Raw genomic sequence first — 57,671 nt, 5'->3', positions numbered from 1 at the left:
GTCAGCGTCGACTATCACAATAGTTTCTTTCATTTTGATCTTTTCACTTCCTATCAAAATATACTTTCACTAATGATCTGTTTCGATCTCTTTACTTTATTAACTAAACTTAAGTTCTGGAGATGACCGTATCTGAAAAACCTAAAATTTTCCCTAAAGCAGCAAGTACTTCACTTAACGCAGCTTCTACTGCAGTGATACCGCCAGTAAATACTACAGAACCACTAAATCGATCTATAAATCCAATAGTAACTTCAGCAGCTTTTGATGCAATATCAGCAGCGATAATAGCAGCTTCGCTGGGAGTAATAGTCAATATACCTATGGCATTGCTATTCATGCTATCTGGAAGACCGAGTTTTATGTAGATATCTGGGTCTGGATTGGCGATCACATGTGCAAGTGTAATTTGTTTTCCCGGCACGTATTCTTGGATCATTCTTTGCTTTTCACTCAACTACATCACCTATCTTCCGCATAGTGGCTTTATTCGTTTCTAAAAATGACTCTGACATTATTATAACACTTTAGTAAGCGATGTCAACGTAAAAATGAAACCCTTTTCTAAAATTTGTCTCATTAGTTTTTGCTAAGCGCTGCAAAGATAAATATTTTTAAAAACGCGTACTTTCATTTAAAGACAAAAAAATAGAAGCAAGGATTTTTAAATATCCTTGCTTCTATTTCTGATATAACCTCTTGTCTCTAGGTTTTTTTCGATCAATGGAAATAAAACAGGACTTAAGATAATATAAAATAAACCGTTACCAAAAGCATGCATCAAATCCATCGGAACACCCATCATATAATAAGCCCAGAAATTTTCAAATCCTAGTAAGTACTTCATAATAAAAGAAACTACAAGACCATATAAAATACCGGCAAATGCAGCATACAACACCATCATCCACTTTGGTATTTTTTTATACATTGGTTTTATCACTAACCCCGTAATCAATACAATTACAGAAAAAGAAATAATCTGAGCGAATGTCCATATCCCCATACCCAACGTCAAATTGGAGATCAAGATGGACAAAACAGCCACAATCAACCCATCTGCTATTCCCATTGATAGTGTCAAAATAATCAGTATAGTTGTTACTGGTTGAACATTAGGTAAAATTTGCAACATTAACCGTCCTACATGCGTAACTGCGATCATCATCGACAATAATGCGATCCTTCTGACTGGATTAACATTTTTCATATTACATACCACTCAAATTCCACACCACTTCATCGCCATCTTTTACAATAGTATCGGCAGCTCCAACTGGTGCAGCTTCTCCATTAACGTCGAACATCCAATATTTCCCTTCTTCTTCGTCTTGAGAAATACCTTCTATTGAGTTGATGAAAGTATTACTTTCTTCTACATCGTAATTTTCTTTCATGACATCCAGAAGATTAGATTCTTCAGCAACTTCCAGCTCTTTATCCGTTCCCGGAATAAGCTCTCCGTCTTCTTGAACACTTACATTAACAGATACCATTTCTTCTTGATTGCTTGCTGTTGTACTTGCCGTTTCACTTACTGTACTTTCTACAGTTGACGTTGGAGTTTCAGCTTGATCACCATCTCCACCATTCCCGCATCCTGTAATCACGAATGTTGAAAGTGCACTAACAGCTAACAGATTTACCCATTTTTTCATCTTCACTTCTCCTTTTATCTTTGTAATTTAAGCTAAAAATAGAGAAGTACGCCATTGTACTAATTCTCCTTCTTTAGAGATCCTCTACCATCATTTTATTCCAGTCTGCAGACTGCTGATAGAATTCAATCCTTCTTTAAGTACCACTAATACAAGCAGCAGTTGTTTTGAAGCACATAAAAAGGCCTACGAGACAATCCCATAGACCTAGAAGCTTTCTGTTTTGCCTCGAAACAGAGCTTTCGCATTAATAGCTGTTCAGAATAATGATCTGACTTAAAACCAAAAAGGTTTATCACAGTGGCGGGACCGTGCCGGATTTACACCGGCTTCCTTATTCTAGACACTTTTGAATTCAATTGTTCTATCGAATTTAGTATAGCATAAAGCGCTTTAAAAACCACTACTTTTTTAAACTTCTTATTTCTATAATGAAATGAATTGACCTCGAAAGTTGGAGTTATCCACATTTATCCGATTTCAGTCATTCAAATAATTTACTAATTCTTCGATGCCTTCATCTGTATATGAAGATACATTGAATAGTTCTTTTGCTCCTGCTAATCGCAATCTGTCACCAGCTTTTTTTATATCTTGATCAGAAGCAGCCAGATCCACTTTAGTAAGGATTCCAATAACCGGTTTGGTAAAATAAGAATTAAATAAAGGGGCAAAGATCTGCTTGTCCTCCGTTACACTTGCAACGAAAGCTATCACATCAGCCTCGACGGATGTTACTTTTAATGCACTATAATACCCCCTATGCTGAACAAATTCTCCCGGTGTATCAATTAATCCTGATTCAAATTGGATCGCTTGTGTTTTATTGTATTTCAGTTCTTTCCCATTTATTCGTTGGCTCAGTGTCGTTTTACCACAGCCAGTTGCTCCGATCAGCATGATTCTTTTCATTTAATTCCTTCTTTCTGTAAATGATTGTTGATAAGGACTGCGACTTAGTATATATCTACCACTACACTTCTAAAGTTAATTTTCAGAAATGTAGCGTCAAGTTAAATTGTACAGCGCTTCCATTATATAAAAGTCTTTCACCAACTTTCGCTATTCACCTATAGTATACAGCAATCTCCAGAGCTTGACACCTAGTTTAAGTTTATCGACTCTAGATTAGCCTGCTTCTCAAAGTCCATTTTCTTTCAGCAATTTGATGAATCGATCGGTCAATCCTGCCGTAAATCCCCATAGTGTCTGTTCTTGCAGTTGGTAAAAAGCTATTGTTTGCTTTCCATGTCTCCACTTGTACTGCTTACCGTTTGGAATGCGATCGAAAGGAAAGTTTTTTGCATGTTCGAATTTGACAGCCATTTCAAAATAATCGGGATCGTGTATCATGAAATAGCTCAATGGAACGGTATACAGCTTCTCAACTTCTTCATTACTGATAATAGACTTAATGTCTATATCTTTCAGTTCTCCGACAAAAGATCGTATAACGGCTTCTTCACTGACGATAAAATCCATTTCCCCTAATATTTGGATAGCATTGCGCGGAAGGTTCAATTCTTCCATCGTTTCACGGACGGCGGCTTCTTCGTAAGTTTCTCCCATTTCGACTGCCCCTCCCGGAAAAGAAGTTTCACCTGGTTGAGAGATGTGTTTGCTTCGAACTTCATACAACAAATGCCATTCCCCTTTAACTTGGATCAAAGGAAGTAAAACTGAGAAATGGCGCTGATTTCCAATTGGTTTTGCTTCATGATTTGTTATGATTTTTTTAATTTTCTCCAACAAGTTCTCTACTCCTTTCCAACTGCTCTTTACTTTCATTCATTATACTTGAAGAATAGACATGTATCTACTGTGCTATTCAATAAAAAACTTGCAGCTTTGTATGTTTTCAATCTACAATAGGAATAAAAGGAATGACACTCATTTATTTTTTTATGTGCCCATTCAAAAGGAGAATTCCATGGAACAAATTGAACGATCCAGTTATTTTCACAATTCCGATGAAGTAGCCACTGGCAACACACAAGTTTTCCAAGAACTTAACGGAAAAAGTGTTTATGAAGTTATCCGTGTCCAAGAAGGGATAGCCTTATTCTTAGAAGATCATTTGGAGCGTTTAAGAAAATCTGCATCTTTTATTCATCTTCAATTGACTGATTCCGATGAGATCTTAACGGAACGTATCTATCGTTTGATTGCTTCAAATAAAGTAGTCGATCAAAACATTAAAATCATCTGCAATCAAGCTGTTGGTATGCTGCTGTTTTTCACTAAAACCGTTTACCCTCCATCAGAATTTTACGAAACGGGGATGCATACGACCTTATTGAAATTGGAACGTCCAGATCCGAATTTGAAGATCCAACGAGATGAATACCAAAAAACTGTGTTGCGGGAAAGGCAGAAAAAAGGAGCTTATGAGGTTTTATTGGTCGATCAAGAAGACTATGTTACCGAAGGAAGCCGCTCCAATCTGTTCATCGTTAAAGACGGTAAACTGTTCACTTCACCAGCAAAAAATGTTTTGCTTGGAATTGTGCGAAAAAAAGTCTTTGAAATCTGCCGCAAAAAAGAGATCCAAATATGCGAAGAAACCATTTCGGTTGTACAACTAGAGTCCATTGATGCAGCTTTCATTACCGGAACAGGAAACAATGTATTGCCTATCCGCTCGATCGAGGACTGGTTGGTGAAATCGGCTGAACAGCCTCTAGTGAAAACGATCATGCATGAATATGATCGAATGGTATCCGTCTATATTGAACAAAACCGTTACCGCAAGTAAATGCGTTTAATTACACCTATAATAAGGAGGCCATTTTATGAAAATTGGAATTATTGGACTGGGAGATATTGCAAAAAAAGCTTATTTACCTGTTCTTACTGAAAAAGAAGGTATCGAATTGGCGCTTTGTACTAGGAATCTAGAAAAATTAGAGCAGTTAGCAAAAAAATACCGGCTTACTGAATCTGTCACAACCGTAGAGGAACTGATCAAATCCGGTATTCAAGCTGCATTCGTCAGCGCAGCTACAGAAGCCCACTTTGAACTCACAAAAAAATTGCTTGAAAACGGCATCCATGTTTACGTAGACAAGCCTTTATCTTTTAGTTTTGAAGAAAGTCAGCAGCTGGTCGATTTAGCAAAAGAAAAGAATTTGATCGCGATGGTTGGTTTCAATAGACGTTTTTCGCCTATGATTTCCCGCTTGAAGGACTATGGCAAACCGGACTTAGTTTTTATTCAAAAAAATAGATTCCAAAATGCACAAGACCCAAGAACTTTTGTAGTGGAAGATTTTATTCACGTAGTAGATACCCTTCGTTTCTTGATGGATAGAGAAGTAGTGGATAGTCACGTGCGGTATTTGGAAAAAGACGGTCTGTTGCAGAATGTGGTGCTTGAATTAATTGGAGACGGTTGTACAGCCATCGGCATCATGAACAAAAACGGTTCTTCGTCAAATAAGGTTGATGAGAAAATTTTACACAGACTAGGCAACTTGCTTAGTCTGTTTTTCTTTCTCCGGTAAATATAAGCGTGTCATTAATAAAATCCGATTACGGAAGTTGGTGTAATTTCGGTAACCGAACGCCGTTCGTTTTAAGACTTTAATTTTATTATTAATCCCTTCAATAGGACCATTTGTTAAATAAGGGTACTCAAACGTATTCTGGACAATGTTGAGGTGTTTTCTCAGTGTTCTGAGTACTCGTTTTAATCCTTTTGAAATGGGTTTGATTTTGGCTTGGTTTAGAACATATTTAAAGTATTCCCACTGATTATTCGCTAAAGCATAACGTAGATTTTGAATGACAGTATATGTTTCTTTTAAAGTTTCATTGAACGACATTAAGTAATCCACAATAGATTGCGTATTAGTTAAGTAATCGAAAAGTTTAAACTTAACATACTTGGAAGAAGTTAACAGGGTTTCAGATTTTAAAGGCAGTTTCCAGTATCTTTTATATTTATTATAAAGACGGCCATCTTTATAGCGGTATTCATTCATGACGGTTACTCTGCATTTATTTAGCTCTCTGTTTAAAGCCTGAACGATATGAAAGCGATCAAAAATAATCGCTGCATTGGGAAAGAGAGCCGGAATTAATTGGATGTAAGGTTCGTACATATCAATCGTTACCGTCTTTACTTTTTTTCGGACAGGTAATGAGAACCGTTGGAAATAACGCAATAACTCACCTTTTTGTCTATTCGCTACAACATCTACAACCCTATGGGTCAGCGCATCACAATAAATAAAACTCATCGAAAATTTAACCGAGTTGACACTTTTAAATTCATCAAAACTGAGGTGATCCGGCAAAGAAGAAACCGGTCGAATTTTTAGTTTTTCAGCCGTTTGAATGATGACGCGATGCACCGTATTCCAAGATACCGAATGTTCTTCAGCAATCATTTTCACAGATTTTATTTTCGTTGCTTGATCGGCGATGTGTTGTTTGACACGAGTAGAGACAAAGCAGTCTTGATCGACAATAGCTGTTTGAGCAGTAAAAGCAGAGAGGCATTTTTTACAGAAGAAACGTTGTTTCTTTAACATTAAGTAGGCCGGTAGGCCAGACACATGCATTAGCGTTAGACGCGATGTTCTAGTGCCATTTTTTACAATAGAATAGTGCTCGTTTTTAGTCCCACATTCAGGACATCTTTCTGGAATATAGGATAACTGAGCATGATAAAACAACGAGCGTCGACCTTTATACATCTTTTCTTCAACGGTTTCTCCATCAAAATAAATATTTTTGTCTTTTAATTGCAGTGTATTTGCGATAAACTGTTGCATATGGACGTATCTCCTTTAATTTGGTTTGGCGATTAAATTATATCGGAGATACGTTCTTTTTTCATTACATACGAAAAAATACGGTTGGTGGAAAAATTATCCATCAACCGTATTTATTATAGAACCATATGTTTTATCTCATTCGCTTTTGTAATTAGTTTGTTTTTAAAGCTCAGAATCAGTTTCTTTGTAGATAGGAAGTGTGATCCTAAAAATAGATCCATGGTTCAATACACTATCTACTGAAATGTTTCCTTTATATCCAAGCAACAACTCTTTAGCAATAGACAATCCTAATCCATTTCCGCCTTTATGTCGGCTTCTTGCCTTATCTACTCTATAGAATCGATTAAAGATCTTATCCGCATCTTCCGGTGTCATTCCTTCACCAAAATCTTGAATAGCAACATGGACAAATTTATCATCAGAAGCAATCGAAATATGCACTTCATTTCTGTCAGTTGAATATTTAACGGCATTATCCAACAATATGATTAAGATTTGTTCCAAGTGATGGCGATAAATACTGACATAAATTTCTTCATTTAAATCATCATCTAAGTTAAACACAAAATTAGGATACAGCATTTTGAAGTTATTGTAATTTTGATGCACCACTTGCTTGATAGGTGTTTTTTCATTTTTGTAATGAATTTCTACCTGCTCAGCTCGGGATAGATCTAACATCTCTTGCACAAGTGTCTTCATGCGCTCAACTTCCTGCAAAGATGCTGATAAAGACTCATCTAATATCTCTGGATCTTCTTTTCCCCAGCGGTTCAACAATTTCAAATGACCTTCCATAACTGCTACAGGAGTTCTTAATTCATGAGAAACATCCTCCACAAATTGCTTTTGCTGTTCAATGTACAGCTGCATCTTATCCAGCATATCATTGAATACGGTAGACAAATGAGCTAACTCATCATTCGTATTTCCCAATGGAATCCGCGATTGAGATTGAGTGTCTTTTCGAATATCATTCATAGTCGTAGTCATAGTTTTTAATGGCTGTAAAAACTTGCTGGCCAATAAAAATCCTGTTATGCCACTGAATAAAAGAGCAAACACACCAATCGTAAACACCGCTGAAATGATTTGACTCGACATTTGATGGTAGTCGTCTAATGCATTCGTCACATGTATATACCCGATTAGAATACCGTTTTGACTCGAATAAACCGGCGCTATCCCAGATATTCCTTCTTTACCGTTGATATCGATCAGCTGTACAGTCAATTTAGCCTCTGGATTAAACGAAACATCACTAGGTCTCGATTCAAACAATAAACGAGAAGTTGGGCTATATACTCTTACCACTATCCCCTCTTCACTCATTTCAGCATACAACGTGTCTTGATAATTGCCATCTTGACCGATAATCAAATTACGCTGGTCAAAGTTTTCTTCAATTTCAAGAGCTGAAGGTGTGTAAGTAGGACTTAAGGACTGATAAACAGTTGCCTTTGTCAAAACTGCTGATTCTACATTCAATCGGTTTGTTACGCCGGTAATGATTTCTTTAACATTTTCATCTTCTTGACTGAACATGATTTGTCTAAAACTATAAAAAATAGTCACAGAAAAAATCATATAAGTAAGAAAAATGGCGATTGCAACAATCAGTGACCATTTCCACTTTAACGACGAAACCCGCTTTAGCTTATTTTCTTCTTCATTCCTAGTTTTTAGGAAATTTTTCACGAACGCATCACATAACCTGTTCCGCGGACTGTTTGGATGTAACTCTCATTTCCTGGAACATCAAGTTTGTTACGCAAATAACGGATATAAACATCCACCACATTCGTTTCTACTTCTGTTTCGTAGCCCCATACTTTATTCAATAAAACATCTCTGGATAAAACGATATTTACATTTTCCATCAATTCTAACAACAACTCATATTCACGTTTCGTCAATTCAATAACTTCTTCGCCTCTACGAACAATACGGTTTTCTTTTTCAACCACTAGATCACGGTAATGTACCGTAGTTTGTTTTGTCATGTTTTGTTCGCCTTCAATATCGATACGACGTAACAAAGCGCGTAAACGAGCCAATAGTTCTTCAATTGCAAAAGGTTTTACAATGTAATCGTCTGCTCCATGATCTAATCCGGAAACTCTATCTATCACTGAATCACGTGCAGTCATCATAATGATAGGCACATTGCTGACTTGTCGAATACGACGACAAACATCGATTCCATTTAATTCCGGCAACATGACATCTAGTAAAATCACATCCCATGATTCTTTTTCATCTAATGCAGCTTCTAAACCATTTCGTCCATCATAACGGACGTCGGTTTCATACCCTTCATGTTTTAATTCTAGTTCTACAAATCTTGCCAAGTTTTTTTCATCTTCAATAATCAGTACTCTACTCATAGAGATAATCTCGCTCCTTTTTTATCCGCACGTATAACACGCCTTTGTTACAATAGCACTATTTATTAAACTTCTCAATGGGATTTTTCATTTCTCTTTTATTATTTTACCATAAATTAGAATAAAATGAGAATAACAATTCTTTATTTCGTTGCTTTTCTTCCAAACATGGCGAAATTTTAAACACAGGAATGAATTAAGCGGAATCATCGCCTTTTGTAAACATTCGTAAAGACAGGATTAGAACTTTTGTCCTAATCCTGTCTTTACTATAAAACTTTTCTAATTTAACCTTGTCGTACTGATTATAGTTCTTCTTGTCCTTTATCTCCATACCAGTCAAAATGGAATGTGCCTTCTTTGTCTTTACGTTCGTAAGTGTGGGCACCGAAATAATCACGTTGAGCTTGGATGATGTTAGCCGGCAGATCTGCACTACGGTAAGAATCATAATAAGCAATTGCTGAAGAGAATGTTGGAATTGGAACACCAGATTTAACAGCGATTCCGATAATATCACGAACAGAATCTTGATAGTTTTTAGTAATGTCCATGAAGTATTCATCTAAAACCAAGTTTTTCAATTCAGGATTACGGTCATATGCATTAGTGATTTCTTGTAAGAAACGAGCACGGATAATACAACCAGCGCGGAAAATTTTCGCGATCTCGCCATATTGCAAGTTCCAATCGTATTCTTCACTAGCTGTACGCATTTGGGCAAATCCTTGAGCATAGCTCATGATTTTACTGAAGTACAATGCTTGACGAATTTTTTCAACCATTTCTTTTTTGTCACCGTCGAATGAGTATGCAGCCGGTTTTGGCAATACTTTGCTGGCTTCTACACGTTCACTCTTCAAAGCAGAAATGTAACGGGCAAATACAGATTCAGTAATCAATGGAAGTGGAACACCTAGGTCTAATGCACTTTGAGAAGTCCATTTTCCAGTTCCTTTGTTTCCAGCACGGTCCAAAATGATTTCCACCATTGGTTTACCTGTTTCAGGATCTTTTTTAGTTAATGCATCAGCAGTGATCTCAATCAAGAAACTATCTAATTCACCTTGATTCCATTCTCTGAAGACTTCTGCAATTTCTTCCACAGATAATCCAACCACTTCACGCAATAAATGATAAGACTCAGCAATCAATTGCATATCCCCATATTCGATACCGTTATGGACCATTTTCACGTAATGTCCTGCACCGTTTGGTCCAATATAAGCCACACATGGTTCGCCGTCACTTGGTGCTTTAGCAGCAATTTGTTCTAAGATAGGTGCTACTAGATCGTAAGCCTCTTTTTGTCCACCTGGCATGATAGCAGGTCCTTTTAATGCTCCTTCTTCACCGCCGGAAACTCCAGTTCCGATGAAGTTGATACCTGATTCAGCCAATTCTTCGCTGCGGCGAATTGTATCTTTGAAGAACGTATTTCCTCCATCAATCAGTACATCGCCTTTATCTAAATGAGGTAATAGAGATTGGATCACTAAGTCTGTCCCTTTTCCAGCTTGAACCATCAAAACAATACGTCTTGGTGTTTCCAATGAATCTACAAATTCTTCGATCGTTTCAGTTAAAACTAAGTTTTTTCCTGGGTTTTCTTCAATGACAGCTGCTGATTTTGCAGTCGTACGATTGTATATAGAAACAGAGTAACCTCTGCTTTCAATATTCAATGCTAAGTTTTTCCCCATTACAGCCATACCTACAACACCAATTTGTTGTTTACTCATGTAATTATATTCTCCCTTCAAAGCCATTAGTATCTTATTTATGAAGCTAAGCATTCCTTCTTAATTTTAGCAGACAATCGCTAAATATTAAAGCTACATTGTTTTTTTTATTTATCGGCTGTTGAACAAAAAAATTCATAAGCAAGGCTGACGCTAGTTTGTGGTTTATAAGGTACAATAGCTATAAGACATTCAATATAAAATATGGCGGTGTATAAATATGATTCATTACTTAAATCGAGATGAAAAAGGCGATTTCTTGCCGAATAACAATCCGGAAACAACTTCTTCTGACTGGATCCACATCAGTCAAGCAAATGAAGAAGATATCCTTCATTTAGCACATACGTATCACTTTCCAGTCGATTACCTAACGGGAGCATTTGATGCAGACGAAATTTCACGTTACGAAAAACTAGGTAAACAATATGATAATACCCCCGGTTTAATCGTTCTTTTATATCCTTTAAAAACGAAAAGCCGATTGAATTTGACTGAGTATGTTACTCGTCCTTTATCAATTATAATGGCAGAAGATACACTGATTACTGCTACTCATGATACTCCTGAATTCTTAAAAAGTTTTATGCAAGTTGATGATGACAAACTCAATAATTTTAAAACAGCTGATCAGTTTGTTTTGAAAGCATCGATGCATATCGCTTCTTTGTTCATTACTTATTTGAAAGAAATCAATCAATCTACTGATGACTTAGAGGTTCAATTGCAGTCTTCCTCTAAATCACAATATTTATTTGATTTGATGGAACTACAAAAAAGTTTGGTATTTATAGACACTGCTTTAAAAAGCAATCATCCTGTCATTGATCGTTTGAAAGAACTGGAAGATTTTACTGCAAATCCAATAGATGATGAGCTGCTTCGAGATGTGATGGTAGAAAATCGCCAAGCAGAAGTGATGGCTTCTCAAACTTATCGTTTATTGAATCAATTGAGTAGTACTTTTTCATCTGTTATTTCAAATAATTTGAATACGGTCGTTAAGTTTTTAACTTCCATCACTTTTATTTTTACCATTCCTACGCTGATTGGTTCTCTGTGGGGAATGAACGTGCCTGTTCCTTTTGAAGATTCTCCATTCGGATTTTGGATCCTTCTTTTTGGGACAGTAATTTTACTAGCTGTGACAGCTTATTGGATGAAAAAGAATGAGTTTTTCTAAAGTTTTTTAAAGTCCCTTGTAAAAGGATAAGCAGTTATTGTAAACTTATCAAAAGCGCGTATGGAAGTGAGGGGAATCTGCTTGAACAATCAAAAAAAATCAAAGAAAACAAATAAAGGCTTAAGATTTTTCATCCTAATCATTATATTTGCCATGTTAGGTTCTGGCCTTTTATCAGTCCTTTACACATTAATGAATTTCGTTTAGTCCATAAATTACTCAATAGTAAAAAAAGTCGTACAACAAACCTTCTCGGTTTCTGTACGACTTTTTATTTACACTAGGCTTGGTTTACGTTTCCTTGTTTTTCCTTGTATGCTAAGTCTTTTAACTCTTTAGCATGTTCAATGGATAATTTAGTGATTTCTGTTCCGGCTAACATGCGAGCCAGTTCATTGATTTGTTCAGCGTCTTTTAATTTGTTCACACAGGTTTCCGTGCGATCTTCTACAATAGCTTTTGAAATATACAAATGGTTGTCTGCCATTGCTGCAACTTGTGGAAGATGCGTAATACAAAGCACTTGTGAATGGACAGCAACTTTGTAAATTTTATTGGCTATAGCTTGAGCAACTCGTCCGCTTACTCCCGTATCCACCTCATCAAAAATAATGCTCGTGATCCCTTGAGTTTTCGAAAAAAACTGTTTTCAAAGCCAGCATGACACGAGACAACTCTCCTCCAGAAGCAACTCTTGCTAATGGTTTTAAGGGCTCTCCTAAATTGGTAGCAATATAAAATTCAACGTGATCTAATCCAGACTCATAAATAGACGTTTCGCTTTCTTTGGCTGAAAGAAAACGTGCTTCAAATTGTACTTTGTCCATGTACAGTTCTTTTAATTGTTCTTGTATAGCTGTTTGTAATTGATCGGCTGTTTCTTTTCTTTTACGTGTCAATTGTTTCCCTTGCTTGACCAAGTCTTTTTTGATCGCTTCAAGTTCTTCTGTTAAACGTGATAAATGAGTTTCGCGATTTAAGATATTATCCAGTTCAATCGAGATTTCTTCATAATAGACAAGGATATCTTTTATGGATTCTCCGTATTTGCGCTTTAATTGTTGGATAATTTCCAATCTCTTTTCAATTTCATTCAATCGATTTTCATCATACGCTAATTGATCTTGTTCTTTTAAAATATCACTTGCTGCTTCTTGCAGTTGAAAGTAGCTATTAGAAATAATCTCTGAGATTCGTTTATATGATGAATCAATATCTTCAATAGTTTCAAGCGCTGACATAGCATTGCCAACGAGATCCACGCCTCCGTACTCTTCTCCTTGCAACGCTCCATACGCCATATTCAAAGACTCTACAATTTTTTGATAATTGGAAAGCAGATTCTTTTCCTCTTCTAACGTGACGTCTTCCCCAACTGTCAGTTCAGCCATTTCGATTTCATTTGTTTGGAAACGCAGCATGTCTACTCGTTGAGCAAGTTCCTGCTCGCTCGATTGACTATTCAATACGGTTTTTTCGATTTCTTTGTATTCTTGGTAAGTCTCTCCATACGATCTTTTTAAGCTAATCAATTCTTCATCACCAAATTGATCGAGCATGTTCAAATGTCTTTCAGAATACATCAACTCTTGGTGTTCACTTTGCCCGTGAATATCGATCAAGCTTTCGCCGATTTCGCGTAAAGTCGCGATATTCACTAAACGCCCATTGACTCGGCAAACGTTTCGCCCGCTTCGGTGGATATCTCTTTGAATAATGAGTGTCTCTTCTTCGATATCGATTTGATATTTATCCAGTAAAGCATGAGTAGCCGGGTTCCCTTCCACTGCAAATTGTCCTTCTAAGGTGCATTTATCCGCACCATGCCGAATAAACTCGCTGGATCCTCTACCTCCAGCAATCAGTCCCACAGCATCGATAATGATGGACTTCCCAGCACCTGTTTCACCTGTAAGTACGGTCATTCCTTTTTCAAAACTCAAAGCTAAGTCGTGAATAATAGCAAAATTCTTAATAGCTAATTCTTGTAGCACACTAACTACCTCCATTAAACTTCTCTAGCAGCTAAATCAATTGAATAATTTGTTCTTTTAAGTTTAAAGCATCTGCTGAAGAACGACAAATCACCAGCAACGTATCATCTCCGGCAATCGTTCCAAATACTCCCTCAAAATTAGAGGCATCCACCAATGCGCCTAAAGCGAATGCGTTTCCAGGTATAGTATGAATAATTATAAAATAATCTTGATAGTCTATTGAAATAAAAGCATCATGTAACAATCGTTCCAATTTCTTTGAGGTATCATAATTCATATCTGGAGGCATACTGTAGCGGTACCCTCCAACTGGTGCAGGTATTTTTATAAGGTGCAGCTCTTTGATATCACGTGATATCGTAGCTTGTGTTACTTCAATCCCTTTTTCATGTAATATACGCACAAAATCCTCTTGTTTTTCGATGACATACTCTTCAATAATTTCTTTTAACAACCGATGACGATCCTTTTTCTTCATACTCCCCCACCTCATCTTATGCAAACTATGTATTGATTTTTTTCTTTATTCTATCCTACTTGTCAAAAATTAGAAAGATAAATTTAAAAAGAATCTTGATTTTGCGGTAAATGTGAGCATAATTCGGCGTTTTAGTGAACGCTTGTTTTTTTTGCATACAATTTAGTATTTAGAAAAAATAATAAAGGATTTTGCATATAAAAAGCAAAATCCTTTATATTGTCCTTCTGTTTATGAGCGATGATTGAAAAAACGCTGGTGTGCTCTATCAATGACTTCAGCAGTGTCTATTGATTCACTGATTTCGCCAATATCATTTGTTGAAGACCTCAAATGTGCTAAAAATTCAATGTTGCCTTCTCCACCAGTGATCGGTGAAAAATCGAGTCCTAATACATCATATCCTTCTTGAACGGCAAAAGCTAAGATATTGTCCACAACTTTTTTATGGATGTTTCTATCTTGGACAATCCCCTTAGGTCCGATTTCATCTCTGTCTGCTTCGAATTGAGGTTTGATTAGTGCCAGAACATCCCCATTGTCTTCTAGGATGTGTTTTAAAACCGGCAAAATCAGCTTTAGTGAAATAAAAGACACATCAATAGACGCAATAGACGGTCTTCCTTGAGTGAAATCCTCAGGTTTGCTGTAGCGAAAATTGGTTTGTTCCATCACCACTACACGTGGATCTTGACGCAATTTCCAAGCTAACTGATTGGTTCCAACGTCCAAAGCATAACTTAAATGAGCTCCATGTTGTAAAGCCGCATCTGTGAAACCCCCTGTAGAAGATCCGATATCCAACAAGATTTTATTCTTTATATCTACATCAAATAATTGAATAGCCTTTTCCAATTTATAACCGCCACGGCTAACATAGGCTGATGATTTCCCTTTGATCCTGAACATCGTTTCCATGGGAAACAGTTCTCCAGCATGATCTACGCGCTCGTTTTTATCGGTAATAACTTTCCCTGTCATAATAATTCGTTGGGCTTTATCTATCGACTCGGCAAACCCCTGCTGTACTAACAACTTGTCTGCACGTTCTTTTTTCATTGGTTCACCTGTTCATCTTTGATTCTTAATAAAGCCACCATATCCTTCAACAAATTCATATCGATGATCTTATTTTCAGGTCGATATTCTGTTTCAATTTGACTGATAATCGCTAAAGCCTCATCCAATTCTTTTTCTAGCGCTGTTTTACCCCCTTCTAAGGTCAACAGGTGCGGATAGGTACTCTTGCTGTGCTGTTCATCTTGCCCGATATTTTTCCCTAGCTCTTTCGCATCTCCGATAACATCTAAAATATCATCTCTGATTTGGAATGCCAGACCATAACACGCAGCAAATTGATTCAGCTGTTGTTGGACTATTTCTGGAGCGTCAGCTAAAACACTTCCCGCATATACAGCAAACTTAATCAACTCACCGGTTTTTTTATCGTGGACTTGTTTCAAAGCTTCTAAAGATAATGATTGACTTTCCCCTTCAATATCTTCTACTTGACCTTCAACCATTCCATTTGCGCCTGCAGATTTTGCTAATGCTACGGTCAATGCTACTTTCTGTTCAAGAGAAATCTCACTTCTTGTGATAACTTCAAAAGCTTGGGTTAACAGGGCATCTCCGGCCAAAATTGCTACTGCCTCCCCATAAACGATATGACTGGTGGGCTTTCCCCGTCTTAATTCGTCATTGTCCATAGCCGGCAAATCATCATGAATTAATGAGTAAGTATGCACATACTCTAAAGCTGCTGCGGTATCATAGCCTTTTTCTACTTCTCCGCCTAATGATTTGATTACTGCCAAGACAAGTAAAGGACGAATTCTTTTACCTCCAGCTGCTAATGAATACTTCATTGCTTGGTATAAAGTGCCTTTTGTGTCTTGTGTCTTATCTAGCCACTCAATCATCCGTTGCTCTACTTTAGGAAGTTCTTCTTTTCTAAACACACTAAATTCCATAAGAGTTTCTCCTTTTCTTAATTCGCATCTAACTCTTGATCGAATATAGTCTCTTCACCGTTCTCATTAACAATTTTCGTCAAAGTCGTTTCTGCATTTTCTAATTTATCTTTACATAGTTTACTCAAAGCGACACCTTTTTGAAATTGGTTCAAGGCCTCTTCTAAAGGGACATCCCCTTGTTCTAATTGAGCCACGATTTGTTCCAATTGCTGCATAGCTTCTTCAAATTTCAAATTTTCTATTTCAGTTGCTGCATCTTTTTTAGCCATGTGTATCCTCCGTTTTTTCTGTAACTTTTGCGGTTAATTTTCCATCTGAGAGATGAATATCAATTGAGTCTCCCTCATTTATATCATTGATTGATTTAATGATCGTTTCGCCTTTTAACGCGTAGCTGTATCCGCGGTGCATGATCTTCAATGGACTTAAATAGTCCAAAGATTGGATACCATAATCTAGGCGCTGTCGTTGAGCTTCCATGTATCGATTGACTTGTACAGTTAGTTGAGCACTTAATTGATTCAAATTATCTTCTTTCTGCCGCACTAGATGTAGCGGGTTCTGACTCTGCAACTGCATCTTGTAGACTCGCAAGTCTTGTTGGTACGAAGTGATTTTCTCTGACATTTCACGCTCTAACCGCTCAGTCAACAAATCCAGATTTTGCGTATATCCTTCGTACAAACGTTGAGGTTGTCTAAAGACATAAGAGTTTAAAGTGTGCTTCAATCGTTCCTCAAAGCGCTCAACTTTTCGTTGGTAACTCTTTAATAATCGTAAGTGAACTTGGTCGATTTTCAAAATCTCTTCGGTCAGCTGCGGAACCGCCAATTCAGCTGCAGCCGTGGGAGTGGCTGCTCGAACATCAGCTACCAAATCAGCAATCGTCGTATCTGTTTCGTGCCCTACAGATGAGATGACAGGCGTTTGAGCTGCGAAAATGGCTCGCGCTACTTTCTCTTCATTAAAGGGCCAGAGATCTTCTATCGATCCCCCACCTCTAGCAATTATCAGAGTATCAAAATCCCCTTTTTCTTCTACTTGGCGAATACTTTCAACTATAGTGTCCGCAGCTTGTTTGCCCTGTACTTTAGTAGGAAACAAGACCAACTCAGCAATCGGAAATCTCCTTTTGACAGTCGTCATGATATCTCTAATAACTGCTCCGCTGGGACTCGTAACGACGGCTATTCTCTTAGGAAACGTCGGCAGCAATTTCTTTGGTGCATCAAATAGCCCTTCATTTTTCAACTTTTTCTTCATTTCTTCTAAAGCTTGGTATAAAGCTCCGACACCATCCGGCTCCATATGTTCAATATAGATCTGATATTTCCCTTGATCTGAGTATACCGAAACTCGCCCGATCACCAAGACTTTCATTCCTTCTTCTGGAGTGAACTTTAAGCGTTGATAGGCCGATTTAAACATCGTTGCAGAAATAACTGCATTGTTATCCTTCAAGCTGAAATATTGGTGTCCTGGACGGTTGCGAAAATTAGATATCTCTCCCGTCAAATACACTCTTTCGAGATATGGATCTACATCGAATTTTCTTTTGATGTACTTGGTTAGTGTGGAGACCGTTAAATACTCATTTGACATGCATACACTCCTATACCTAATTTAACAATTCTTTAGCACTCTCTATTGTTTGATACATCAACATAGTGATCGTCATAGGACCTACACCTTTTGGTACAGGCGTAAGGTATCCGGCAACTTCTTGGACCTCATCGCTTTTTACGTCACCGATCAATTTGCCATTCTCATCTCTGTTCATTCCTACATCTATAACCACTGCTCCAGGCTTCACAAAATCTTTTGTGATCATATGTCCTCGTCCAATAGCGACGATCAATATATCAGCCTCTTTGGCTACAGCTGCCAGATTCTTTGTTTTCGAATGAGCTATGGTAACTGTCGCATTTTTCATCAACAACAATTGTGCCATTGGCTTTCCAACAATATTGCTTCGACCAATCACAACTGCATTCTTTCCTTCAATATCGATCTCGTAACGTTGAAGTAATTTCATGATCCCGTATGGAGTACAAGGAATTCGGTCAGGTTGGCCGATGACTAATTTTCCCATATTAATAGGGTGAAAACCATCGACATCTTTTTCTGGGCGAATAGCGTTCAATATTTTAGTGGAATCAATGTGTTTCGGTAAAGGCAATTGAACCAGTATCCCATGAAAATGATCATCTTTGTTTAAGCGATCAATTACTCGCAACAATTCTATTTCCGTCATTTTCTCTGGATATTTTTCTACTACAGAATGGATACCTAATGTTTTGGCTCTTTTTTCTTTGTTCCTGACGTAAGTTTGACTGGCAGTGTCTTCCCCTACTAAAACCACCACTAATCCAGGAGTGATATTTTTTTCTTTTAGCTTGATGACTTCGAGTTTCATTTCTTCATTTAGTTCATCTGACAATAACTTCCCGCTCATAATCGTTGCTACCATTTCTATCACCTCATGTTCAAATTATCTATCTACAGTCTACCATAGTCTGCTTAAAATTTTTCTGATAACCATCGTTTATTTAAGGTTTAGCCAAGTAAATTACACTAGTCGAAGGAAGAATCACAAAATTTACCAGCCCGCGAAAGAAGATGTAAATTGTTATACAGCTTTTTTAATATTACCCTGTTTTTACGACTAGACAGGACTAATCCGTCTGCACATTTTTTTGCGCCCACTCTTTTGCAGCCTCATCTACTACTTGATAGGCCCTTAACATGATAGCACGAGCGCTATTGACATACTGAGTCCCTTTTATAAGTTGCCCATGTGCATACAATCCTTTCAACTGACCGTATTTAGGGCTAATCACCTCTGCATTGGGCCATGTGACTTGGATTCCCCCAAATTCTGAGCTTTGGACCAATTGTTGATCAATCAGTTGATTAATCAACTCCGTTTGATACAAGCTTGGTTCCATAGAGAAGTCATGTCCTGTAGCGTTAATGAGATACTCTACATGCATCCCTTTTTCATGGGCTAAAATCATGTCAAACCCAGAATCTGTAACTTCAACATTCTGTAATCCAGTCGCAACGTCAACTTTTCCACTGTCCCACAATGCCAATAACGATCGAAGAGACTCTTTAGGCATGGGGGTTCGAAAATGATTAAACAGGGGTTCATAAAAAGAAAAGAACGCTTTTTTATCTTCAACAGTTAAAGCTTGAAGAAAATCTGGTAAACAGGGATCAAACTTATAAATGATCGTTTGCAGTTTACTTAACGGATTTTTATTAATAAGCTGTTTTTTTAATTGTTCTTTTGTTCCTTTTCCATACAAAACCTGCAACTCTTTGACATCTATTTCATTACTAAAGCATTCTAAATAAAACCATTCTTTCATCATCTCTAGAGGAACATACCCGTTGTGTTCTTTTTTCGCACGATTCAAATTCTTCATAGTCAAGTAGTGCAACGTCAGTTCACTTTCCATCTCTCGGTATAAAGAAAAGTTACCCGTTCGAGAAAAAATTGAATCTTGTACCCTTTATTTTGAGATGTTAAAAATCTCATGATATCGATACTTGTCAGACCAGTTCCAATGATTCCGATACGAGCTTTAGGAGGAATTTCTGGCAAATTTTCTTGTAAAGGAAAAGGATGGTAATAATACTTGTTTTCACCAATCAACTGGTAAGGATCCTGGTATGGCAAATGTCCTGTACACAAATGAACGATGTCATATCTCTCTGATGTAGATGCTGTTTTAATGATATATTTCCCATTTTTTTCTGCTCTTACATTGAGAACATACTCATGGATGATAGTAGGTTCGATTGCTTTTACAGCTTTCTTTAATTGTTCTTTGAGGTATTCTCCATACCAAGTTCGAGGAAAATGTTTTTTAGATCCATCAGCTACCCCTTTTTCTCTTTCCAGCCACTTAACAAAATCAAGAGGATCTTCTGGAATCAAACTCATGGTGTCTGCTGTTTGATTGATCAATAAATGTTCATCATCTGGTTGATAAGGCAAGCCGGTCCCAAATGTCTTTTGCTGATCGTAAATCACTATTTTGCAGTCTGCATAATACGCGTTTTCGAGCAGCGCATTCAATACACTTACTCCAGCAACACCTGCTCCTATAATCGCTAATTTCCTCATACCTTAGTTCTTCCTTTCCTTTTACGTACACTATTTTTTCATCTTTCATTGTAACATTGTGCTTTTACTTTTTTAAGCTTTCTTTTACTTTCATTTTTCAAAAAAAAAAAAAGAGGACTAGTCCTCTTTTTTCTCTTCAATCATATTGGATAAAATACCATTGACGAATTTGCTGGATTTTTCATCACTGTAACGTTTGATAATTTCCAAGGCTTCGTTCAATGCCACTTTATTAGGTACCTCTTCTACAAAAAGCATTTCATATACGGCAATTCGCATGACTAATAAATCTGTTTTTGCCAGACGGTTAATAGACCATTTTTTCAAATGACTGTTGATTTTGCTGTCAATCACTTGTTGCTGTTCAATAACACCTGATACCAAATCATTCAGATAAGAAGGAATCTCAATGTCTTCAAGCTCTTCTTTGTCTTCAGAATTGTTTGTTAATGCTTTTTGCATCGCCACTTCTTTAGACAAATCTTCATTCGCAGACAATTGAAAAAGTGATTGCAGCGCTTTTTCTCTTATATCTCGTCTTGTAAGACTCACTCTTCTTCACCGTCTTCGTCCATTATATTTAACAAGTCACTGATAGCTGACTTTTCAGGTACGATACCCACGATATGAATATTTACTTCGTTCAATTCAATATCTGTCATTTGCAGCAATTGTTCTCGTACTCTGCTTTGAATCTCTAGTGCCACAGATGGAACTGAAACCCCATATTTGAAGTAGCAGTAAATGTCTACTTTCAAACCTTCTTCATCTTGTGTCAAATGTACCCCTTTTTTGTGGTTTACACGACCAAATAACTCGGTTACGCCTGAAGCCAGTTTACCTTGCATCGCATAAACTCCGTCGACTTCATTGGCTGCAATACCAGAAATCACTTCAATAACTTCTGGAGCGACTTCTATCTCGCCAAGCGATCCTTTAGTATCTTTTACAGTGTATGTTGAATCTTGAGCCATAAAAACCCTCCTCCTTTTCTTCTATCACGCTAACAAATCTTAGTTGAGCAGTATGGAATCCTAAGCTCTAGAAACGTATGATCCGTCTTGTGTGTTGACGATCAACACATCATCCACGTTGACAAAGAATGGTACGTTAACAGTTGTTCCTGTTTCTAATACAGCTGGTTTTGATCCACCTGAAGAAGTATCTCCACGGATGCCAGGTTCTGTTTCAACAACTTTTAGTTCTACTGTATTAGGAAGCTCTACTCCTAATGTTTCTGAGCCAAACATGATGACGTGAACTTCCATATTTTCTTTCAAATATTTTAGTTCGTCTGTAATAGAATCACCAGGCAATTCAATTTGTTCGTAATTTTCTGTATCCATAAATACGTATGAACCAGAATTTTCATACAAATATTGCATGCGACGGTTATCGATTTGTGCTTTTCCTACTTTTTCTCCCGCACGGAAAGTTTTTTCTTGCATTGCTCCAGTACGTAAGTTTTTTAGTTTAGAGCGTACGAATGCTGCTCCTTTTCCTGGTTTAACATGTTGGAAATCTACGACACGCCAAAGGCCCCCGTCTACTTCAATGGTTAAGCCCGTTTTAAAATCATTTACTGAAATCATTTAATTTCCTCCTACAATCCTTTATCATTCTTCTCCAGTTTACCATGTTTTAAGCGTTCTGACTATTAATAATCCTAATAGGATTAAAGAATAATCAACTCTTTAGGAGAATGTACAAGCACTTCATTTCCTGTTTCAGTAATCACTAAATCATCTTCAATTCGAACCCCGCCTAAGTCTGGGAAATAAAGCCCAGGTTCATTCGTGATCACATTTCCCGGTACAAAAGCTTTTTCAGCTAAACGAGAAACATTCGGTCCTTCATGGATCTCAAGACCAATCCCATGTCCTGTAGAGTGACCAAAAGCATCTGCAAACCCGTACTTCGCAAAATAATTACGGGCAACTGCATCGAGTGCAACCCCTGTAATACCAGGTTTCGCCGCTTCATTGACCATCAACTGCGCATCTAAAACCAACTGATGAATGTCTTTCAATTTTTGCCCTGGATCTCCGATGGCAAATGTGCGTGTCATATCTGAAACATATCCTTGATAGTAGCAGCCAAAGTCCAACGTGATCATGTCTCCCATTTCAATCCGTTTTTCACTAGCTACTCCATGTGGCATAGCAGAACGAACTCCACTGGCTACAATCGTATCAAATGAAACTCCTGTTGCACCTAGACTGCGCATATGAAAGTCTAGTTTATTCGCTACTTCAATTTCCGTCATGCCCGTTTTTATTTCTCCAAGAATAAATTTGAAAGCTGAATCAGCAATCTCACATGCTTTTCTGATGGTTGCAATTTCAGTTTCATCTTTTACTTCACGCAATTCTTCTACTAATCCAGCAACTGGGACCAATTCACATGGAATAGTCTCTTTTAATAATTTATAGATATTGAAAGTAATAAAATTTTCTTCAAATCCTAATTGGTTAATTGAATCTTTTGTTACGATTCTAGAGACTTCATCATAAATCGAACCATAATTTTGAACGATTTCAAAATCAATCGCTTGAGTACTTGCTTGTTGGGTATATCTAAAATCAGTTACGAAATAGGCCTTATTTAAAGTAATTACTGCCAGCCCTGTTGTTCCTGTAAAGTTAGAAACATAACGCAAATTGTAAGGACTAGTAATCAATAAAGCATCTAATCCTTTGTTTCTCATTTCAGTTCGTAATTTATTTAATCGTGTCATTCAACTTCACTCCTTAATTGTACATCTAATTACAGTATACACCACTTGCATCTTCTAAAAAACCAATACTATGCTCAAAATAAGGTCTGCCAAAAAAATAACTGCCCCTTTAATCAAGGGACAGTTATTTCTTTTTTATCTTCGTCTTGTGCTGTTTCATTTTTTAGAGATGACACAGCTATTTGTTTCACTAAAGAAAATTGATTCGTTGTCACTGCTTCCAACTGGTAATGCATTGAATCAGTTTTAGTGATGTAAACTTTTCCATTATTAAAAGTAATCGTACCCGTTTGAAGCTTTTTTGAGTCCATTGAACGGTCTAGTATTTCCCTTTCTGTGAAAGATAACATGCTTTTGGCTTCGTACATTTCGGTTGTTGCAAGTAGTTGATACATTTGATTTCGATAAATTTGAACGCTTCCCAACAATACTACGACCAATAAAAACACAAAGACCATTATAGATGGCAATATGGCTCCTCTTTCATTCATCGTTAGTTCTCCTTTATATGACCCTTAAGATTGATTTGAGATTGATAGGTTTCTCCATTTAAAAATTCAACTTTGATGATCAAAAAAGTCTGATCTAATTGAAAAGAGAGGGTTCTCAATTCCATCAACATAGGTTGATAGCCCTCATTTCCCACTTTACGAAGAAGTTTTTGAAGTCGTCTTTCGTAGGATACCACTTCTACTTGATCGGTTTTCGGGACAGGCTGATTAAATGTAACCTTCTCATTTTTGACTTCTTTTAATTGATTTTCTTTTAAATCGAATTCAAATTGATTTAGAAATAAATGCCACTCCAATTGTCGATCTGATACTTGCGCCTCTTGGACAGCGTTCAATTGTTTAGCAGCTATGGAAAATAAAGACAAACAAAGTGTGAAAACAAATAAAGCGGCAACGGCTTCAATAAGAGTGAATCCTTTAAGGTCTAGAGGATAGGAGTTCAAGACTCTCCATTTGCAGGTTCCATACTTTTCCTTCTTCATAGACCCAGATTCCTTTCCGTCCATTGACTACTTTTTCGCTGATAGTATAAATTTTTCCATTGGTTTCCCATTCGTCATCAACAATTTCTGTCTCTACTGATTTTTGTATTTGCTCGTATCCGATTCTGGCCATTTCCAATTCATTTTTGGCTGAATGAAGAGTGGTTAACAGATTGACCAATATAGGTAAGTAAATCATCAAGCACGTTGTAATCAGTACCCAAGACAAAATTGCTTCAAATAGTAAAAAGCCTTTTTCATTTATCCGCTTATTCCCACTCATACCGACCACTTCCCATTTGAAACTTGAATACTGCTCTTTTTCCATCAATCGTAAAAGCCATAGAGTCAAGTTCTCGAATATTGCCGCTGCCTCCAAGAAAGTGAAATACCTTTGTCGTACTAAGAGCTGAAACTGATTCCGGGAAAATCAATCTATGATTAAAAGAATGCGAAGGGTTGTCTAACAGACTAAACTTTACGTGTTTGTTTTGTTTAGACAGTTCAATTTTTGTCATTTTCCCTGACAATACAGCATAGTTTTGAGTGGCTGTTACACTGCTTTCCAATTGTTGCTTGAAAAGTTCTCCCTCTGTTGCAGAAATCACATCTCTAGACAGTAAAGGCGGAATGAAGAGTAAGCTGGCAGCAATAGCTAAAACTAATAAGCTTTCCAGCAGTAAAAAACCTTTTTGATTGTTGAGCATGAGCCTACCTCCACTTATTTATCTTTTAGTTCCACTTCTCCTTTAGATACTGTCAAAATAGACTCTGCTTGATCAAATTGGTTTTTACTTAAATAGTTGTCTTTGTGTAATGAACTGAATGTATTCTCATCTGTCAATCCAGCTTCTCCTTCATTCATCGTATACAAATCCAATTGCGTTTGGACTACCGTAACAAATGCTTCGTTCCCTTTTGTATCAATCGACTCTTTATTTTTGGAAATATTAGGAATAATCAACAGCATGATCACTGAAATAACAAACAAAACGATAATCATTTCAATCAATGTAAATCCTTTATCGGATAATTTTTGGACTTTTTTCAAAATGTTTCCCCCTCAAATAAACTATACATCGGCAACAACAGAGCTAAGTAAACACATAAAATAATGAGCGCTATCAGAATAAACATGACGGGTTGAATATAAGATAAATTTTTTTCTATTTTTTCAGTCAGTTGCTGCTTACAGTCTTCTGAATAAACTGCTAGTTCACTGCCTAACTGGCTGGTAGCTTCGCCATGTAAGACGATTAAGCCTAACTCATCAGTAAAAAAAGGAAATTCTTCCATTGATTGCTTAAAATTTTTCCCTTCCATCAGGGATTTTTCTATCCCCAACGCTACTTCCTGCATGAGTTTCGTAGTCGAATTCGTCTGCATCAATTGAATCATTTCATTTAATTGCAAGCCGCTTTTAAACAACTGACTCCACTCGTAACTAAAATAGCTTGTGTAATAGAATCTCATCATTTTTCCAAAGTAAGGAAGCGAGGTCAATGTGACAGCTTTTCTTATAGCAGATTGCTGATGAAGACGGTAATAATAAATTAACCCCATGCTTCCTAAAGTCAGCACACAAAAACCTAATAGATAAGGAAAATATTGAACGAACGATACCGCTAAAAAAGTGATGATGGAATTATTTTTAGTATCGCCTACGCCTAAAGATAATAGGTTAGGCAGCAAAATCATTCGAATAGCCAATACGACCCCGGACATAAACCCTAATAATAAAACGGGATATTGCAACAACTTTGAGAGTTGTTTTTCCTGTCGGCTTTTTTCGCTTAAGTAGTTTCCGCTGGATTGCAACGCTTCGGCAAAGCGACCATGAATCAATGATAAGTATACCTGAGCAGTGATTCGCTCTGGAAACCCTACTTTTTTCAGCATCTCATCGAATCGTTGTCCGCCTTCTAAACCAGTTACAATTGTTTTTATCCAAATTTTTTCTTTTGGCATGATCGTTGCCAAAAATTGCAGAGCCTCTTTCAAAACAAAACCTTCCGAGGTCAACTTTGATAGCTTCAGTAAAAAAGAAGCTTGGATATTATTTTGTTTAGCTTTATGGAATTTGGTATTTTTGACAATTCTCTTCGCTGATATACCCATATGAGGTCGCCTTTCTCAATAAACTATTGAATGTACGATTCAATGTATACGTTTCTCTGTGCCGTCCAATTTGCTCCAACTGCTCTTTCGATAAAACTTCATATAAGGCAGCTCTTTTGTCTGCCATATCATAGTGCGGACAAGATAAGTGGCAATTCCCTTGACACAATGGACAAAATCGAGGGATCAATTTCTGGTAAATGATTCCCAATAGAGATTGATGCAGTTGCTCTTTAGATACCCCCAGTTCCTCCAGTCGAGAAAGGACGCCTAAGGTATTTTTAGCGTGTATACTCGCCATGATCAAATGCCCAGTCAAAGCACCTCGTATAGCCATTTTGGCTGTTTCTTCATCCCTGATCTCTCCAATGATCAATACATCTGGATGATGGCGTAAACTGGAACGCAGCAATGTTGAATAGGAAATACCGGCTTTTTCATTGACTTGGCATTGCAAAAAGCTGGGTTCTTCTATTTCGACGGGATCTTCGACGGTGATAACTTGTTGTTTCTGCCTATGAGAACTTTCTCGTATCAGTTGGTACATTGTTGTTGTCTTCCCTGAACCAACCGGGCCAGAAAATAATAGTAACCCGCTTTTGTATTTGGCTAATCGTTCAATCTCTTGTACTTCTTTTTGAAAAAACGTAGTGGTGCGAAGAGGTTGAATCTTCGCTTGGCTCAATAATCGAATCACCATAGTTTCTTGCGCTCGAAAATTTGTTATGATAGAGAACCGTAGTGCACATACTCCATAATCATTTTTTAAATTTGCTGATCCGCTTTGCGGTTTTCTTCTTTCTCCAACATCCATATTCGAAATGTATTTAAAATAAGAAATCAGCCTTTCCCCTTCGTCTATTTCAATTGATTTATGAAGCACCATGTTGCCTCCGATTCTAAAGTAAATCAAAAACAACTGATCTCCTTCTGGCAAGATATGGATATCACTGACTCCTGTAAAATGGGCTTTTCCTACCATATGCGAAGCAAATTCTTCTACTTCCACTATTCCTTCACTCCTATCCGGTTTCAATTTTTATACTGTTAGTATGTGATACTTGTAATATATGCTCTTTTCCATCACTCTCGTTTTAAAACAAAAAAAAGCTTTACAACTCAAAATTGAGTCGTAAAGCTTAAAAAAATATTACATATCAGCGTTGTGGTAGACTTCTGACACATCGTCATCGTCTTCTAATTTAGAGACTAATTGCTCAAAAATTTCTTTTTTGTCTTCGGGTAATTCAATCAATGTTTGAGGAATCATCGTTACTTCAGCTTGTGCTATCGTGTAACCTTCAGCTTCTAGAGCATCACGTACATCTGCCATATCTGAAGGGTCTGTATAGATTTCAAAAACTGGTTCTGAGGTTTCTAATTCTTCTCCGCCAGCTTCCAATACACTCATCATCATGGTATCTTCGTCTACATCCAAACCTTCGCGTTCAATAGCAATGTACCCTTTGCGGTCAAACATATAGCTTACTGAACCTTTTTCTCCTAATGAACCGCCATTTTTATTGAAAATGGTACGCACATGAGTAGCAGTCCGGTTTAAATTATCGGTCAATGAATGAACCAATACAGCAATTCCATTTGGTCCGTATCCTTCGTAAGATACTTCATCATAGTTTTCGCCTTCTCCTGCAGAAGAAGCCTTTTTGATTGCTCGTTCAACGTTGTCGCTTGGCATATTATTTGATTTAGCTTTATCTAATACCAAACGTAATTGAGGGTTATCGTTGGGGTCAGGACCACCACTCTTTGCAGCCATATAGATCTCTCTAGACAACTTTTGAAAAACTTTCGCACGTTTAGAATCTTGTGCATTTTTACGTCCTTGGATATTGTTCCATTTTGAATGTCCTGCCATCCACAATTCCTCTTTTCGGTTTAATAGTATTTGCTTCAATCAAGCCTTTCTATTCTACCAAAAAAACACTATCACCGCAACATTCTCAAGCAGAAGCAAGACTTCTAGCATTATTTATAAGTCCTTTTTGAGGAATGCTTCTTTTTCCAAACCAATACATATACTAACACCAGTACAACTGCTGTTAACGCTCCTATACTATCTAATACAATATCTTCTAATAGAGGAGTTCTATCTGGTGTCAAGCCTTGATGAAACTCATCGAATGAAGCATAACCAGAAGCCAATAGCCATGACACTAAAGCCGCTAAATAGATTCCGTTTATCCGATCTTTTAATCCTAAAAACCAAAATAAAGCCAGTAAAAAATAAGAGCCAAAATGAGCTGCCTTGCGGAGAAAGAACTCAATAAATGCATTGTATCCGCTAGCTCCTATACTGACCTCGCTTCCTGCATATGTAAACCGGATATGACTCAACAACCCTTTTAAAGGTTCGTTTTTAAGTAAGGTATCGAGAAATCCTGTCATAGACTGGTCCCCGTATGGTTGAGAGGAACTGTAAAATAATATCCCCATCATGACAAAAGCCAACACAATGAATAACGTACTCTTTATCGATTTGTTCATCATTCTCTCCTTCTAGTATGTCATTAATCATTTTATTTTATATTCAATTTACTATTTTACAGGAAATGCATAGATTTTTATAGAGATTAATTCTACAATAAGAGAGTAAGATTAAAATTCAGAAAGGAAGTAATGAATGAAATATAATATAAATTGGGATATGGATTCCGTTTTTCCCGGTGGAAGCACCTCTCCTCAGCTGCAGAAAAAACTCGATACTATGGAAAAACAACTAACAACTTTTTCCGATAACGTTTCTCATTGGAATTGGCAACAAGATTCTCCAACCTACACAGAGTTCGCCGCTATTTTAGAATTGCAGGAAATCCTTTCTTTCGGCTTAAGCGAAGCAGCAACTTTCATTCGTGGATTGATTTCAGCGGATGAAACGGACAAACAAGCTGGAGCAGTCTACGGGAAAATTATGGAAATCAGAAGTTCTTTCTCAACCATTTTAACGATTTTAACTAAAAAAACCGTTGCTGTTCCAAATAAAGAATGGAAAAATTTACTGTCTCAAGCTCCTTTTTCAGAAGTTCGTTTTGTGTTAGATGAAGACCGTACAGCCGGAAAAGATTTACTTAGCGAGGAAGAAGAAGCCCTGATCAACAGCTTATCACTGGATGGCTTTGATGGATGGGGAGATCATTACAATACGATCGTTTCTACCATTGAGATACCTTTTGAAGAAAAAGATGGCTCGAAAACCCTACTTTCAGCAGGACAAGCACAAAATAAAATGGGATCTGATCCTGACGACGCTGTTCGTCAACAGATTTTTGCCGAGTGGGAAAAAGCATGGAGCGAAAAATCTTCTCTGTTTTCGGATACGTTGAATCATTTAGCTGGATTCCGTCTGACGAATTACAAATTACATGGCGTCACTGATTTTATGAAGCGCCCTCTAGAATACAATCGAATGACCGAAGCAACTTTAGATACTATGTGGCAGACTATCAACAAGAATAAGCAGCCCATCGTTGATTACTTAAATCGTAAAGCAGCATTACTAGGTAAAGAAAAGCTCTCTTGGGTCGACATTGAAGCGCCCATCCTTTTAGGCGATTACCAGCCTCAACGCTACCCCTTCGATGAAGGTGCAGACTTTATCGTGGCTAATTTCCGCAAATTCAGCTCAAAAATGGCTGATTTTGCTCAGCATGCTTTTGATAATAGTTGGATCGAAGCAGAAAATCGCAGCGGCAAGCGTCCCGGTGGGTATTGTGCGAACTTGCCCGAATCAGGTGAATCCCGCATTTTTATGACCTACGCAGAATCGCCTAATGAAGTGTCTACTTTAGCTCATGAACTTGGACATGCTTTCCATAGCCATGTCATGAGAGATTTGCCTGCTTTAAACAGAGGTTATGCGATGAATGTGGCAGAAACGGCGTCTACTTTTGCTGAACTAGTCATTTCCGACGCTACTGTACAAGAAGCTCAAAGCGAAGAAGAAAGAATTAATCTTTTGGACAATAAAATTCAACGTTCAGCTACTATGTTCATGAACATCCAAGCTCGTTTCTTATTCGAGTCCCGCTTTTATGAAGAACGTAAAAAAGGGATTGTGACGGAAAACCGTTTAAATGAATTGATGGAAGCCGCTCAAAAAGAAGCTTTTGAAGATAGCTTAAGCAGTTATCATCCTACTTTCTGGGCCAGCAAATTGCACTTTTTCAATACAGGCGTTCCTTTTTACAACTTTCCTTATACATTCGGCTACTTATTCAGTATGGGAATTTACGCAAAATCCATCGAACAAGGAAGCGACTTTGAAGAACAGTACATCGCTCTATTGAAAGATACCGGTTCGATGACAACAGAAAATCTGGCTCTAAAGCATTTAAACGTAGATTTGACCCAACCAGACTTCTGGCAGCATGGAATCAACTTGATTCACCAAGATATCCAAACATTTATGGATATTACACAAAAATACATCAATTAATTAAACCCAATAAGGAGTGTTCAATGATGAAATACAGTTTAACATGGGACTTAGAATCTATTTTTCCTGGGGGAAGTGATTCCGCTGAGTTACAAAAAAAATTAACTTTATTAGACAAACAAGCTGATGAGTTTACTCACCACGCTAAAGAATGGGACTACGATGGAGATAAGCCAAATTATACTGCCTTAGCAGACATGCTGACTCTTCATGACGCATTGATGGATGGTATTTCTCAAACGTATACTTTTGTAGAAGCTCTGCAAGCTGAAAATGTTCACGATAAAAAAACAGGGGCTTTGTTTGGCAAGGTGTCTGCACTGTCCAGTCGTTACAAAACTGCTCAAACTATTTTGACCAAAAAATTTGTGTCTATTCCTGATGAAGAGTGGTCTCAACTAATTGAATTACCTGAATTTTCTCCTATTGCATTCGTTTTAACTGAAACACGCGCTGAAGGAAAAGAACTGCTCAGCGAACAAGAAGAAAAATTGATCAATGATTTAGCAGTAGATGGTTTTGAAGGTTGGAGCAACCACTATGACTCGCTAGTAGCCAAAATCAGTATTCCATTTGAAGAAGAAGATGGTACGATTACTCACCTATCTGCTGGACAAGCTCAAAACAAAATGTATGGAGATCCTGATCCTGCGGTTAGAGAAAAACTTTTCGTCGAATGGGAAAAAGCTTGGCAAGAAAATGCTTCTTTATTTGCTGACACATTAAATCATTTATCAGGTTTTCGTTTGGCAAATTATAAAGCGCATGGTATCTCAGATTACTTGAAGAAACCACTAGCATACAACCGAATGAAAAAAGAAACTTTGGACACTATGTGGAAAGCAATCAGCGACAATAAACAACCGTTTGTAGATTACTTGAATCGTAAAGCTCAGTTGTTCGGCAAAGAGCAGTTAGCTTGGCAAGATATTGAGGCCCCTGTGATCGTCGGGAATGCTCGTCCTAAAAAATATCCTTATGACGAAGGTGCAGAATTTGTATTAGGAAACTTCCGTAAATTCAGCAACAAAATGGCTGATTTTGCTCAGTATGCTTTTGACAACAAATGGATCGAAGTAGAAGATCGTCCTGGAAAAGCACCAGGTGGATATTGCGCGGGGCTTCCTGAAACAAAAGAATCACGTATTTTTATGACATATTCCCAAAGTGCCAACGAAGTTGCGACTTTAGCACATGAGTTAGGACATGCCTTTCATAGTGATGTCATGAAAGACTTGCCGCCTATGAACCAGCAATACGCAATGAATGTAGCTGAAACAGCCTCTACTTTTGCTGAAATGATCGTATCTGATGCCACTGTAAAAGAAGCGAATAGTAAAGAAGAAAAAATTACTTTATTAGATAACAAAATGCAAAATGCCCTTGCTATGTTTATGAACATCCATGCTCGTTTCTTATTTGAAACACGTTTTTACGCTGAACGCCAAAAAGGTATTGTTACAGAAGAGCGCATCTCTGAATTGATGATTGAGGCACAGAATGAAGCCTTCCAAGGTACACTGAGCAACAACCACCCTACTTTCTGGGCCAGCAAATTGCATTTTTACATTTCAGATGTCTCTTTCTACAACTTCCCGTATACTTTTGGCTACTTGTTCAGTTTGGGTATTTACAACCGCTCTCTAGAAGAAGGTGCAGGTTTTGAAGACAAATACATCGAGTTGCTTCAAGATACAGGTCGTATGACAACCGAAGATCTGGCACAGAAGCATTTGAATGTTGACTTGACTCAGCCTGACTTCTGGGAAGCCGGGATCTCCCTTGTGAGAAAAGATGTAGAAGCATTCCTTAAACTGACAGAAGAATATATCACTAAATAAAACAGTAAAACACCCTTATCTAAAGAGCCAGGCTAAACGCCTTTTGGTGCTTCTTTAATAAGGGTGTTTTGTTTTATTTATTCATTATCTGCTTTTTTAGGAACCAATACGGTCAAATGTTGCGGCAATACCTTTAAGGTTAACGGTAGTTTATCTCCTTCATCGCCGTCCACATTTGCTGTCATCTCTTCAACCCCTTGAACTTCAATAGATCCAAGAGTGAATTTTCGATAAAGAATCTTTTCGTCATCTACTGCTTTTCCCGTAAAAATTTTGGGAATAATATTCAATTTATCTATGATTGCTGAACCTTTTAACGCAATCAAATGCAAATAACCATCGTCTATTTCAGCTTTTGGCAGCAACTTTTCGAAGCCGCCCACGGAACTGGTCAATGCGATCAGCACCAATATAGAATCTTGTGTGATTTTCTCGCCATCTACTACAATGTCAAAAGTATGTGACTCATAATTAGCTAAAGCTTTCGTTCCTTCTAAAAAATACGCTAAAGGTCCTAGTTTTGTTTTTTGTTCTACATCTACTTCTTGGACAGCTGTAGGAATCGTTCCGAGTGCAACGACATTTGCAAAGTAATGATCATTTACTTTTCCAATATCCAATTTTTTTTCTTCCAAAGAGTCTAAATGAGCTATCGCCTCTTTAGGATCCATTGGAATACCTAACGAACGCGCTAAATCGTTCACTGTTCCTAGTGGAACGAAACTAAAATCTGGACGGTATTCTTGTTCAGCTAAACCGCTGATAGTTTCGTTTACTGTTCCATCTCCTCCCATTGCAAACACGGCAGCTATTCCTTGTTCAGCAGCTGCTTTAGCAAACGCGGTAGCGTCTCCGCCTTTCTCAGTATATTTAACAGTAACCTTGTCATACATTTCAGCTAATTTTTCTTCTGCGGCACTGGATAAAGCTCCTGCTTGTTCAGTGCCGGAAGAAGGATTAACAATCAATAGTGCTTCTCTCATTTTCTTCACCTCATCGGTATGTATTATCATTTCTTCTTTCTATAGTTTACTGAATTTCAACCATTATTCATACTAAAACACCTTTACATGCAAAAGACCCTAAAGCAGATTTAGAAGTCTGCTTTAGGGTCTTTAAATTGATTAGCTAATCAAAATTAATATCTACCATAGTATACTGAGAAATCACCCCAGTAAGGATGAGATTTGAAGTTGCTGACATGTCCTGGACCAGTACTTGATTGTGATCCGACCATACCGCCGTTACCAGTATAGATAGCTACGTGGAAGATTCCACTTGTATTTTTATTATTACTAAAGAACACTAAGTCGCCTGGTTGAGGGCTAGATACTTTAGATGAATTATTATATTGCGCACGTGAATTACGATCCAGTTTTTTTCCAGCTTTCTCAAAAACATATCTTGTGAATCCTGAACAGTCAAATCCCTTGGTTGTATTCCCTCCAAAATCATATGGAATACCTTTTCCAGTCAAGCTATTAGCTACTTGTAAAACACTTCCGCTGGAAACGACTGGTTTTGATTCATTTTTCTTCGCTGCTTCTGCTGCTTTTTTAGCCGCAGCTTTTTTAGCTGCAGCTTTTTCTGCCGCTGCTTTTGCTTCTTTAGCTTTTTGTTCTTTAGCTGCTTTTTCTTTAGCAGCGTTCGAACTGTTATTAGAACCAGCGTTGTTATTAGTTGGTGCAGGCGTTTCAGTCGGAGCTGAAGGTGCTGTTGTCTGTGCCGGTTCAGAAGATTCAGGTGCTGGTGTTGCAGCAACTGAATCGGACTCTTCTTGAACTGAAGCAACTTCAATACTTTCTTCACTGCTTTCTTGAGAACTCTCTGTTACAGCGGAAATTTGAGTTTCTTCTTCAGTTTCTGCAGCAATTTGAGCTTGCTCTAATAATTCTGCTTCAGCTTCTGCTTCGGCTTGAACACTTGTGTATTCAGCAACCTGTTGTTCAGCTTCTGCTTTTTGAGCTAAGAAAGTTGAAATATCTTCTTCTGTAGTTGCTTTTTCAATTGCTAACTGGGCTACAATGACTTCTTTTTCCAGTAATTGTTTGTCCATTTCAGTACGAGTTTGTTCTAGTTCCATAGCAATAGCATTTTGTTGATTGATTTTTTGTTCTGTTTGTTCTGATTTTTCAACAACAGCATTTTGATCTGCCACTTGTTCTTGAACTAACGTTTTATTGGCTTTCACTAAGTCTGTTACAACATCGATTCTTCCAATCACATCAGCTACTGATTCTGATTCCAAGATAAAATCTATGTAATTTTGACTAAAACCGCTTGTCTGAACTGTACGAGCTTGATCTTTTAATTGCTCATTTCGTTCAGCTATTTTTTCTTCTAATACTTTGATTTCCTCTTGCAATTGTTTCATGTCTGCTTGAGCTTTTTCAATTTCTTTAGCTAAAGCTGCTGTTTTTTCTTCATTATTTTTGATTTCATTTGAAATAGTTTTTAACTCAGTTTCAGTTGTAGATACTTGAGATTCAATTTGATTTAGTTGATTGCTTTTTTCGTCGATCAATGTTTGAGTACTTTCGGCTTGTTGTTGAGCTTCTTCAATTTGCGTAGTGTAATCTTCTGCAGATACTTGAGTAGGTAATATAAGGGAACTGAATGTCATGGTTCCTAATAAGGCGATAGCTACAAATTTCTTTTTCACGGAATCTTTCCCTCTAACAATAGTTTTACTTTCAAAAGTCAGTTTTTCTCTTAACGACAGATGAAGTATAGCATACGGAGTATATCAAAAAGGTATCGGTAATATTACAGAATGATTAACAGAACACTTGTTGATTTTCGTTCACAAACTACTTTTAAATTAATCACTTATTTAACTTTTTAGTTGCTTTTTCTTTGACTTATTTGAACGAACAATCATTATGATGATCATTGATTAAACCTGCAGCTTGCATGTAGGCGTAGCAAACTGTTGGTCCCACAAAGGAAAAGCCTCTTTTCTTTAATTCTTTAGATAGTTTTTGTGATGATTCATTTTGTGAAGGAACATCTTTTTCATTTATTATATTGTGAACAATTGGTGTCTTTTTAGTAAACGACCACAAATAATCGGCGAAAGAACCAAATTCTTTTTGTATTTCAATAAACGCTGACGCATTTGTAACAATTGACTTAATCTTGAGCCGATTTCTGATGATACCTGGATTTTTCATTAGTTCTTCTTGCTTCTCAAGAGTGTAATATTTTATTTTTTCTTCATCAAATCCATCTAACGCTTCGCGATAGTTTTCTCTTTTTTTCAGAACTGTCTCCCAACTCAATCCTGCTTGCATAGTTTCAAGGATCAGTAATTCAAATAATTTTTTATCATCAAATAGTGGTTTCCCCCATTCTTTATCATGATAGTCTTTTAACAAATCTGTTTTTGCCCAAGAACATCGCTTCATTTTATCCTCTCCTTTTAGTTTGTCTATTATAGGTCAATTTTGAATAAATCACGTTGTTGGCGAGCCCATGGGGCTCTAGGGCTGTAAATGTGGTTAAAATAAAAATCGTCAATAAGAAAGACTGCTGTATCAGCATTTTCTTATTGGCGATTTATCATTTTTGATATTTTGCGACTAACTAAAAAAGATAAGAGAAAAAGTGCCTCAAACTACTGAAACAGTAGTAAAATATGGTTATCAGACTCATATAAGGAGGTCACTTTTTCCATGAATAGAATAACACAATTATCATTATTTGAAAACCATGAATTAGGCGATTTAGAAAAGTTGAATGATGTATTAACTGCATTACCGGATGAAAACCTGTTAACTGCATTAGAAGAAGAACGCGGAAAGGGCAGAAATGATTATCCAGTTCATACCATGTGGCGTGCTTTCGTAGCTAGCTTTGTCTTTCAACATCGCTCTGTCGCTTCTTTGATTCGAGAGTTGAAGCGGAATAGCCAACTCAGAGAACTATGCGGATTTCAACCTCATTTTTCGCGCTCACAAAAAGGAAAGTATAGGGTTCAACTAGCTCCCACAGAAGCTGCTTTTTCTCGATTTTTAAAAAAGTTACTGCTCCATCAACACCTATTAGATGAGATGTTTACTGAATTGGTCACTAATTTATATGAAACACTGGATGGATTTGGGCAAACTTTAGCTTTAGATGGAAAAATTATCCCTTCTTATGCTACAAAACCAAATAAAAAAGTAGAATATGATGGCAGAAGAGATACTGAAGCAGATTTCACACTAAAACAATATACCACTACGACAGCCAATGGCGAGAAGATAACAAAGAAGAAAACATGGTTTGGTTATCGACTTCATTTAATCGTTGATGCAAATTATGAATTGCCTGTAGCCTACGAAGTGACTAAAGCATCTGAAGGCGAACCGACGGTCGCAAAAAGACTGATCAAACATTTTTCTACCTCACAAGCGAAACAGTGTGACTATCTTCTAGCTGACAGAGGATATGATGGAGCTCCATTATTAAGTCTCATTGAATCTAAAGAAATAATCCCTATTATTGATATTAAAAACCAGTGGGATAAAGATACGCTAACCAAACAATATCGAGATACAGATTTGATTTATACGTATAACGGAGCGGTTTCCTATGTCGATGGAAAAGGAAATGAGATAAAGCTAGCGTATAAGGGATATGATAAGAAAACAGATTCTTTACGTTATGGATTTAAACCTCAATATCAGGATAACCGGCTTTTCAGAATAAAATGTGAAGAAGACAGACGTATATTTAACAAAGTCGCTAGGGATAGTTTTAAGTTCAAACGAATCTACAAAAAGCGAACCTCTATTGAGCGAGTAAATGGACGAATCGATCGAGATTACCTATTTGAGAATCATACGATACGAGGAAAAAAGAAACTGAATCTTTTTGTGACAATGACTTTTCTCATTATGTTAGCCTTTGCGAAAGATAAGATCAGTAAAAACCATCTAGCTCATCTAACTGCTTGGGTAGCTTAATTTTTTAAAAAATTAGAAGGGATAGCTTATTTGGCGTGCGCAAAAATAAAAGCAGAGTTAAAAAACAGACGCTTTTTTTACACAAACCATGGAATGAACTGACTACTTTTCGCTATTTTACAAATAATGAAGCCTATGGCTTATTTCTATGCTAGTTATTTTCACAAAAAATGGTACAACGTAATTTATTCATTTTTTAAGAATCTTGATTTTGTTTTACCGCTTGGTGTATAATACATTGTTAGTATAGCAATCTTAAGTAGGCACAAACGTATTTGCCTGCTGTTTAGTGAACATTTTGGAGGTTATAAAAAGATGACTATGGATTATCGAGTATTATTGTACTACAAATATACTACTATAAAAGAACCAGAAGAATTTAGACGTCAACACTTAGGTTTTTGCAAAGATCTTGGCTTAAAAGGCAGAATCTTGGTTTCTGAAGAAGGCATTAACGGAACCGTTTCAGGAACAATCGAAGCTACACAGAAATACATGGATGCAATGCATGCTGATGAACGTTTCTCAGATATGATTTTTAAAATTGACCCCGCAGAAGGTCATGCGTTCAAAAAAATGTTCGTTCGCTACCGCCCGGAAATCGTTTCGTTGAACCTTGAAGACGATGTTGACCCGAATGAAACTACAGGTAAATATTTAGATCCTAAAGAATTCCGCGAAGCATTATTAGATGAGAACACTGTTGTCATCGATGCTCGTAACGATTACGAATACGATTTAGGACATTTTAGAGGGGCTGTACGTCCAGAAATCAAAAATTTCCGCGAGTTGCCTGAATGGATCCGCGAAAACAAAGAGAAATTCATGGACAAAAAAGTTGTCACCTATTGTACAGGTGGAATTCGTTGTGAGAAGTTTTCAGGTTGGTTATTAAAAGAAGGATTTGAAGACGTTGCTCAACTTCATGGCGGTATCCATACTTATGGAACAGACCCTGAAGTACAAGGCGAATTATGGGACGGAAAAATGTATGTTTTTGATGAACGTATCAGTGTTCCAATCAATCGTAAAGAGCATGTTGTCATTGGAAAAGACTGGTTCGACGGTACTCCTTGCGAACGTTATGTGAACTGTGGAGACCCTAAATGCAACCGTCAAATTTTGACATCACCAGAAAATGAACACAAGTATTTACGCGGCTGTTCTCATGAATGTCGTGTCTCACCAGAAAATCGTTATGTAAAACAACATCATTTAAGCCGTGAAGAAGTTGCAGAACGTTTAGCGGTTATTGGCGAAGAAATGCCTCAAACAGTTTAAGACAACAATAAAAACAGCAGATCCTCTATTGAACTGCCCCTGTCAAGTAGACAGAGAGCCGTTCAATAAAGGGCTTGCTGTTTTTTTATTATTTCAATCTTTTTCATAAGCTGCACGCAATGCAGCTATGTCCAATTTTTTCATTTTAAGGAAAGCTTTTGTTACACGCTCTTTCCTCTTTTCATCATCGGTTGCTAACAAATCATCCAACACAACCGGAGTAATTTGCCATGAAACACCGTAATAGTCTTTCAACCACCCACACTCCTCAGCTTCTGGGACAGCAGACAGTTTTTTCCATAAAAAATCGATTTCTTCTCGAGTATCACATTGAACCAAGAACGAAAATGCTTCGTTGAAGACAAATCCATAGTCTATGTTGCTGTCCATTGCTGAAAATAGTTGACCATTCAAAGTAAATAGAGCATATTGCAGCATATCAGGTGAATTAGGATCCGACTCTTCTTCATAATAAACTACTTTATCCACCTGACTATTTTCAAAAAGCAGTGTATAAAATTCTATCGCTTCTTTTGCTTTACCCACTTGCTGACCCGAAAATAATAATTGCGGAACGATTTTCCCTGCAGTTGTCTCCTCTTCTGTCCAAAGCAACTGCCAAGATACACCATATCGATCATTTAACCATCCATATTGTCCGCTGAAAGGATATTCCCCTACTTCCATCAAGATACTTCCATCAACCTTTAAGATTTCCCACAAATACAAGACTTCTTCTTTTGACGAACAATAAACCCTCAGTGAAATTGCTGGGGTCATTTGAAAGTCAGGACCGGCCGAGATAAACCTAAATTCTTGTCCTTTTAACGTTATGGCCACAACATCAGCTGTCCCGCTTGGTGTATCGTGTATCTGGGCAATAGATTGGATTCTGGATTGTTCAAACACCGAAGTGTAAAATTCAGCTGCTTCAACAGCTTCTTTATCAAACCATAAATGTGGAATAATTGCTTTCATAAAATTCCTCCAGTAAAACTTTTATTTGGTCCAAAACCTGTCAGTAGCTAATAATAAATCTATCCATCAATACGAAGTTGAACGTTTATTTCCTTTGAATAAGGAACGATATACAACCCTTCTTTCTTAGACCATTCAGCATAAACAAGGTCTGTTGGCTTCTCATACCCTTTTTTCCTGATTTCTTCTAATAACCATTCTTCTGTTTTTCCAATACTTTCTAAAGCTTTCACCTCTACTCTGCCCTCATCAATCAATAAAACAGCCAGGGTGGAGTTTACTTCTTCATTACACTGACTTCTCCACTGGTTTCTAATATGACGTATTTTGCTTCTTTTAAAGAAAAACAATTTCGCGCTCTCAACACCGATCGTAGTTGTTCTAATTCTATATGATTTTTAGCTAGCTCTTTCGTGTTCAACTGCCCGTCCTGAACCAATATACTCGGAATTCCCTTTAATACTTGACTGGAACGATGCTGCTTTTGAACAACTAATTCGATGATGTAGATCAAGATTCCCCAGAAACCTAACGCAAAGATTATATGCCCTACATGGATAGCTTGATCCTAAATCGCAACTTCTACGATCCCACCTAAGATTAATGTGTAATCAAGTCATATGGCGTTACTTCAGCCATTGTCTTTTTACCCAATACTCTCATGACCAATAGCAATCCGATCAATCCAACAAATAATTCAAGCCCGATTGTAAGAAACATGTCATTCCTCCTCTTGTTCCTTGCAACTGATAATGATTTCTTACCTTCTCTTTTCATTGTAGAATGTTTCAACAAAAAAAACACATCACACGATTATGAAAATAAAAAAATACCCTTTGTTCAGACGACATGTCTTAAACAAAGGATATTTAATAGATCGAATTCACCGTCAGCTTAAAATCAAAGCATCATCGTTCAACATTGTTCCGCTATTTTTATGAAAGAGTTCCAACAGTTCAGGTATCGTCAGTTGCTCTTTTTCTTCCCCTGAAATATCGACTACGATATTCCCTTCACTCAACATAATGAGTCTGTTCCCATATTGAATGGCTTGTTCCATATTATGAGTGATCATCATGGCAGTTAAGTTTTCTTCTTGAACGATTTTTTCTGTCAAATCTAAAACCATCTGACTGGTTTTTGGATCTAGAGCTGCAGTATGTTCATCCAACAATAATAATTTAGGCGTAACTAATGAAGCCATTAAAAGCGTCACAGCTTGTCTTTGTCCTCCAGATAATAACCCGATTTCCATCTTCATTCTATCTTCTAATCCTAATCCCAACCTCTTTAAGGATTCTTTAAAAATTTTACGTTGATCATCTTTCACTCCAGATGTCAATCCGCGTTTTTTCCCCCGTTTCAAGGCTACTGCTAAATTTTCTTCGATAGTTAGTCTGGATGCCGTTCCCATACGCGGATCTTGAAAGACACGACCAATGTCTTTAGCTCTTTTTACAGTAGGCAGTTTAGTAATATTTTTTCCTTCTAGCAAGATTTCTCCCTCATCTACAGCAAAGCTGCCTGCAATACTATTCATCAAGGTTGATTTGCCAGCCCCATTTCCACCAATGATCGTAATGAAGTCTCCTTCATAAATTGTTAAATCCAAACCTTTCAACACATGATTTTCATTCACCGTTCCGATTTCAAAACTTTTATGGATTTGCTTCATTTCTAATACTGGTTTCATCATATCAATGAAGCTCCTTTCTCGTTTGTTTGGTTGAGTTTCTTTTTGCGCTTGTTAGGCAGTTTGACTAGTGGAGAAGCTAGCGCAACTGTCAATAATATGGCAGAAAAGACTTTTAAATCTTGTGGATCGACATTCAGTTCTAATACTAGAGACAACATCAATCGGTATAAAACAGCTCCAACCACAATCGTCATCAAGCGCTTTGCAAATGTCAAATGACGGAAAATAACCTCACCTATGACAATAGAAGCTAAAGCGATTACGATGGTACCAATACCACTGCTGATATCCGCAAAACCATTATCTTGAGCGATCAGTCCGCCAGACATAGCGATCAATCCATTACACAACATATAAGAAATGATTTCCATTTTGTCGGTGTTGATTCCATTTGCCTCACTCATTTCTGGGTTGTCTCCAGCAGATCGAATAGCTAGTCCAGTTTCTGTATTGTAAAACAATTTCAAACTTATGATCACTAAAGAAATAATGAGAGCTCCAACGAGTAAAGTAGAAAGGTTCGATTCAATGCCCCATGATTCTGCAGTCTCCATCAAGGTGCGTTCCCCTAATAAATTGACGTTCGCTTTCCCCATGATCCTTAAATTAATAGAATACAGTCCGGTCATGGTGATGATCCCAGAAATAAGAGAAGGGATCTTCAATTTCGTATGCAGCAGTGCAGAAATCATTCCAGCAGCCATACCGCTTACTAATGCTGCTGTCGTTGCGATCCAAGGAGAGACACCGTTCACGATCAAAGTAGCCGCAATGGCTGCTCCTAAAGGAAAACTTCCTTCTGCTGTTAAATCTGTTATTTTCAGGATACGGAAGTTTAAATAGACTCCAATTGCCATTACTGACCACAATAATCCTTGAGATGTGCTTGATAATAAAATATCCATTTTTACCTCTCCTTTATTTCATAGTGTTGCTGTTTTTTATTCCGGCAATACGATATCGTCTGGATCAATTCCTAAAGCTTCAGCCATTTCTTCATTGATGACTAGTTCCAAGCTGTCAGATGTCTCAACCGAGATATCTTCTGGTTTTTTGTTTTCTTCAATGATTTGAAGAGCCATTTTGGCGGTTTGGCGGCCTAAGTCTTCATAATTGATTCCGTAAGTTGCTAAGCCTCCTGCTTCTACTTGTTCAGCAGAACCTGCTACAACAGGCAATTGGTATTCCATAGCTATCTTACCCACTGTTGCTGCTGTACTGGCTAGGGTATTGTCTGTTGGAATATATAATCCATCAACGTCTTGGGCTAAAGTAGTCAGAACTTGCTGGACATCATTGGTAGAAGAAACCGTTAAGGCTTCTACCGTCACACCGCTCGCTTCAATAGCTTCGATGGCTAAGTTTGCTTGTATTTCAGAGTTAGGTTCTCCCGCGTTATAAATAAGGCCAATTTTTTCTGCATCTGGTACTAAAGACAATAAAAGTGCAATTTGTTCTTCGATTGGTACCATATCACTTGTTCCAGTGACGTTCCCACCTGGAGATTCGTTGCTTTCCACCAAACCTGCATCTTCTGCATCCGTTACTGCTGTAAAGAGGATAGGATCTTCTTTGGTTTCATTGGCCAAAGATTGTGCAGCTGGCGTTGCGATTGATAAGATAACGTCGTTTTCACCTGCTAATTGTTGGCTCATGCTTTGAAGATTTGCTTGATCGCCTTGAGCATTTTGATAATCTACCGTCAGATTTTCTCCATCTACGTAACCGGCATCCTCTAATTCTGCTAGGAACCCTTCACGAGCTGAAGTCAGAGATTCGTGTTCCATGAATTGTAATACTCCCACATTGATAGATCCGTCTTGTGAAGACTCTGCTGAACCGCAAGCCGCCAACACCATTCCCGATAGTAAAGCTATTCCACCTAAAGCCATTTTTTTCAATTGATTTTTAGTCGCCATTTTCATTTCCTCCTCATTTTTTGTTCATAAATTGAATACCTTATCGACCTAATCTAAGAGCCTCCTTCTATAGCTAGATAATAAAAAGCGCCTCATTAGATGATAAAAATCTAATGAGGCGCGAATCTTATTGATTATTGATTGATTTTAGCAGCCGCTTAGATTTTTTCATCTACGCGGCTGGTTGAAAACAGTACAAAGTACTTTAGCCATCATAGACGCAAACTTGGTTATTGTTTGCATCCATAATGTTGATATGTCTACAAACACCGTCTAAAGTAGCTAAAGTAAAAGTTATTCAAATTTGTGGGTTCTTGTCTTATTCCTGTTTTCATTAAGAATCACTCACTATCTAAATTTGATATTGCTAGTATAATGTAAATATGATGAGAATGTCAACAAAAAGATTAAAATAATTTCATACTACTCTTTCTTTAGATGTTGAGTTTCACAGAATCATTCAAATTTGAACGTTTCTTTTCAAAAATAAATCTTTTTTATCAACTCTTTCGTTCTGCTCCTAATAAAAATGTTCTTTTATTTCTTTATTTGGTATAATTAGCAAAGCCATATGGAAGATACAATTAACTCCTCATTAACGGATGTGTACTTCCATTTTTTTATTATTTATGATAAAAACTTTACTTTAAAGATTATGAGGTGATTTAAATTTGAACGATTCAGATAACAAGGACGGGCGCTCACTGTGGAAAAAGGTCTCACAGTATGGTAAATCTGTCTATCAGAACAGTATGAGTTTTATAAATTCAAGTCGAGAAAAAATAGCTGGTAAAAATCGTGTAGAAGAGGATACTCTTGCAGCCGAGACTCCAGACAATCATGGAGTGGATGAAGCAACTGGACTTTCTTCTGATAACATCGACGAACGTAAAGAACCCAGAACAGGTTTCAGCAAATTTCTTTTCGGATTTAATGTCGCTTATAACGTGATCAAAAACTTAGTCATTATCTTTTCTCTTATCCTATTGATCGGTGGAGCATTTGCTGGAGGTGCAGGTGTTGGTTTGTTTGCTTCTTTAGTCTCTGGTCAAACCCCTCCTTCTTATGAAGATATGCAAGTCGCGATCGGAAACGTGGAGCAAACTTCTACAATGTATTACGCAAATGGAGAAACAATCAGTGATTTTCGTTCAGATTTAAAACGAACAACGATTTCTTTAGATGACATATCAGAATATGTTATTAATGGGGTTATTGCGACAGAAGATGAATACTTCTGGGAACATCCAGGAGTTGTACCTAAAGCAGTCCTTCGCGCAGTTGTTCAACAACTAACAGGATCTGTTCAAACTTCAGGTGGATCCACGTTGACTCAACAACTGATCAAACAGCAAATCTTGTCTCCTGAAGTAACTTTTGAACGTAAAGTAAATGAAATATTGATTGCTTTTAGAGTCGAAAATTACTTCTCTAAAGAAGAAATCTTGCAAGCTTATTTAAATGTTTCTCCTTTTGGAAGAAATAGTCTAGGCCAAAATATCGCTGGTGTCCAAGAAGCTGCAACTGGAATTTTTGGCGTAAATGCAAAAGATTTGACTCTTCCTCAAGCTGCTTTCATTGCAGGTCTTCCTCAAAACCCGATTACTTATAGCCCTTATACTGGATCAGGTCAGGTAAAAGAAGACCAGACAAGCGGATTAAGCAGAAAAAATGAAGTGTTGTTCCGTATGTTCCGAGAAGGCTATATCACTGAAGAAGAATATGCATCAGCTCGAGATTATGATCTGACACAAGATTTTATTTTGCGACAAGAAAATGAGCAAGATACAAATTCCTTTGCGTATGATGCTGTTGAAACGGAAGCACGTTTGATTTTAATGAAGTTGTTGTATGAATCTGATGGAATAACCAAAGAAGATATTGACGCTGATCCTAATCTCTATACTCGTTATTACGAAAGAGCAGATGACGATTTGCGGTTAAATGGTTATAAAGTCTACTCTACTATAGATAAAACCATTCACAATGCTTTAGAACAAGTAGCATCCGAATATGGTCCTGGCATGGGACGAACGAAGAAGGCGCCTGCGGTTTACGACCCTTCAACCGGGGAATACATCCAACCTATGGAAGAAGACCCTGAAACAGGTGAATCTGTTCCTAAAATGGTTGAAATCCAAGTCGGTTCTTCATTGGTTGATAACGCGAGCGGCCGGATCATTGCATTTGTCGGCGGTACGAATTACCAAGACAATATGCTGAATCACGGTTTGTATGTAGAAAGACAGCCTGGTTCAACGATAAAACCCGTTTTAGTCTATGCTCCAGCTTTGGAAGAAGGATTGATCACACCAGCCAGTATGGTATCTGACTCTCGTTTGTTCGTACCGAACTGGGTGAATGGGAGAATTGAAGGACATGAAGTTACGAACGTAGGAAATGTTTATTCAGATAAAAATGTATCTGCTCGAGAATCGTTAGTCAATTCAATGAATATCCCTACCTCTCGTATTTATTTACAAATGATGGAAAATGGATCGACTCCTGGTAACTTCTTACCTTTAATGGGTATTGGAGCGGATGCTGTACATCCTGATGAATATAAAAATGCTGCCTTAGCTTTAGGCGGTACTGGTCATCAAGAAGTTAACGAAGAAGGCGAAGTTGTGGGCATGATCTATGGTCCAACTGTTTTAGAAATGACGAGTGCGTACACGATGTTGGCAAATCAAGGTGTTCATGCTGATCCTTTCATGATTGAACGCATTGAAAACAGTGATGGCGAAGTCATCTACCAACATGAATCTGAGACAACTAAAGTCTTTACTCCTGAAACAGCTTATATGACAGTCGATATCTTAAGAGATGTCATGGAAAACAGCACTGTTGGGGGAACTACAGATCAATTGAACTTTTCAGCAGATATTGCTGGTAAAACAGGTACAACGAACGCTCAAGAAGATATCTGGTTTATTGGTATGACGCCTACTATTACGTTAAGCTCATGGATAGGATATGATGTAGACCAAATTTCTATAGACACAGAAAACGGCGTTCACCCTAGTAAGAGAAATTTGAATTTTTGGGCAAGATTGATGAACGCTGTTTATGAGAAAAACCCCACTTTAGTAGGGTCTGATAAAAACTTTACCCGACCAGAAGGAATCGTCGAAGAAGAAGTTTTGGCTGAAACAGGTATGAAACCTGGTGAAATCACCGTGCCTTCAGATGCTGTAGAAAAAGCTAAAGAATCTGAGTTGCAATATGCTGATTTTGAAGAAAGAAAACCAAACGTTTCTCCTTCTAGATGGTTGCCTGATGGTGCTAAAGTTTCTATTTCAGGTGATATGAAAAAAGAGATTTTTGCAAAAGATAAAGTTCCTGGAACTACCGTTTACGATTTCTTGATCGGAAGCCCTCCTCACATTCAAAATAGTTTTTGGAAATCGAAGGCTGGATCTGGCGCTAGTGCTAAGGCAAAAGAGAACAATGAAAACAAAGAAGAAGAAAATGCTGACGAGGACTAAACAACTTCTCTTAGCAAAAAAAGGTTCATTGGGTTCTGTACCTAATGAACCTTTTTTGTGTCTATTTTATTTTTAAACAATCCCAACTCCTTTAGATTGAAATAAAAAAGAATCCTTGCCTACTCTTATTGATGAGTAGACAAGGATTCTTTAGTTTAGATTAATCTTCTGACCGTGTTGTTCCTCTATGCGCAACATGATAAGGCAAGATAATCGTTTTTTCGTCTGTTTCTTCTTTATTCATCAACTTAGTCAACAATCTCATCGCTACCGCACCGATATCATATAACGGTTGAGTGATCGTACTTAATTTAGGACGAGTCATTTCAGTTAATTTAGAGTTATTGGTTGTCACGATTTCGAACTCTTCAGGAACTTTGACACCTCTGTCTACCGCTCCGTTTAGGATGCCTACTGCTAATTCATCATCACCAACAAATGCTGCTGTAGCTCCAGATTCTGCTAATTTAGTGAACAACTCTTCTCCACTTGTGAAACTATATTCTGATTCAAAAATCAAGCTTTCATCAAATTCCATCGAAGCTTTTTCTAAAGCATCTTTATAACCAGCTAAACGGTAAATCCCATTGATAGGATCCGCTTGCGGTCCTGATACAAAAGCGATTCTTTCATTTCCAGATTTAATCAACTCAGCAACCACTTCTTCTACTGCATTTCTATAATCCACGTTTACACTGCCTACTTGTTCATCAGGATCTACAGTTCCTGCTAAAACTACTGGAGTTTTAGAACGAGAAAATTCAGCTCTCATATCATCTGTGATTTTATGCCCCATGTAAATAATACCGTCTACTTGTTTTGCAAGTAATGTATTTAATACTTGGATTTCTTTTACATCGTTTTGATCAGAGTTGGCTAAAATGATATTGTATTTGTACATACTTGCAATATCATCGATCCCTCTTGCTAAAGATGCAAAGTATAAGTTGGTTACATCTGGGATGATAACTCCCACTGTAGTCGTTTTTTTACTTGCCAATCCACGTGCTACTGCGTTTGGACGGTAATCTAAACGATCAATAACGTCCAACACTTTTTTACGAGTAGTTGGTTTTACATTAGGATTGCCGTTTACAACACGAGATACTGTAGCCATTGAAACGTTTGCTTCACGTGCAACATCATAAATCGTAATAGTCTGTTTTTCCATTTTTTAATAGCTCCTTTAAAGTCATGTCGTTCATTTTTAACCTATTTTTCAATAAATCTAATCTACCAAATCTAATTCAATATTGCAAGCGGTTTATATTTATTTTCATGAAATTTTCACTTACTTTTTCAGATAACGCTTCCAAAAAATAATTTTATCTTCTGCGGTTGCTTAATGATACAATAAAATAGAATGCAATAAAGCTATCTAGAAAGAAGGAATAGAATGTTCAAACAATTAACTTTTCTGCAAAATTGGTTACAAGAAAATGACGTAGACGCTGTTTTTATCAATGATCCTAACCACGTCGCTTACTTTAGCGGTTATCACAGTGAACCGCATGAAAGAATTTTAGCTCTTCTTGTCTTTAAACAAGCTGCTCCGTTTCTTTTCGTCCCTGCTCTAGAGAAAGAAGATGCATTGTCTAGTCCATGGACATTTGATGTAGCTTCTTACTTAGACCATGAAAATCCTTGGAATATCATCCAACAGACAATCCTGCAACGAGCAGATCATTTAGCGACTATAGCTGTTGAAAAAGATTTCTTAACAGTCTCTAAATTCGAACAACTGAATCTTGCGCTTTCTCCTTCATCCATTAAAGACATAAGCCCTATTATTCAACAAATGAAAGTTATTAAAACGCCAGACGAAATCCAAAAAATGATTGAAGCCGGTAAATGGGCAGATAAAGCTTTAGAAATTGGATTCAACGCTATAGGTGAAGGTGTTGAAGAACAAGAAATCGTTGCGGTTATTGAATATGAATTGAAAAAAATGGGCATTAAAAATATGAGTTTTGAAACCATGGTCTTGACCGGTGACAATGCCGCTAGCCCACACGGCACACCTGGTGATAGAAAAATTGAGAAAAATGATCTCATATTATTTGATCTAGGCGTAGTCTACGAAGGATATACCAGTGACGTTACGCGCACAGTAGCTTTCGGAGAACCTTCCCAACAAGCTAAAGACATCTATAATCTAGTCCTCGAAGCTAATGAAGCGGCTATTGCAGCTGTCAAGCCTGGGATAACTGCAGGAGAGTTAGACAGAATAGCCCGAGACGTTATCTCAGAGGCTGGGTATGGAAAATATTTCAACCATCGACTAGGTCATGGATTAGGAAGCAATGTTCATGAGTTTCCTTCGATCATGGGAGGGAATGATTTAGTGATCGAAGAAGGTATGTGTTTTTCCATCGAGCCCGGCATTTATGTGCCCGGTGTAGCTGGGGTGCGTATAGAAGACTGTGTCTATGTGACAGCAGATGGATGTGAAGTTCTCACTCACACACCTAAATCACTGACTGTTGTCTCTTAAAAACCATCTGATAATTTACTGTTGCACAAAAGAGAGACCGGAAGATTCCGGTCTCTCTTTTGTGCAACATAGGTAAACAAGTTGTTTTCTATGTCTTTTTTTTGTACTCGATTTACTGTAAGACAGCTTAGATTCCGACATTTGTATTAGTCGTTCTTTCTCCATCGCTTTCTTCAGTTGTTTGTTCTGTGCTGACATTTGTAGTAGTGTATTGAGGATCTTCATCAGCTTTTTCTTGGTCATAATCAAAATCCATTGTAGCTCTTTCAACATCTTTTTTCATATTGCCAGCAGTATACTGAGGCATTTCACGAGATTTTTCTGCTTCAAAAACTTTTTTCTCTTGTTCCGATTGGAACTCTTCTTTGACTTCAGTTCCTTTTTCTTTCACTTGTTCGGCTGCATCTTTTACTTCAGATTTAATGTCGTCCAAGTTGTCTTTTAATCCTTGCGAATTAGAAGACATTTGACTCTTCATTTTATTAGCAGTATCTTTTAAGCTGATTTTGATGTCTTCTGTTGCACTCATAGCAACATCTCTCATCTCAGTGCCTTTATCTTTTGCTATTTGCGAATAGTCTTTTGCAGTTCCTTTAGCTTTATCTGCTTGATCAGAAAGGTCTGATCTCAATTCTTTTCCTGATTTAGGTGCTAATAAAAGTGTTGTTGCTGCAGCTGCAGTTGCTCCTAAAATTGCTCCTAATAAAAATCCGCCTTTTTTACTCATAATTCAATCTTCCTTTCTCTCTATAAAAGTTGTAGATTGTACGACTCTTGATTATTCTGAATCTTTTTTATTTTTTCTTTTGCGGTTCATGTTCATAGCTGTCTTACCTACTTTTGTCACAACGCCTGTTTGAGCAGTACGTTTTGTTACTCCTGTAACACGGTCAGTTAAGTTGCGTGTAGAAGAGTTTAGATTTGAAACAGATACCCCTAGATCTCCAATAGCTTGGAATAAAGGATCGGTTTTACCTAACTTGCCGTTTACATCATCCAATGTTGTATTGGATTTGTTCAATAACCCCTCTACTTCAATCAATAAATTGTCCGCGTCTTTAGTGATCACTCGTAGACTCGAGTTAGCTTCCTTGACTGTATCGGAAACTTCTCCCATGATTTTTGAAACTTTAAGCAAGACAATCACTAAAAAGACTACTAGTACTGCAAATGCAACCGCTGCAATCAACGCAGCAATTTCTCCACCTGTCATATGAATCCCTCACTTCCTTAAATTTTTCAATTTATTTTTTAAATGTTTCGTTCAAATCAATAAAGATCAAACATGGCAACATTTAAAAAACGTTTTCTATTCGTGTATAGAATACCATTTAAAAAAAAGGAGTTCAAACAATACGAAATAGAACAGGAAAAAAAGTTCGCTTTTAGCTTTATTATGAGTATTTGCACACATTAAACCGGCTTATAACAATGGTCACAGAAGTTTAACACCTCTTTGGTTTTATTTAAGTCGTTATTTTGTTAAGATGTCATTTAGCAGCGATTATTTCTCATGAGGTGATAAAATGAATGAATCAAATGTTACAGAGTCTGTAGTGAATGATGTGGTTGAAAAAACAAATTTATTCAGCCGATATTGGAATTCCATTAATTGGAATGAAATCATCAGCACTATCTTGACCACTAGTCTGCAAATCTTATTTTTCTTGATCCTGTTTTATATCCTAAAAAAAATCGGGAATGTTTTGATCACTAAGGCTTTTTCAAGCTATAGAAGAAAAGAAAACATATCTATCAATCGATTGAATACATTGAACAGCCTATCGCAAAATATTTTTCACGCTGTCATAGGTTTTCTGTTAGCTTATTCTATACTGAATGTCATTGGCGTGCCTGTGGCTTCTTTACTAACTGGTGCCGGTGTAATTGGTTTGGCTTTATCTTTAGGTGCTCAAGGTTTTGTCAGCGACATTGTAAATGGTTTTTTCCTCTTGCTTGAAAAGCAAATGGATGTCGGTGACGTGGTAGAGTTGGATACGGTATCTGGAACAGTCGTTGATGTGAACCTTAAAACGACGTTGGTTAAAAGTTTTGATGGCACATTGAATTTTGTCCCTAACCGTTACATTACAATAGTCAGCAATAAATCTCGTGAAGACATGCAAGTAATGATCAAAATTCGTCTTTATCCTGACGCTGACATTCAAAAAGTCTCCAAGGTTATTTCTGAAGTGAATGAGCGACTTGTTCCTCAGTTTCCTGAGATTACAGAAGAACCTTCTTATACTGGAATGATCGATATAGGAGAAGGTCAGACTGGAATTCGGATAACCATGTATACTTTAAATGGTCAGCAATTTGACATTCAGCATCGTTTTTTCCAAGAGTATGTCAGCAGTCTAACAGAAGCAGGTATAAAAATTCCTTTAACAAAATATCCAATAGTCTAGCTTTCCAAAATAGTAATCATGGTACACGCAAATTCATCAATCTTGTCTATACAAAAAAGAAGCCGAATCGGAGCAAACTACCGATTCGGTTTCTTTTTATTTTTAACTCAAAGCTGCCTTTTCTTGTTCTAAAACATGGTTTGCCTTTGCTTCTAAGAAGTCGCGAACAGTTTTTATAGCAAAAGGAATGGCCTCTTCTTTAGGAGACATTTGAGGATGGTGCAATCCATATGGAGTATCGACACCTAGCCAAAACATCGTTCCAGGTACCTTGTCCAATAAGTATCCAAAGTCTTCTCCAGTCATGGCAGTCCCAGCTTCTTCATAATGAACATCAGCACGATGTTTCATAAACTGGACAAATGCTTCTGTTTCTTTTGGCGTATTGATAACCGGCAAATAGCCGTACATGTTCAAATCTACATCAACTTTACATTGATAAGTCATTTCAATCCCTTGAGCGATTTCTTTAAATCGTTTTTGGACCCGATAACTCATGTCTTTAGTCAATGCACGTATAGTCCCTTCAATACGAGCATGATCACTGATGACATTTCCGGTCGTTCCAGCATGGAATGAACCTAACGTCACAACCGCTCCTTCAACAGGATTTACATTTCTGCTGACGATCGTTTGCACTTGGTTTACAAACTGGCTGGCTGCTACAACCATGTCATTTGACTCTTGAGGATAAGCTGCGTGCCCTCCGATTCCATGGAAGTCCACCGTCAAATCACATGTGGATGCAAATAAAGTCCCTTCTTTGGTTGCGATAGTTCCTACAGGTCTATTTGGATCAACATGCAGCGCATAAAATTCATCCGGCATCCATTCATTTAGGAATCCTTTATCATAATAGATTTTTGCTCCACTGACCGTTTCTTCTGCCGGCTGAAAAAAGAACACAAGGTGATCTTTAGCAGGATGTTCACTAAAATGAGTCAATATCCCTAGGGTGATGGCCATATGTACATCATGCCCACAAGCGTGCATTCTTCCTTCATGAGTAGACTCAAAAGCCAAATCCGTTTTTTCTACGACAGGCAAACCATCAATATCTGTTCTCCATCCAATTGTACGGTTTCCTTCAGTCCCTTTTACTCTCACTAAAATAGCTGTTTCATCTACTTTGATTTCTAATTGTTCTTGAGGCAATTGCTGAATGATTTTCAACAAATAATCTCGTGTCTTGTATTCTTCTAGCCCTACTTCAGGTATTAAATGCAAATCTCTTCTTATTTTTATAAATGGGTCTATTTTTTCCACCATGGTCTTGCTCCTTACGTTTATCTAACATACAAATAAACCAGACATTCTGTTTCTGGTTATTGATGAGTTGATTTTTTGGGCTTATTTGTTTTTAATCGCTTCTTCAGTTTGATGATGATCTTTAACTGATCAGCCAACCCTTTACTGACAAATAGATTCTTGATGCGATTGAACATCGTAACGGTGCTCAAATTCATGTGCTACATGGTTTACTGATTTTAGAATTTCTCTTCTTGTGACAATGCCTTGGAATTTCTTTTCGTTGTCTACAATACAAATAAACGCATTATCGACCAGCAAATGCAACAGATCTTCCAGTTCATAATCATCATTTAAAACAGCAAAATCCGTTCGCATCACTTCTCCTACCGTTAATGAATCTAAACGGTCAAAGTGGATTTCCGTAACACCTGTGATAGCTTCTATAATCAATGGAATCGAAATCAGTCCGCTGACACGGGCTTCTTTGTCTAAAACAACGATAACATTAAATCCGATCTTGGTTAAGACTAGTAGAGCATGGTTTAAATTATTTTCTGCTTGGACATGTGCCACCTCTCTGGCAGGAATCAAGAAATTTTCTTGATTTTCTAAAAACATCTCTTGGATTTTATCTCCAATCATGGATGGTTTCCTCCTAATATTATCTTCATTACTATTGGTATTTTACAGTACGCAGACGAATAATCCTATCTTTAAAAAAACATCTTAAAATAAATCGAATTTCACCGAAGTATTAGTCTTTTCTACATTTTGCTGAACCGAACAACAAGTCCTTCAACGGGTTGATGACTGCGATCATAGTAAGAAACCGTAATGCCTCTCTCATCCATTTCAACAATAGCATAGGTTTGAACGTGGTATTTCCCTCTAGGTTGTAATATACTGCCAGGATTCAATAAGAGAATCCCATCTCTTTTTTCTACACCCAACTCATGCGAATGGCCAAAAAAGGCGAAATTTGCTTTATCCCTTTTTGCGGCTTCCAAAAGAGGTGCCATCGAAGATTTTACATCTAGATAATGCCCATGGGCCATAAAAATACGATTGCTCCCTACATCTACGATTTGTTCCAATTCGTAGCGCTGGTCGAAATCCATATTTCCTCTCACTGTGATGAAAGCTTTCCAAATATCATCGGATGCTTCCAGTTCTGAATCCCCGCAATGGAATAATTGATCCATACTCTCTTTGTATTTGTCTCGAAGTTCCACTAAAATATCTCTATCTCCATGACTGTCACTAACAACAAGTATTTTCATTATCGGCTTCTCCTTATTTGTCTAACATTGAAATCCATTCATCCCAAACTTTCTCCAAATTGATCAGAGCTTTTGCCCGATGACTGATCGCATTCTTTTCCTCTTCCGTCATTTCAGCCATCGTCTTATTTTTTTCTGCTACAAAAAATAATGGGTCGTAACCAAATCCATGTTCTCCGCGCGGAATAGACAAAATCCGTCCGTCCACTTCTCCTTCAACCACCAAGCTATCTTTTCCAGGCGCAGCTAAAGCCAATGTACAATGGAATTGAGCCGTTCTTTTTTCTGAAGGTACGTTGGTTAATTCATGAAGCAATTTTGCATTATTCGCTGCATCACTTTTTCGTTCTCCTGCATATCTTGCCGAGTAGACTCCAGGGTTTCCATCTAAATAATCGACCTTCAATCCAGAATCATCAGCCAAAACGAGCATGTTTAATTTATCTGCTATAGTCTCAGCTTTCAACAGAGCATTCTCAGCAAATGTAGTCCCTGTTTCTTCTACATCTGGAATATCCGGATAGTCTAACAACGTTTTAACTGCAAACCCTTTTTTACCAAATAAACTTTCAAACTCAGCAGCTTTTCCTTTATTACGAGTAGCGATCAAGATTTCTTTTTTGCTCTTACTCAAGTCAAGAGGCGTTAAATTTTGATTCATGCGGTTCCCTTCCCTGATAGCCTTGTTTTGTACATCAAATAATTGAAGAATACCTGCTTCTCCTACTTCCATCATCTCATTCATTTGCTCTTTAGAAAAAGGCGCTTTTTCTCCAGCACCTTGAATCTCCACGAATTTTCCGCTGGAAGTCATGACTAGATTCATATCTACAGCTGCTGTGCTATCTTCACTGAAATCTAAATCCAATAAGATATCTTCTTCTGACGTCATTCCTACACTGATAGCAGCAATATTATCTAAAATCGGGGTTTCTTTCACCAATTGCTGATTGACCAGTTTTTGGACAGCCAAACTCAACGCCACAAAACCGCCTGTAATACTGGCTGTTCTTGTTCCTCCATCAGCCTGAATTACGTCACAATCTACCACTATCGTTCTTTCTCCCAGCTTTTTTAAATCGACGATTGACCGAAGAGAACGAGCGATCATCCGTTGAATTTCCATCGTTCTGCCGTTTATTTGGCCGCGGACAGCATCGCGTTGTTTTCGCTGTTGTGTCGCTCGAGGCAGCATGTTGTATTCAGCATGAATCCAGCCGCTGTTTTGCCCTCTCAAAAATCGAGGTACTTGGTCTTCAACTGTCGCTGTACAAATCACTTTTGTGTTGCCGATTGAAATTAAAACAGATCCTTCAGGGTGAAGCAAGTAATTTGGTTCAATAGTGATTTTTCTTAATTCTGTTATTTTTCTATTATCGTTACGCATAACCGGACTCCTTCTTCACAACTTTAGTACTGACATTTATTATTCTGCAGTTCCTAGGCGAATCTGTTCTACTTCTAGTTCTTTCAATCCTAACCACTGTGAAGCTATATCATGAAACATTTGTTTAGAACCTGTAGTATAAAACTTACGCTCACTCGAAGGTTTCTTTTGACTTTTTTCAGCTAGGTCATAATAATCTAGAATAGTGCTTACTTCACTAATCGTTTCAGCTCCAGAATCGATCAACGTAACGTTTTCCCCAATCACATTTTGAATGATCGGACGCAATAACGGATAGTGAGTACAACCTAAAATCAAAGTATCCAATTGTTTATTCTTTAACGGTTTCATTGTCTCAGCGACTACTTTTTTTGCTATTGCACTTCGATATTCATTGCTTTCTACTAAAGGTACGAATTTAGGACATGCTAGACTAATGACTTCCACTTGATTATCTTTGTCGTGAATCAATTGTTCATACATTTTGCTTTTAACAGTACCTTCTGTTCCAATGATGCCTACTCGATTATTAGAAGTGGATTTAATTGCCGCTCTGCTTCCTGGCATAATAACGCCTATTACAGGGATAGCTAATTTCTTTTTAATATCTTCCAATGCTACGGCTGTAGCAGTATTACAAGCAATGACCAACATTTTAATGTCTTTGCTTAACAAAAATTGAGTCATTTCCCACGTGAATTGCAGTACTTGCTCTTGGGGTCTTGGTCCATAAGGGCAACGAGCTGTATCGCCAACATAATAAATGGATTCATTTGGCAATTGACGCATAGCTTCTTTTACGACTGTCAATCCGCCGACTCCTGAATCTATAAAACCTATTGCTTGTTTTTTCATATTTTTAACAACCTTTATTATAAAAATTATACTGCTCTAGTATTTATTGTCGCTGTTTTGACCTAAAAATTCAAGTCTAGATACCATTGTTTGCAGACTTATTTATTTCTTCCTCATAAAACAGTGAATTTATTTTGTCAAAGACCTTTTTCCACTAGTCATTGTATAAAAAATAGTAGGTTTCTTCTATTAATCAATGTATAATAATATAGGAAACTATTGAGGTGAAATCATTGAAAAAGAAACTAAAACCTGAAGAATTTAATTCAGCATTAATTGATACCCCCGTAAATTTATTTGGGCACGAATTGATCCGAACAGAATTATTAACAAACTTATTAGGCAAAGACGCTGAAGCCATTTTATATTGGGCCGGGAAAGAGTTGGCCCGCAATCATCCGTTGACAAGTTACGAAGAAGTCGTTCAGTTTTTCGAACAAGCTTCTTTTGGAACTCTCGATCGTACGAAAGAAAAACGCTCTTCTTCTACATACAGTCTTTCTGGAAAATTGATTGACTTGCGTCTATCTCAAAAAGAGCCTGTTTTTTCTTTGGAAGCTGGATTTTTAGCGGAACAAATGCAGCAAATCAATGGCGTTTATGCAGAAGCATATGCTGAAGTCATTAAAAACAAAACTGTTCTAATCACTTTAAAGTGGGACAATAAAGATTTGGTTGAGATGAATCAAAATAACTAAAACCGTCAGAAAAGGATGATTTCCTTTCCTGACGGTTTTTTGTTGTTTTTTAGCATTATCGGTAATACTCTTTGTCTCTTTGAGCTACTTTTTCTTCATCGCTTTTAAAGATATTTGCATTGTTTTAAACATTCCTGCATCAGAGTAAATAAGCACACTTGAACGGTATAGCAAGAGCGACAGCCAAGTGGTCAGTAAAACAAATACAATTAACACTGCAATTGATACAGTTATACCCGTTGCAGTAACCGTATCGCTCGCTACTCTAAACGGCATGATAAAAGACGTAAAGAGGGGGATGTAAGATCCGATCTTGATGACCATATGAGTTGGATTGTAGAAGGCAAACAAACCAGCATAAAATCCGGCCAGAGATAAGAACACAATAGGCGTGACCGCTTTTGAAACGTCTTCTACTTTTGAAACCAGAGATCCTAAGAATGCAGCTAATACAGCGTACAATACGATTCCTAATACAAAATAAATCAAAGATGTTCCGAC

General features: G+C 37.4%; 59 protein-coding genes, 2 pseudogenes and 1 riboswitch (2 of these 62 running past the window's edge). Of the genes and pseudogenes, 11 read left to right on the top strand and 50 right to left on the bottom strand.

The window, feature by feature from the left end; genetic code table 11:
- From LMF32_RS09585 to LMF32_RS09560, 6 genes are all read right to left on the bottom strand, one after another.
- Nucleotides 1–33, bottom strand: the beginning of a protein-coding gene (locus tag LMF32_RS09585; protein ID WP_230524604.1) for an ANTAR domain-containing protein. Its footprint begins 546 nt before the window's first position; the window shows 33 of its 579 coding nt (coding positions 1–33); the start codon lies at nt 31–33; its stop codon lies off the left edge, out of view.
- A 76-nt stretch (nt 34–109) separates the two neighbouring features.
- Nucleotides 110–457, bottom strand: a complete 348-nt coding sequence (locus LMF32_RS09580) for a BMC domain-containing protein (RefSeq protein WP_230524603.1) — start codon at nt 455–457, stop codon at nt 110–112.
- Nucleotides 458–664: 207 nt separating this feature from the next.
- The gene (locus LMF32_RS09575) at nt 665–1,210 is read right to left on the bottom strand and encodes an ECF transporter S component (protein WP_230524602.1); all 546 of its coding nucleotides are present in this window, start codon (nt 1,208–1,210) and stop codon (nt 665–667) included.
- A gap of 1 nt (nt 1,211) precedes the next feature.
- On the bottom strand, nt 1,212–1,658 hold the full coding sequence (locus tag LMF32_RS09570; protein WP_230524601.1) for a DUF4430 domain-containing protein: 447 nt from the start codon (nt 1,656–1,658) through the stop codon (nt 1,212–1,214).
- Nucleotides 1,659–1,866: 208 nt separating this feature from the next.
- Nucleotides 1,867–2,019, bottom strand: a riboswitch (adenosylcobalamin (AdoCbl) riboswitch).
- A gap of 119 nt (nt 2,020–2,138) precedes the next feature.
- The gene (locus LMF32_RS09565) at nt 2,139–2,570 is read right to left on the bottom strand and encodes a EutP/PduV family microcompartment system protein (RefSeq protein ID WP_230524600.1); all 432 of its coding nucleotides are present in this window, start codon (nt 2,568–2,570) and stop codon (nt 2,139–2,141) included.
- A gap of 228 nt (nt 2,571–2,798) precedes the next feature.
- Nucleotides 2,799–3,410 (bottom strand): CoA pyrophosphatase, encoded by a 612-nt coding sequence (locus LMF32_RS09560; RefSeq protein WP_230524599.1) that lies wholly within the window; start codon nt 3,408–3,410, stop codon nt 2,799–2,801.
- Nucleotides 3,411–3,588: 178 nt separating this feature from the next.
- Between LMF32_RS09560 and LMF32_RS09555 the strand changes: the two genes are divergently transcribed.
- Both LMF32_RS09555 and LMF32_RS09550 read left to right on the top strand, forming a co-directional pair.
- Complete coding sequence (locus LMF32_RS09555; protein ID WP_230524598.1) at nt 3,589–4,413, top strand: aminotransferase class IV; 825 nt, start codon at nt 3,589–3,591, stop codon at nt 4,411–4,413.
- Between the two features lie 37 nt (nt 4,414–4,450).
- On the top strand, nt 4,451–5,161 hold the full coding sequence (locus tag LMF32_RS09550) for a Gfo/Idh/MocA family oxidoreductase (RefSeq protein ID WP_230524597.1): 711 nt from the start codon (nt 4,451–4,453) through the stop codon (nt 5,159–5,161).
- Here the strand turns inward: LMF32_RS09550 and LMF32_RS09545 are convergent.
- From LMF32_RS09545 to gndA, 4 genes are all read right to left on the bottom strand, one after another.
- Complete coding sequence (locus LMF32_RS09545) at nt 5,123–6,436, bottom strand: ISL3 family transposase (RefSeq protein WP_230524596.1); 1,314 nt, start codon at nt 6,434–6,436, stop codon at nt 5,123–5,125. The genes LMF32_RS09550 and LMF32_RS09545 overlap by 39 nt on opposite strands.
- 165 nt (nt 6,437–6,601) lie before the next feature.
- On the bottom strand, nt 6,602–8,017 hold the full coding sequence (locus tag LMF32_RS09540; RefSeq protein WP_230524595.1) for a HAMP domain-containing histidine kinase: 1,416 nt from the start codon (nt 8,015–8,017) through the stop codon (nt 6,602–6,604).
- A 119-nt stretch (nt 8,018–8,136) separates the two neighbouring features.
- A complete protein-coding gene (locus LMF32_RS09535; protein ID WP_092479794.1) occupies nt 8,137–8,829 on the bottom strand; it encodes a response regulator transcription factor in 693 nt (230 codons plus the stop codon).
- A 305-nt stretch (nt 8,830–9,134) separates the two neighbouring features.
- Entirely contained in the window at nt 9,135–10,571 is a 1,437-nt protein-coding gene (gene gndA / locus LMF32_RS09530; RefSeq protein WP_188204392.1) for an NADP-dependent phosphogluconate dehydrogenase, read from the bottom strand.
- Nucleotides 10,572–10,791: 220 nt separating this feature from the next.
- On the opposite strand from gndA, the gene LMF32_RS09525 reads away from it, so the two are divergent.
- Nucleotides 10,792–11,754 (top strand): magnesium transporter CorA family protein, encoded by a 963-nt coding sequence (locus tag LMF32_RS09525; protein ID WP_230524594.1) that lies wholly within the window; start codon nt 10,792–10,794, stop codon nt 11,752–11,754.
- A gap of 280 nt (nt 11,755–12,034) precedes the next feature.
- Here the strand turns inward: LMF32_RS09525 and recN are convergent.
- The 22 genes and pseudogenes from recN to LMF32_RS09415 form a co-directional block, all read right to left on the bottom strand.
- Nucleotides 12,035–13,748, bottom strand: a pseudogene (recN, locus tag LMF32_RS09520) (DNA repair protein RecN).
- A 31-nt stretch (nt 13,749–13,779) separates the two neighbouring features.
- A complete protein-coding gene (argR, locus tag LMF32_RS09515) occupies nt 13,780–14,229 on the bottom strand; it encodes an arginine repressor (RefSeq protein WP_092479797.1) in 450 nt (149 codons plus the stop codon).
- Nucleotides 14,230–14,460: 231 nt separating this feature from the next.
- A complete protein-coding gene (locus tag LMF32_RS09510; RefSeq protein WP_230524593.1) occupies nt 14,461–15,288 on the bottom strand; it encodes a TlyA family RNA methyltransferase in 828 nt (275 codons plus the stop codon).
- On the bottom strand, nt 15,285–16,202 hold the full coding sequence (locus tag LMF32_RS09505) for a polyprenyl synthetase family protein (protein ID WP_230524592.1): 918 nt from the start codon (nt 16,200–16,202) through the stop codon (nt 15,285–15,287). The genes LMF32_RS09510 and LMF32_RS09505 overlap by 4 nt, the downstream gene beginning before the upstream one ends.
- 17 nt (nt 16,203–16,219) lie before the next feature.
- Nucleotides 16,220–16,474 carry an exodeoxyribonuclease VII small subunit gene (locus LMF32_RS09500; RefSeq protein WP_188204386.1) on the bottom strand — a complete coding sequence of 85 codons (255 nt, stop codon included), beginning with the start codon at nt 16,472–16,474 and terminating at the stop codon, nt 16,220–16,222.
- Complete coding sequence (gene xseA, locus LMF32_RS09495; RefSeq protein WP_230524591.1) at nt 16,467–17,807, bottom strand: exodeoxyribonuclease VII large subunit; 1,341 nt, start codon at nt 17,805–17,807, stop codon at nt 16,467–16,469. The genes LMF32_RS09500 and xseA overlap by 8 nt, the downstream gene beginning before the upstream one ends.
- A gap of 16 nt (nt 17,808–17,823) precedes the next feature.
- Nucleotides 17,824–18,675, bottom strand: a complete 852-nt coding sequence (locus LMF32_RS09490) for a bifunctional methylenetetrahydrofolate dehydrogenase/methenyltetrahydrofolate cyclohydrolase (protein ID WP_230524590.1) — start codon at nt 18,673–18,675, stop codon at nt 17,824–17,826.
- A 205-nt stretch (nt 18,676–18,880) separates the two neighbouring features.
- Nucleotides 18,881–19,651 (bottom strand): hypothetical protein, encoded by a 771-nt coding sequence (locus tag LMF32_RS09485; protein ID WP_230524589.1) that lies wholly within the window; start codon nt 19,649–19,651, stop codon nt 18,881–18,883.
- Nucleotides 19,652–19,653: 2 nt separating this feature from the next.
- A complete protein-coding gene (locus LMF32_RS09480) occupies nt 19,654–20,340 on the bottom strand; it encodes an FAD/NAD(P)-binding protein (protein WP_230524588.1) in 687 nt (228 codons plus the stop codon).
- A gap of 117 nt (nt 20,341–20,457) precedes the next feature.
- Nucleotides 20,458–20,892 (bottom strand): transcription antitermination factor NusB, encoded by a 435-nt coding sequence (gene nusB, locus LMF32_RS09475; protein ID WP_230524587.1) that lies wholly within the window; start codon nt 20,890–20,892, stop codon nt 20,458–20,460.
- Nucleotides 20,889–21,314, bottom strand: coding sequence for an Asp23/Gls24 family envelope stress response protein (locus LMF32_RS09470; RefSeq protein WP_230524586.1), 426 nt, complete (start codon nt 21,312–21,314; stop codon nt 20,889–20,891). The genes nusB and LMF32_RS09470 overlap by 4 nt, the downstream gene beginning before the upstream one ends.
- A gap of 60 nt (nt 21,315–21,374) precedes the next feature.
- Entirely contained in the window at nt 21,375–21,932 is a 558-nt protein-coding gene (efp, locus tag LMF32_RS09465; protein ID WP_230524585.1) for an elongation factor P, read from the bottom strand.
- A gap of 83 nt (nt 21,933–22,015) precedes the next feature.
- Entirely contained in the window at nt 22,016–23,077 is a 1,062-nt protein-coding gene (locus tag LMF32_RS09460; protein ID WP_230524584.1) for a Xaa-Pro peptidase family protein, read from the bottom strand.
- Nucleotides 23,078–23,190: 113 nt separating this feature from the next.
- Nucleotides 23,191–23,568: a hypothetical protein gene (locus LMF32_RS09455; protein ID WP_188204379.1), complete on the bottom strand. Its 378-nt coding sequence runs from the start codon at nt 23,566–23,568 to the stop codon at nt 23,191–23,193.
- Between the two features lie 2 nt (nt 23,569–23,570).
- On the bottom strand, nt 23,571–24,071 hold the full coding sequence (comGF, locus tag LMF32_RS09450) for a competence type IV pilus minor pilin ComGF (RefSeq protein WP_188204378.1): 501 nt from the start codon (nt 24,069–24,071) through the stop codon (nt 23,571–23,573).
- A complete protein-coding gene (locus tag LMF32_RS09445; protein ID WP_188204377.1) occupies nt 24,007–24,354 on the bottom strand; it encodes a hypothetical protein in 348 nt (115 codons plus the stop codon). Before LMF32_RS09445 ends, comGF begins: the two co-directional genes overlap by 65 nt.
- Nucleotides 24,341–24,778, bottom strand: a complete 438-nt coding sequence (gene comGD / locus LMF32_RS09440; RefSeq protein ID WP_230524583.1) for a competence type IV pilus minor pilin ComGD — start codon at nt 24,776–24,778, stop codon at nt 24,341–24,343. The genes LMF32_RS09445 and comGD overlap by 14 nt, the downstream gene beginning before the upstream one ends.
- 14 nt (nt 24,779–24,792) lie before the next feature.
- Complete coding sequence (comGC, locus tag LMF32_RS09435; protein WP_230524582.1) at nt 24,793–25,122, bottom strand: competence type IV pilus major pilin ComGC; 330 nt, start codon at nt 25,120–25,122, stop codon at nt 24,793–24,795.
- Nucleotides 25,119–26,189, bottom strand: coding sequence for a competence type IV pilus assembly protein ComGB (comGB, locus tag LMF32_RS09430; RefSeq protein WP_188204374.1), 1,071 nt, complete (start codon nt 26,187–26,189; stop codon nt 25,119–25,121). The genes comGC and comGB overlap by 4 nt, the downstream gene beginning before the upstream one ends.
- Nucleotides 26,143–27,198 carry a competence type IV pilus ATPase ComGA gene (gene comGA / locus LMF32_RS09425; protein WP_230524580.1) on the bottom strand — a complete coding sequence of 352 codons (1,056 nt, stop codon included), beginning with the start codon at nt 27,196–27,198 and terminating at the stop codon, nt 26,143–26,145. The genes comGB and comGA overlap by 47 nt, the downstream gene beginning before the upstream one ends.
- Nucleotides 27,199–27,339: 141 nt before the next feature.
- Nucleotides 27,340–28,065 carry a YebC/PmpR family DNA-binding transcriptional regulator gene (locus LMF32_RS09420; protein WP_230524579.1) on the bottom strand — a complete coding sequence of 242 codons (726 nt, stop codon included), beginning with the start codon at nt 28,063–28,065 and terminating at the stop codon, nt 27,340–27,342.
- A gap of 110 nt (nt 28,066–28,175) precedes the next feature.
- On the bottom strand, nt 28,176–28,697 hold the full coding sequence (locus tag LMF32_RS09415; RefSeq protein ID WP_230524578.1) for a VanZ family protein: 522 nt from the start codon (nt 28,695–28,697) through the stop codon (nt 28,176–28,178).
- A 133-nt stretch (nt 28,698–28,830) separates the two neighbouring features.
- On the opposite strand from LMF32_RS09415, the gene LMF32_RS09410 reads away from it, so the two are divergent.
- The gene (locus tag LMF32_RS09410) at nt 28,831–30,642 is read left to right on the top strand and encodes a M3 family oligoendopeptidase (protein WP_230524577.1); all 1,812 of its coding nucleotides are present in this window, start codon (nt 28,831–28,833) and stop codon (nt 30,640–30,642) included.
- A 26-nt stretch (nt 30,643–30,668) separates the two neighbouring features.
- Nucleotides 30,669–32,483, top strand: a complete 1,815-nt coding sequence (locus tag LMF32_RS09405) for a M3 family oligoendopeptidase (protein WP_230525103.1) — start codon at nt 30,669–30,671, stop codon at nt 32,481–32,483.
- A 77-nt stretch (nt 32,484–32,560) separates the two neighbouring features.
- On the opposite strand, the gene LMF32_RS09400 is transcribed toward LMF32_RS09405, so the two are convergent.
- The 3 genes from LMF32_RS09400 to LMF32_RS09390 form a co-directional block, all read right to left on the bottom strand.
- A complete protein-coding gene (locus LMF32_RS09400) occupies nt 32,561–33,466 on the bottom strand; it encodes a diacylglycerol kinase family protein (RefSeq protein ID WP_230524576.1) in 906 nt (301 codons plus the stop codon).
- Between the two features lie 155 nt (nt 33,467–33,621).
- Nucleotides 33,622–35,145, bottom strand: coding sequence for a C40 family peptidase (locus LMF32_RS13705; protein ID WP_230524575.1), 1,524 nt, complete (start codon nt 35,143–35,145; stop codon nt 33,622–33,624).
- A gap of 199 nt (nt 35,146–35,344) precedes the next feature.
- Nucleotides 35,345–35,890, bottom strand: a complete 546-nt coding sequence (locus LMF32_RS09390) for a DNA-3-methyladenine glycosylase I (protein WP_230524574.1) — start codon at nt 35,888–35,890, stop codon at nt 35,345–35,347.
- 267 nt (nt 35,891–36,157) lie between these two features.
- Between LMF32_RS09390 and LMF32_RS09385 the strand changes: the two genes are divergently transcribed.
- Together LMF32_RS09385 and LMF32_RS09380 are read left to right on the top strand one after the other, a co-directional pair.
- Entirely contained in the window at nt 36,158–37,432 is a 1,275-nt protein-coding gene (locus LMF32_RS09385) for a transposase (protein WP_230523769.1), read from the top strand.
- Nucleotides 37,433–37,753: 321 nt separating this feature from the next.
- Entirely contained in the window at nt 37,754–38,713 is a 960-nt protein-coding gene (locus LMF32_RS09380; protein ID WP_230525102.1) for a rhodanese-related sulfurtransferase, read from the top strand.
- 93 nt (nt 38,714–38,806) lie between these two features.
- On the opposite strand, the gene LMF32_RS09375 is transcribed toward LMF32_RS09380, so the two are convergent.
- The 6 genes and pseudogenes from LMF32_RS09375 to LMF32_RS09355 form a co-directional block, all read right to left on the bottom strand.
- Nucleotides 38,807–39,691, bottom strand: a complete 885-nt coding sequence (locus tag LMF32_RS09375) for a VOC family protein (RefSeq protein ID WP_092479820.1) — start codon at nt 39,689–39,691, stop codon at nt 38,807–38,809.
- Between the two features lie 59 nt (nt 39,692–39,750).
- Nucleotides 39,751–40,130, bottom strand: a pseudogene (locus tag LMF32_RS09370) (DUF421 domain-containing protein).
- Between the two features lie 161 nt (nt 40,131–40,291).
- On the bottom strand, nt 40,292–40,411 hold the full coding sequence (locus LMF32_RS13700) for a hypothetical protein (RefSeq protein ID WP_347401915.1): 120 nt from the start codon (nt 40,409–40,411) through the stop codon (nt 40,292–40,294).
- 169 nt (nt 40,412–40,580) lie between these two features.
- Nucleotides 40,581–41,384 carry an ATP-binding cassette domain-containing protein gene (locus tag LMF32_RS09365; RefSeq protein ID WP_092479821.1) on the bottom strand — a complete coding sequence of 268 codons (804 nt, stop codon included), beginning with the start codon at nt 41,382–41,384 and terminating at the stop codon, nt 40,581–40,583.
- Complete coding sequence (locus LMF32_RS09360; protein WP_188205344.1) at nt 41,384–42,292, bottom strand: ABC transporter permease; 909 nt, start codon at nt 42,290–42,292, stop codon at nt 41,384–41,386. Before LMF32_RS09360 ends, LMF32_RS09365 begins: the two co-directional genes overlap by 1 nt.
- 36 nt (nt 42,293–42,328) lie before the next feature.
- On the bottom strand, nt 42,329–43,306 hold the full coding sequence (locus LMF32_RS09355) for an ABC transporter substrate-binding protein (protein ID WP_230524573.1): 978 nt from the start codon (nt 43,304–43,306) through the stop codon (nt 42,329–42,331).
- Nucleotides 43,307–44,058: 752 nt separating this feature from the next.
- Here LMF32_RS09355 and LMF32_RS09350 point away from each other — a divergent pair.
- Nucleotides 44,059–46,794 carry a transglycosylase domain-containing protein gene (locus LMF32_RS09350; RefSeq protein WP_230524572.1) on the top strand — a complete coding sequence of 912 codons (2,736 nt, stop codon included), beginning with the start codon at nt 44,059–44,061 and terminating at the stop codon, nt 46,792–46,794.
- A gap of 160 nt (nt 46,795–46,954) precedes the next feature.
- On the opposite strand, the gene ccpA is transcribed toward LMF32_RS09350, so the two are convergent.
- On the bottom strand, nt 46,955–47,965 hold the full coding sequence (gene ccpA, locus LMF32_RS09345) for a catabolite control protein A (protein WP_230524571.1): 1,011 nt from the start codon (nt 47,963–47,965) through the stop codon (nt 46,955–46,957).
- Between the two features lie 225 nt (nt 47,966–48,190).
- On the opposite strand from ccpA, the gene LMF32_RS09340 reads away from it, so the two are divergent.
- The gene (locus tag LMF32_RS09340; RefSeq protein ID WP_188205340.1) at nt 48,191–49,288 is read left to right on the top strand and encodes a Xaa-Pro peptidase family protein; all 1,098 of its coding nucleotides are present in this window, start codon (nt 48,191–48,193) and stop codon (nt 49,286–49,288) included.
- A gap of 127 nt (nt 49,289–49,415) precedes the next feature.
- Here LMF32_RS09340 and LMF32_RS09335 read toward each other — a convergent pair whose 3' ends face one another.
- Both LMF32_RS09335 and LMF32_RS09330 read right to left on the bottom strand, forming a co-directional pair.
- A complete protein-coding gene (locus LMF32_RS09335) occupies nt 49,416–50,015 on the bottom strand; it encodes a YtxH domain-containing protein (RefSeq protein ID WP_230524570.1) in 600 nt (199 codons plus the stop codon).
- Between the two features lie 51 nt (nt 50,016–50,066).
- Nucleotides 50,067–50,501: a DUF948 domain-containing protein gene (locus LMF32_RS09330; protein WP_092479828.1), complete on the bottom strand. Its 435-nt coding sequence runs from the start codon at nt 50,499–50,501 to the stop codon at nt 50,067–50,069.
- 313 nt (nt 50,502–50,814) lie between these two features.
- Here LMF32_RS09330 and LMF32_RS09325 point away from each other — a divergent pair, with 313 nt between their 5' ends.
- The gene (locus LMF32_RS09325) at nt 50,815–51,699 is read left to right on the top strand and encodes a mechanosensitive ion channel family protein (RefSeq protein ID WP_092479829.1); all 885 of its coding nucleotides are present in this window, start codon (nt 50,815–50,817) and stop codon (nt 51,697–51,699) included.
- A gap of 102 nt (nt 51,700–51,801) precedes the next feature.
- On the opposite strand, the gene LMF32_RS09320 is transcribed toward LMF32_RS09325, so the two are convergent.
- From LMF32_RS09320 to racE, 5 genes are all read right to left on the bottom strand, one after another.
- Complete coding sequence (locus LMF32_RS09320; RefSeq protein WP_230524569.1) at nt 51,802–52,968, bottom strand: N-acetyldiaminopimelate deacetylase; 1,167 nt, start codon at nt 52,966–52,968, stop codon at nt 51,802–51,804.
- Between the two features lie 141 nt (nt 52,969–53,109).
- Complete coding sequence (gene cbpB, locus LMF32_RS09315) at nt 53,110–53,592, bottom strand: cyclic-di-AMP-binding protein CbpB (protein WP_188205336.1); 483 nt, start codon at nt 53,590–53,592, stop codon at nt 53,110–53,112.
- Between the two features lie 122 nt (nt 53,593–53,714).
- Nucleotides 53,715–54,230 (bottom strand): metallophosphoesterase, encoded by a 516-nt coding sequence (locus LMF32_RS09310; RefSeq protein WP_230524568.1) that lies wholly within the window; start codon nt 54,228–54,230, stop codon nt 53,715–53,717.
- Nucleotides 54,231–54,243: 13 nt separating this feature from the next.
- On the bottom strand, nt 54,244–55,617 hold the full coding sequence (gene rph, locus LMF32_RS09305; protein WP_230524567.1) for a ribonuclease PH: 1,374 nt from the start codon (nt 55,615–55,617) through the stop codon (nt 54,244–54,246).
- Between the two features lie 39 nt (nt 55,618–55,656).
- On the bottom strand, nt 55,657–56,472 hold the full coding sequence (gene racE / locus LMF32_RS09300) for a glutamate racemase (protein WP_230524566.1): 816 nt from the start codon (nt 56,470–56,472) through the stop codon (nt 55,657–55,659).
- Nucleotides 56,473–56,705: 233 nt separating this feature from the next.
- On the opposite strand from racE, the gene LMF32_RS09295 reads away from it, so the two are divergent.
- Nucleotides 56,706–57,170, top strand: a complete 465-nt coding sequence (locus tag LMF32_RS09295; protein WP_230524565.1) for a YslB family protein — start codon at nt 56,706–56,708, stop codon at nt 57,168–57,170.
- An 84-nt stretch (nt 57,171–57,254) separates the two neighbouring features.
- Here LMF32_RS09295 and LMF32_RS09290 read toward each other — a convergent pair whose 3' ends face one another.
- A protein-coding gene (locus tag LMF32_RS09290) for an ABC transporter permease (RefSeq protein WP_230524564.1) crosses the window boundary here: on the bottom strand, nt 57,255–57,671 show its 3' end. The gene runs 822 nt beyond the window's last position; only the last 417 of its 1,239 coding nucleotides appear in the window; its start codon lies beyond the right edge, outside the window; its stop codon occupies nt 57,255–57,257.

This window comes from Desemzia sp. C1 (assembly GCF_020882875.1).
GTDB classification, from domain to species: domain Bacteria; phylum Bacillota; class Bacilli; order Lactobacillales; family Carnobacteriaceae; genus Desemzia; species Desemzia incerta.
Note: the sequence above shows the minus strand (reverse complement) of the source record. Positions and strands in the feature narration are given on the sequence as shown.

What these genes read in the sequence shown, in the direction of transcription:
- LMF32_RS09575 (WP_230524602.1), bottom strand. Translation starts at nt 1,210, where the DNA reads ATGAAAAATGTTAATCCAGTCAGAAGGATCGCATTATTGTCGATGATG.
- LMF32_RS09570 (WP_230524601.1), bottom strand. Translation starts at nt 1,658, where the DNA reads ATGAAAAAATGGGTAAATCTGTTAGCTGTTAGTGCACTTTCAACATTC.
- LMF32_RS09565 (WP_230524600.1), bottom strand. Translation starts at nt 2,570, where the DNA reads ATGAAAAGAATCATGCTGATCGGAGCAACTGGCTGTGGTAAAACGACA.
- LMF32_RS09555 (WP_230524598.1), top strand. Translation starts at nt 3,589, where the DNA reads ATGGAACAAATTGAACGATCCAGTTATTTTCACAATTCCGATGAAGTA.
- LMF32_RS09550 (WP_230524597.1), top strand. Translation starts at nt 4,451, where the DNA reads ATGAAAATTGGAATTATTGGACTGGGAGATATTGCAAAAAAAGCTTAT.
- LMF32_RS09545 (WP_230524596.1), bottom strand. Translation starts at nt 6,436, where the DNA reads ATGCAACAGTTTATCGCAAATACACTGCAATTAAAAGACAAAAATATT.
- LMF32_RS09535 (WP_092479794.1), bottom strand. Translation starts at nt 8,829, where the DNA reads ATGAGTAGAGTACTGATTATTGAAGATGAAAAAAACTTGGCAAGATTT.
- gndA (WP_188204392.1), bottom strand. Translation starts at nt 10,571, where the DNA reads ATGAGTAAACAACAAATTGGTGTTGTAGGTATGGCTGTAATGGGGAAA.
- LMF32_RS09525 (WP_230524594.1), top strand. Translation starts at nt 10,792, where the DNA reads ATGATTCATTACTTAAATCGAGATGAAAAAGGCGATTTCTTGCCGAAT.
- argR (WP_092479797.1), bottom strand. Translation starts at nt 14,229, where the DNA reads ATGAAGAAAAAGGATCGTCATCGGTTGTTAAAAGAAATTATTGAAGAG.
- LMF32_RS09510 (WP_230524593.1), bottom strand. Translation starts at nt 15,288, where the DNA reads ATGAAAAAAGAACGTGCAGACAAGTTGTTAGTACAGCAGGGGTTTGCC.
- LMF32_RS09505 (WP_230524592.1), bottom strand. Translation starts at nt 16,202, where the DNA reads ATGGAATTTAGTGTGTTTAGAAAAGAAGAACTTCCTAAAGTAGAGCAA.
- LMF32_RS09500 (WP_188204386.1), bottom strand. Translation starts at nt 16,474, where the DNA reads ATGGCTAAAAAAGATGCAGCAACTGAAATAGAAAATTTGAAATTTGAA.
- xseA (WP_230524591.1), bottom strand. Translation starts at nt 17,807, where the DNA reads ATGTCAAATGAGTATTTAACGGTCTCCACACTAACCAAGTACATCAAA.
- LMF32_RS09490 (WP_230524590.1), bottom strand. Translation starts at nt 18,675, where the DNA reads ATGGTAGCAACGATTATGAGCGGGAAGTTATTGTCAGATGAACTAAAT.
- LMF32_RS09480 (WP_230524588.1), bottom strand. Translation starts at nt 20,340, where the DNA reads ATGAGGAAATTAGCGATTATAGGAGCAGGTGTTGCTGGAGTAAGTGTA.
- LMF32_RS09470 (WP_230524586.1), bottom strand. Translation starts at nt 21,314, where the DNA reads ATGGCTCAAGATTCAACATACACTGTAAAAGATACTAAAGGATCGCTT.
- efp (WP_230524585.1), bottom strand. Translation starts at nt 21,932, where the DNA reads ATGATTTCAGTAAATGATTTTAAAACGGGCTTAACCATTGAAGTAGAC.
- LMF32_RS09460 (WP_230524584.1), bottom strand. Translation starts at nt 23,077, where the DNA reads ATGACACGATTAAATAAATTACGAACTGAAATGAGAAACAAAGGATTA.
- LMF32_RS09455 (WP_188204379.1), bottom strand. Translation starts at nt 23,568, where the DNA reads ATGAATGAAAGAGGAGCCATATTGCCATCTATAATGGTCTTTGTGTTT.
- comGF (WP_188204378.1), bottom strand. Translation starts at nt 24,071, where the DNA reads ATGAAGAAGGAAAAGTATGGAACCTGCAAATGGAGAGTCTTGAACTCC.
- LMF32_RS09445 (WP_188204377.1), bottom strand. Translation starts at nt 24,354, where the DNA reads ATGAGTGGGAATAAGCGGATAAATGAAAAAGGCTTTTTACTATTTGAA.
- comGD (WP_230524583.1), bottom strand. Translation starts at nt 24,778, where the DNA reads ATGCTCAACAATCAAAAAGGTTTTTTACTGCTGGAAAGCTTATTAGTT.
- comGB (WP_188204374.1), bottom strand. Translation starts at nt 26,189, where the DNA reads ATGGGTATATCAGCGAAGAGAATTGTCAAAAATACCAAATTCCATAAA.
- LMF32_RS09420 (WP_230524579.1), bottom strand. Translation starts at nt 28,065, where the DNA reads ATGGCAGGACATTCAAAATGGAACAATATCCAAGGACGTAAAAATGCA.
- LMF32_RS09415 (WP_230524578.1), bottom strand. Translation starts at nt 28,697, where the DNA reads ATGATGAACAAATCGATAAAGAGTACGTTATTCATTGTGTTGGCTTTT.
- LMF32_RS09410 (WP_230524577.1), top strand. Translation starts at nt 28,831, where the DNA reads ATGAAATATAATATAAATTGGGATATGGATTCCGTTTTTCCCGGTGGA.
- LMF32_RS09405 (WP_230525103.1), top strand. Translation starts at nt 30,669, where the DNA reads ATGAAATACAGTTTAACATGGGACTTAGAATCTATTTTTCCTGGGGGA.
- LMF32_RS09400 (WP_230524576.1), bottom strand. Translation starts at nt 33,466, where the DNA reads ATGAGAGAAGCACTATTGATTGTTAATCCTTCTTCCGGCACTGAACAA.
- LMF32_RS09390 (WP_230524574.1), bottom strand. Translation starts at nt 35,890, where the DNA reads ATGAAGCGATGTTCTTGGGCAAAAACAGATTTGTTAAAAGACTATCAT.
- LMF32_RS09385 (WP_230523769.1), top strand. Translation starts at nt 36,158, where the DNA reads ATGAATAGAATAACACAATTATCATTATTTGAAAACCATGAATTAGGC.
- LMF32_RS09380 (WP_230525102.1), top strand. Translation starts at nt 37,754, where the DNA reads ATGGATTATCGAGTATTATTGTACTACAAATATACTACTATAAAAGAA.
- LMF32_RS09375 (WP_092479820.1), bottom strand. Translation starts at nt 39,691, where the DNA reads ATGAAAGCAATTATTCCACATTTATGGTTTGATAAAGAAGCTGTTGAA.
- LMF32_RS13700 (WP_347401915.1), bottom strand. Translation starts at nt 40,411, where the DNA reads ATGTTTCTTACAATCGGGCTTGAATTATTTGTTGGATTGATCGGATTG.
- LMF32_RS09365 (WP_092479821.1), bottom strand. Translation starts at nt 41,384, where the DNA reads ATGAAACCAGTATTAGAAATGAAGCAAATCCATAAAAGTTTTGAAATC.
- LMF32_RS09360 (WP_188205344.1), bottom strand. Translation starts at nt 42,292, where the DNA reads ATGGATATTTTATTATCAAGCACATCTCAAGGATTATTGTGGTCAGTA.
- LMF32_RS09355 (WP_230524573.1), bottom strand. Translation starts at nt 43,306, where the DNA reads ATGGCGACTAAAAATCAATTGAAAAAAATGGCTTTAGGTGGAATAGCT.
- LMF32_RS09350 (WP_230524572.1), top strand. Translation starts at nt 44,059, where the DNA reads ATGAGTTTTATAAATTCAAGTCGAGAAAAAATAGCTGGTAAAAATCGT.
- ccpA (WP_230524571.1), bottom strand. Translation starts at nt 47,965, where the DNA reads ATGGAAAAACAGACTATTACGATTTATGATGTTGCACGTGAAGCAAAC.
- LMF32_RS09340 (WP_188205340.1), top strand. Translation starts at nt 48,191, where the DNA reads ATGTTCAAACAATTAACTTTTCTGCAAAATTGGTTACAAGAAAATGAC.
- LMF32_RS09335 (WP_230524570.1), bottom strand. Translation starts at nt 50,015, where the DNA reads ATGAGTAAAAAAGGCGGATTTTTATTAGGAGCAATTTTAGGAGCAACT.
- LMF32_RS09330 (WP_092479828.1), bottom strand. Translation starts at nt 50,501, where the DNA reads ATGACAGGTGGAGAAATTGCTGCGTTGATTGCAGCGGTTGCATTTGCA.
- LMF32_RS09325 (WP_092479829.1), top strand. Translation starts at nt 50,815, where the DNA reads ATGAATGAATCAAATGTTACAGAGTCTGTAGTGAATGATGTGGTTGAA.
- LMF32_RS09320 (WP_230524569.1), bottom strand. Translation starts at nt 52,968, where the DNA reads ATGGTGGAAAAAATAGACCCATTTATAAAAATAAGAAGAGATTTGCAT.
- cbpB (WP_188205336.1), bottom strand. Translation starts at nt 53,592, where the DNA reads ATGATTGGAGATAAAATCCAAGAGATGTTTTTAGAAAATCAAGAAAAT.
- LMF32_RS09310 (WP_230524568.1), bottom strand. Translation starts at nt 54,230, where the DNA reads ATGAAAATACTTGTTGTTAGTGACAGTCATGGAGATAGAGATATTTTA.
- rph (WP_230524567.1), bottom strand. Translation starts at nt 55,617, where the DNA reads ATGCGTAACGATAATAGAAAAATAACAGAATTAAGAAAAATCACTATT.
- racE (WP_230524566.1), bottom strand. Translation starts at nt 56,472, where the DNA reads ATGAAAAAACAAGCAATAGGTTTTATAGATTCAGGAGTCGGCGGATTG.